Here is a 56556-nt window from a genome sequence, read left to right on the forward strand (position 1 = left end):
GTCGAACTCATCGGCGGCGTCCGCTTCCCCGCCATCGGCGAACTGCCCTACCTGCTCACCCTCGCCGGACACGGCTTCTACTGGTTCCGGCTGCGAGGCGGGGTCGCCCCCGTCGGCGCGAAGCGCTCGTGAAGCCGTGCAGCCCACAGCCCGCCCGCACCTGAAAGGACGTGTCGCCATGGCGAAGACCGCTCTGCACCGTCCGAGCGGCCTCGGTCCCGCTCCGCTGCTCACCTCGCTCGCCGAGATGCTGCGCGCCTGGCTGCCGCGGCAGCGTTGGTTCGCCGGCAAGGGCAGACCCGTCACGGACCTGACGCTGGTGTCGTCGACCGAGCTGTACCCGGGGTGCCTGCATCTGCTCGTCCGCACCGAACACCTGGGCTCGCCCGCGCACGGCGGCGCCGGCACTCCCCCGGTCGAGGACTGCTATCAACTGCTCCTCGGCGTACGGGAGGTGCTGCCCCCGCATCTCGCGCACGCCTTCATCGGGCGGGCGAGCAACGGGCCGCTGGCCGAACTGACCGTGTACGACGCCTTCCACGACCCCAAGGCCGCGGGGCTCCTGCTGGAGCGGCTGCGCGTCTCGGGCTCGGCGGGCCCCCTGTGCTTCGAACGTGATCCGCGTGTCACGGTACCGGGCGGACTCGCGCCGCGACTGCTCGACGCGGAGCAGTCCAACTCCTCACTGGTGTACGGGGACGCGTTCATACTGAAGGTCTTCCGGCGCGTCCAGCCCGGCATCAATCCGGACCTGGAGGTGCCGCGCGCGCTGGCCCGGCAGGGCTGCACCCGTGTCCCGGCACCGGCGGCCTGGTTCCGTACCTCGGAGCCGCAGGACGCCACCCTCGGTGTCCTCCAGCCGTATCTGCGCGACGCCGCCGACGGCTGGACGCTCGCCCTCGAATCGCTCACCTCGGAGAAGGACTTCACCGACGAGGCGTACGAACTGGGCCGGGCCACCGCGGAGGTGCACCTCGCGCTGGCCACGGCGTTCCCCCTCGACACACCGAGCCCGGGCGGCAACAAGCGGCTCGCGGAGGCGATGCACGAGCGGCTCGACGCGGCGGTCCGGTCCGTGTCCGAACTCCGGCCCCACGCCGCCGGGTTGCGATCCGCCTTCGACGCGCTCGCCGGTCTGGACTCCGCGGTCCGCCCCGCCCAGCGCATCCACGGCGACCTCCACCTCGGCCAGGTCCTGCGGGCCGGGCAGCGGTGGTCGGTGATCGACTTCGAGGGTGAACCCGCCCGCCCGATCAGCGAACGCCGGCGTGTCCAGTCCCCCGTGCGCGATGTGGCCGGCATGCTGCGCTCCTTCGACTACGCGGCCCGCTCCCGTCAGCCGTGGCGCCCCGCCTGGGCGGACCGCTGCCGGGATGCCTTCTGCGCGGGCTACGCCGCCGCCGCGGCCTGGGACCCGCGGGAGGAACCCGACCTGCTGCGCGCGTACGAGACGGACCGCGCCGTGTACGAGGTGCTCTACGAGGCCCGCCACCGTCCCGACTGGCTGCCCGTCCCGATGGCGGCGGTCGGACGACTCGCCGCCGCCCGCCCCTGACCCCCCTGTCCCCCGACCGACCCCGTCCGAGAACCGATCCCCAGCACCCCCCCACTCCGAGAGGCCCGAGCCGTGACAGTCCGCACCGCAACCCCCCGCGTACGGCGCGCCAAGCCCGCCGTCCCGTCGGCGCAGCACACCGCGCTGGACCCCACGGACCGAGGACGGCTGCTGTCCGGCTCCCATCACGATCCGCACGCGCTGCTCGGAGCCCATCGGGTGCCGGGCGGTGTGGTGTTCCGGGCGCTGCGGCCGTACGCCCAGGGTGTGTCGGTGGTCGTGGACGGGCGCCGCACCGCGCTCGACGACCTGGGCGACGGGCTGTTCGGGGCGACACTGGCGCTCGACGCGATTCCCGCGTACTCGCTCGTGGTGACGTACGAGGGCACCGAGTTCGAGACCGAGGACCCGTACCGTTTCCTGCCCGCGCTCGGTGAGATGGACCTGCACCTGATCGGTGAGGGCCGGCACGAGGAGCTGTGGAAGGCGCTCGGCGCGGAGCCGATGACCCACGAGGGAGTCGTCGGGACGCGGTTCACCGTGTGGGCGCCGAACGCGCAGGGGGTCCGGGTCTGCGGGGACTTCTGCCACTGGGACGGTGCCTCGGGATTCCCGATGCGCTCGCTCGGTTCGTCCGGTGTGTGGGAGGTGTTCCTCCCCGGGATCGGCGAGGGCGAGCTGTACAAGTACGACATCACGCGCCACGACGGTTCTCGCACTCTGCGGGCCGACCCGATGGCCCGGCGTACCGAGGTTCCGCCGGCGACCTCCTCGGTCGTGACCCGGTCGTCCCACTCGTGGCAGGACGCCGCGTGGATGGACGCGCGGGCGAAGCGCCGTCCGCTGCACGAGGTGCCGTTCTCGGTGTACGAGGTCCACCTGGCTTCCTGGCGACCCGGGTTGACGTATCGTCAGCTCGCCGAGCAGCTCCCCGCCTACGTGACGGATATGGGCTTCACGCACGTCGAGCTGATGCCGGTGGCCGAGCACCCCTTCGGCGGCTCCTGGGGCTACCAGATCACCGGCTTCTACGCCCCGACCGCGCGCCTGGGCACCCCGGACGATTTCAAGTACCTCGTCGACGCACTGCACCAGGCCGGTATCGGCGTCCTGATGGACTGGGTCCCGGCCCACTTCCCGCGCGACGACTGGGCCCTGGCCGCCTTCGACGGACGCCCGCTGTACGAGCACGCCGACCCGCGACGCGCCGACCACCCCGACTGGGGCACCCTCGAGTTCGACTACGGCCGCCGCGAGGTCCGCAACTTCCTCGTCGCCAACGCCACCTACTGGTGCGAGGAGTTCCACATCGACGGCCTGCGCGTCGACGCCGTGGCCTCCATGCTCTACCTCGACTACTCCCGCGAAGACGGCCAGTGGAGCCCCAACGAGTTCGGCGGCCGGGACAACCCCGACGCCGTGGCGTTCCTCCAGGAGATGAACGCCACCGTGTACCGCCGCAACCCCGGCGTCGTCACCATGGCGGAGGAGTCGACCGCGTGGGACGGCGTCACGCGCCCGACCTCCGAGGGCGGGCTCGGCTTCGGGCTGAAGTGGAACATGGGCTGGATGCACGACTCGCTCGAGTACATCCAGCACGAGCCGATCCACCGCAAGTACCACCACAACGAGATGACGTTCTCGATGGTGTACGCGTACAGCGAGAACTACGTGCTGCCGATCTCCCATGACGAGGTCGTGCACGGCAAGCAGTCACTCGTCTCCAAGATGCCCGGCGACTGGTGGCAGCAGCGCGCCAACCTGCGCGCCTACCTCGCCTTCATGTGGGCCCACCCCGGCAAGCAACTCCTCTACATGGGCCAGGAGTTCGCCCAGGGCGGCGAGTGGAAGGAGGCCGAAGGGCCCGACTGGTGGCTCCTCGACCCCGGCTACGGCGCCGAGGCCGACCACCGCGGCGTCCAGGATCTCGTCCGCGACCTCAACACGCTCTACCGCGCCGAACCGGCCCTGTGGGAACGCGACACCGATCCGTCCGGCTTCAGGTGGGTCATGGGCGACGCGGCCGACGACAACGTCTTCGCGTTCCTCCGCCACGCCGCCGACGGCACGCCCCTGCTCGCGGTGTCGCACTTCTCCCCCGCCGTGCGCCACGGCTACCGACTCGGTGTGCCCGAGGACGTCCACGCCTGGACCGAGGTCCTCAACACCGACGCCCTGCGCTACGGCGGCAGCGACGTCACCAACCCCGAGCCGGTGAAGGCCGAGGCGATCGGCATGCACGGCAGGCCGACCAGCATCGAGCTGACGCTGCCGCCGCTGGCGACGGTGTGGCTGCGGCCGGCCTGAGCCGACCGCAGCGACCGGGAGGGCCCGCCTCAGGGAGAGGCGGGCTTTCCCGCGGAGTAGAGCCAGGTGCGGAAGAGACCCGACAGGTCCTTGCCGGACTCCCGCTCGGACAGGCGGACGAACTGGGCCGTCGTACCGTGCCCGTCGCGGTGGCCGGCGGCCCAGCAGCGCAGGATACGGAAGAACGCGCGGTCGCCGACGGCGGTGCGCAGCTTGTGCAGGGCCATGGCGCCGCGTGCGTAGACGGGCGTCTCGAAGATGTGCTCACCGCTGCCGGGGTCGGCGGGCGGGAACGCCCACAGGTCCTTGCCCGCGGGGGTGGCGTACAGCGCGTCGAAGGTCTTCTGGGCGCTCTTGCCGCCGTGCTGCTCGGTGTAGAGCCACTCCGCGTACGTGGCGAAGCCCTCGTTGAGCCAGATGTCCTTCCACCTGGTCAGGCTGACGGAGTCGCCGAACCACTGGTGGGCGCTCTCGTGGACGAGGGTGCCGAGGTCGGGCGCGGAGTCGTAGACGGGCCGCGTCTGGGTCTCCAGGGCGTAGCCGACCTGCGGGGCACGGTCGACGATGGCACCGGCGGCCCGGAACGGGTAGGGGCCGAAGAGCTTGCTCTCCCAGGCGAGGACGGACGGCAGTTTCTTCAGGACCGGCGCCGCGTCGGCCGCCTCGCGGGGGTCGACCGCGTTGTAGACCTGGATGCCGTCGGGGGTGGTGTACCGCTCGACCTTGAACGTGCCGACGGTCGCCGTGGCGAGGTAGGCCGCCATCGGCTCGGACTGCCGCCAGCGGAAGGTGGTCCGTCCGTGGCTGGTCCGCTGCCCGAGCAGGACCCCGTTCGCGACGGCGGTCCGGCCCTGGGGAACCGTCAGGGTGAAGTCGTAGGACGCCTTGTCGGTGGGGTGGCTGTTCGCGGGGAACCACGTCATCGCGCCCTGCGGTTCGCCCGCCACGAAGGCACCGTCGTCCGTGGGGATCCAGCCGTCGGGCGAACCGTCCGGGTCCGTGACGGGCTTGGGCGTACCGGCGTAGGTCACGGTGACACGGAACTCCTGGCCCTGGCGGAGGGCCTTGCGCGGGGTGACGACGAGTTCCTGTCCGGTGCGCCGGAAGGACGCCCTCGCGTGGTCGACGGTGACACCGGTGACCTTCAGGCCGTTGAGGTCGAGGTCGAAGCGGGTCAGCCGCTGCGTGGCCCGGGCGGTGACGACCGCCGTGCCGTCGAGGTGCCGGGTCGCCGGGTCGTAGCCGAGGGTCAGGTCGTAGTGGCGGACGTCGTAGCCGCCGTTGCCCGAGAGCGGGAAGTACGGGTCACCCGCGCCCGCGGAGCCCGCGGACCCCGCCGCCGTGGCGGGTCCGGCGGCGGTGAGCAGCGCGGCGAGCGCGACGGGCACGGCCGCGACGACGGCTTCGCGGCGCAGGACGGTCGTACGTCGTGCGGGCTGCTGCGGGCGTGGTCTCACGTGCGCTCCTCCGGTTCGACGGTGATCATCGCGCACAGCCTATGAGGCTCACCGGCCGCTGCACCTTTCGATCGGGTCAAGTCCCGCCGAGCCGTCCCGGCGTCCCTCTGGCCGGACGGCGGGCCGGCGTGATGGAGTCTGACCACGCGTCCGAAGATCCGGTGCCCGGCCGCCGTCTCGGCCGGTGCCCGCTCCTGCGGCGCGCCGCGGGCCGACGGCACGTCAGGCCCCGACCACCGCAGAGGAGATGCTCGTGACCGGTACGTCGCCCACCTGGACCCAGGCCCCCGTGAGGGTGGGGCTCGTCGGCGCGGGGCCCTGGGCGCGGGCCGTGCACGCCCGGGTGCTCGCCGCCGGGCCGGAGACGCGGTTGACGTCGGTGTGGGCGCGCCGGCCGGAGGCCGCCCGGGAGACGGCGGAGCCGCACGGCGCCGCCGTGGCCGCGTCCTTCGAGGAACTGCTCGACACCTGTGAGGCGGTCGCCTTCTCGGTGCCGCCGGCCGTTCAGGCCGAGCTGGCCCTCCGGGCCGCCGAGGCGGGCAAGGCTCTGCTCCTGGAGAAGCCTCTCGCGCTCGATCTGCCGTCGGCGCGGCGGCTCGTGGACGCCATCGACGCGGCGGGCGTCGTCTCCCAGCTCGTCCTGACCAACCGCTACCACCCGGCCACCCGGCGGTTCCTCGACGCGGCGCGGGCCCTCGACGTCTCGGGGGCCCGGTCCTGCATGCTGGGCGGCGCCTTCCTGGGCGGGGACTTCGCGACGCCGTGGCGCCTGGAGCACGGGGCGCTGCTGGACATCGGGCCGCATCTGCTGGATCTGCTGGACGCGGCGCTCGGGCCGATCGTGCGGGTCCGCGGTGCCGGCGATCCGCGCCGCTGGGTCGAGCTGACCTGCGAGCACGAGGGCGGCGCGGTCAGCCAGGCCTCGCTGTCGGGGTCGGTGGACGTCGAGCGCGGCATCACCCGCATCGAACTGTTCGGCCGGCATCCGCAGGTGGTCTTCGACGGCGGCGCGCTCGACCACGAGGAGTCCTGGCCGGTGCTGCGCCGCGAGTTCGCCACGGCGGTGCGGTCGGGGCGGTCCGGCCCGCTGGACGCGCATCGGGGGCTGCGGCTCCAGACGCTGATCACTCAGGCGTTGGAGGGCTGAGGGTCCACGGCGGGGGTGCGGGGCCGTTCAGGGGAAAGGGGCGGCGGGCCGGCGTGTGCGGCCGGCGGTGTGTCGACACAACAGCTGTGAACCTGCCGCTGATCGCCCCCATGCTCGCGACACCCGGAACGCTGCCGGCCCCGGGTCAGGACATGCGCTGGGCCTACGAGACGAAGCACGACGGCCAGCGCGCCGTGGTCTATCTGCCCGGCGACGGCAGCGTGCGGCTGCGGGCGCGGTCGGGCGAGGACGTCACCGCGGCCTATCCGGAGCTGGGCGCCCTCGGCGGTGTCCTCGGCACGACGCCGGCGATCCTGGACGGTGAGGTGCTGGTCCTGGACGAACAGGGCCGCGGCGACTTCCAGTTGCTGCAGTCCCGGATGGGCCTCGCCGGGTCACCGGGCAAGGCGATCCGGCTCGCGGACCGAACGCCCGCCCATCTGGTCGTGTTCGACGTGCTCCGGCTCGGGGACGACCAGACCGGTCTGCGCTACGCGGTGCGGCGGCGGAAGCTGGAGGAACTCGCGCTGGAGGGGCCGTTCTGGTCGACACCGGCGGCGCTGGTGGGCCACGGCGAACTGGCGCTCCGGGCGACGCGGGAGAGCGGCCTGGAGGGGCTGGTCTGCAAACGGCTGGACTCGGTGTACGAGCCGGGCACGCGTTCACGGTCCTGGATCAAGATCCGCAACATGCGCACGGCGGACGTCGTCGTGGGCGGCTGGGTGCCCGGACGGGGACGACTGTCGGGCCTGCCCGGCGCGGTCCTCGTGGGGCAGCGCGCCGCCGGGAGGCTGCGTTACGTCGGGAGCGTGGGCACCGGCTGGAACGCGGCGGAGCGTACCGAACTGGCCCGGCTGCTGGGGGCCTCGGGAACGGACCGGTGCCCCTTCGACACGGTCCCGCGCGCGGCCGAGGCACGCTGGGTGCTGCCCCGGCTGGTGGGCGAGGTCCGCTACAGCACCCGCACCCGGGCGGGCCTGTTGCGCCAGCCCTCCTGGCTGCGGCTGCGGCCCGACCTCAGTCCCGAGGAGTCGGCGGCGGATCTCCCGTAGGCGCCAGGCCGGTCTCGCCGGTTCACGGCGCACGAAGGAGCCGGCCGCCCGCGGGCGGTCGGCTCCTCGGTGTCCCGGGTCAGGTTCTGCCGGGTCCGCCGCTGCCGAAGGATCCGCTGGATCCCGGTTGCCAGCGCTTGCGATGCTGGTCGTCGGCGTGCTTGGTGCTGGAGGAGTGCATGTTGTACGGCATCAGCCGTTCACTCTCGTTGGCGGCGTGCGGGACCTCGTCGGGTTCCCGCATCTCCCGCTCCTCGTGGACCGCTCCGCCCTCGGGCAGGTGCGGCTGCTCCTCGGCGGTCGGTGGGGCCGATTCCTGGCCCCGCACCCTGATGCCCATCCGGACCGCCCAGACGAGGGCGGCCACGATGACGAGGCCACCGACGAAGGCGGCGACCACATTGGTCGTCGAATTCGCCAGGATCACTTCTTGGCTCGCGATGTACATGATGGTCGCGTACCCCCAATACAAGGGGAGATCGGCGTACTAATCCGTCAGCGACGGCCATCTCATTATATTCCGGATGATTTCGGACGCCGCCACTCGTTCACGCCGGACGGTGCGCCACGGCCCCGAACATCGTCACGGACATGTGCAGGCCGCCCTGCCGGGCCGCTTCCGCGAGCTCCTCGTAGAGGCTGTCCCGCTGGGCCTCGCCGATGAGGCCGCGGCGCATCGCCGACTCGGCCATCATCCGGATCAGCGGCCAGGCGACGGAGGTGTGGTCCTGGAGCAGCGCCTGCGAGCCCCGGTCGTCGATCACCAGTCCGGCGGCCGTCAGCCGGCCCACCAGCCTGCGTCCCGAGTACGGGTCGGCCGCCGCGGACAGCGCTCCGGAGGTCAGCGCGGCGACCGTCTCGGGGTCGCCGGGGTGCAGGATCGTGGTGGCCCAGTCGGTGTCCAGCAGGGCGACCCGGCCTCCGGGGCGCAGCACGCGGGCGATCTCGACGACGGCCTTCTCCGGTTCGGCGAGGTGCTGGAGCACCCGTTCACACCACACGACGTCCACGGTGGAGTCGGGCAGCGGCAGGGCGAGGGCGTCCCCGTCGGCGAAGCGCGCGGAGCTGCCCGCCTCGGCCGCCCGCTGCTCGGCCACGGCCCGCAGGCCGGGGTTCGGTTCGAGGCCGAGCACCCTGCCCTGGGACCCGACGGCGGCGGCGAGGTTACGCGTCTGGGAGCCGGTCCCGGCGCCGATGTCGAGGGCCCGCTCCCCGGGGCGGACGGCCAGGGCCGAGTGGGCCCAGGAACGCAGCCGGTGCACGCCGTTGTTGACGTCCTGCGCGTCCAGGGCACCGACCAGACGGGCCGTACTGTCCACGCTCATGTTGGGCGCGTGGAATTCCGAAGTGGGTCGCGTGTCCCGCATGGCGGTCACTCTAGAACCACCTTGGTCATTTCCGTATTCAGATTGTGTAACGCCTCAGGGCCGGGGAGACGAAGGCCAGGACGAGCACCGCCACGACCACCAGGACGCCGCCTCCCGCGACCGCGGCCTGCGCGCCGACCAGTGATCCCGCCATGCCGTGCAGGACGTCGGCGACACGCGGGCCGCCCACCACGACGACGGTGAAGACACCCTGGAGCCGGCCGCGCATCTCGTCGGTGGCGGCGGACAGCAGGATCGCGCCACGGAAGACCATGGAGACCATGTCCGCCACACCGGCCACCGCGAGGAAGAACACCGCGATCCAGAGGCTGCCGCTGAGTCCGAACCCCGCGATGGCCACGCCCCAGGCGGCGACGGAGGCGATGACCATCAGACCGTGCCGCCGGGCGCGGGAGAAGGCGCCCGACAGCAGTCCGCCGAGGACCGCGCCGATGGGAACCGCCGCGAACAGCAGGCCGAGCGCCAGCCCCTCGCCGTAGGGGGCGTACGTCTCCGCGGCGAGCTGCGGGAACAGGGCGCGGGGCATGCCGAAGACCATGGCGATGATGTCGGCGAGGAAGGACAGCAGCAGCACCTTGTGCAGGGCGATGTAGCGGAATCCGGCGGCGACCTCGCGCCAGCCGGCCCGCCGGGAGCCGCCGCCGTCGAGCGGTGGCAGGGCCGGCAGCTTGACGACGGCCCACACGGTGACGCACAGGGCGAGGGCGTCGATCAGGTACAGCTCGGGCAGCCCGATGAGCGGGATGAGGGCGCCCGCCATCATCGGGCCGGCCACCGAGCCGGTCTGCATGACGGTCGATCCGAGCGCGTTGGCGGCCGGCAGTTCGTCCGCGGGCACGAGCCGGGCGATGGAGGCGCTGCGCGCCGGGGAGTTGAGACCGAAGAAGGCCTGCTGGAGGGCGAGCAGCACCATCAGGACGAGCACCGACTCCAGGCCGGTGACGGCCTGGACCCAGAAGAGCAGCGACGTGACGGCTATGCCGCAGTTGGTGATGAGCAGGAGCTTGCGCCGGTCCATGCTGTCGGCGATGGCACCGCCCCACAGGGCGAAGAACACCAGCGGGAGCAGTCCGGCGAGGCTCGCGTAGCCGACCCAGGCGGAGGAGCCGGTGATGTCGTAGATCTGCTTGGGCACGGCGACGGCGGTGAGCTGGCTGCCGACGGCGGTGACGGCGGTCGACGACCACAGCCGGCGGTAGGCGGGGCGGCGCAGCGGCCGGGTGTCCATGGCCCAGCGGCGCCACCCGTTCCGGCCCGGCCGCTCCGTGGCCTCCGCGCCCGCGTCCTGCGGCGCGGCGGCGCTGTCCGTGTTGCTCTTGCTCGTGTCCACGCTCGTCCTGGTTGCTTGGTACATCTTTCGATTCAGGGATCACTATGGCCGAGCGCGAGTGACGCGTGTCCCCCGGGGGAGCGGATTGGTGCACAGGGCCCCAAAGGTCCGGAATCGAACAGCGGCCGACAGGCCGGACGGCGAGCCGTCGGGCGGCGGCTCAGGCGCCGGCGATCAGCGCGGCGCCCATCGCGATCATCGTCACGGCGACCAGGGCGTCCAGCACGCGCCAGGCCGCCGGCCGGGCCAGCGGGCGGCTGAGCAGCCGGGCGCCGAACCCGAGGGCGGCGAACCAGCACAGGCTGGCGAACGCCGCGCCCAGACCGAACGTCCAGCGCAGCTGTCCTCGGTCGGCGGCCAGCGAGCCGAGTAGGAATACGGTGTCGAGGTACACGTGCGGGTTCAGCCAGGTGAGGGCGAGGCAGGTGAGGACCGCGCGGCGCCACGAGGCGACGGAGCCGGTCGCCGCGCGCAGCGCCGAGGGCCGCAGGACACGCCGGGCGGCGAGGACTCCGTAGACGACGAGGAAGCAGCCGCCCACCAGGCCGACCGCGGTGAGCGCGGCGGGCCAGGCCACCACCAGCGCGCCGACGCCGCCGACGCCGAGGGCGATGAGGGCCGCGTCGGACAGGGCGCAGATGCCCACCACGGCGAGGACCGCGTCACGGCGGACGCCCTGGCGCAGGACGAAGGCGTTCTGCGCGCCGATGGCGACGATGAGGGAGAGACCGGAGCCGAATCCGGCGACCGCTGCGGTGAGGGCGTCTGTCATGCCGTCGACGCTAGAAAGCCGATCGTCAGGAGTACAGCTAAAGATTCTTACGTATCATTAGTGATCGTGATGACGGAACTGCCGCTCGACCAGGTCCGCACCCTTCTCTCGGTGGTCGACGAGGGCACCTTCGACGCCGCGGCGGCAGCGCTCCATGTGACGCCCTCGGCGGTCAGCCAGCGCGTGAAGTCACTCGAACAGCGCACCGGCCGGGTCCTGCTCATGCGGACCAAGCCGGTGCGGCCCACCGAGTCCGGCGAGATCGTCGTCCGGTTCGCCCGTCAGCTGGCCCGGCTGGAGGGCGAGGCGCAGGCCGAGCTGGGCATGCCGGGCTCCGGGGAGCCCACCCGGCTGTCGATCGCGGTGAACGCCGACTCGCTGGCGACCTGGTTCCTGCCGGCGCTCACCCGCGTACCTCCTCGGCTGCGGCTCTGCTTCGAACTGCGCCGCGAGGACGAGGACCACACGGCCGCCCTGCTGCGCGAGGGAGCGGTGATGGCGGCGGTGACCTCGTCGCCGGACCCGGTGGCGGGCTGCTCGGTCCGTGCGCTCGGGCGGCTGCGGTATCTGCCGGTGGCGGCACCCTCGTACGCCGAGGAGTGGCTCGGCACCCGGGCCGGCACGGCGCTGCACGAGGTGATCGCGGCCGCGCCGGTGGTGGCCTTCGACCGGAACGACGACTTCCAGGACGACTTCGTCCGGGCCCTCACCGGCGGCGGCGCGGGCGCGCTGCGCCACTTCGTCCCCACCTCGGAGGGGTTCGTCGCGGCCGTCGCGGCCGGCATGGGGTGGGGCATGGTGCCGGAGGTCCAGGCCCGGCCCCTGCTGGACGGCGGGCGGCTGGTCCACCTGCTGCCGGGGCGGAGCGTGGACGTTCCGCTGTTCTGGCAGCAGTGGAAGCTCGACTTCCCCGCACTGGGCGCGATGGCCGAGGCCGTGGCGGCCGTCGCCGCCGAGACCCTGGACCAGGGCCCGGCCGTCTGAATCACTGCCTTCCGAACGGGTCCCGGACCGCGCACGACCCGGTATCTTCTCGCTGAGCACATCCGGGCACGACCGGAATGCGCGGGTCCGTCCCGGTGCCTCGGGCGGTGCCGAGGTGCGGTCAGGGACCTGGGAGGCGCATTCTTGCTGTGTTACCCACCTGGCGGCGGGCGGACGAGGGCAGATCGATGACAGGGAGCGCCGAACGCGAGGACCGGGATCCTGACGGCCTGGCCACCCTGCTCAGCGACGCGGTGACGGACGCGATCCGTGCGGCCCGCGGTTTCGCCGGCGGCGTCTACCTGCGGTCCGGAACACCGGGTCTGCTGCGTCTGGCGGTGCTCGCCGGACTGCCGGGACCGCTCTTCCGCCCCTGGTGGCGCATGCACGTGGAGCGGCCGTTCCCGGTCGCCGACGCCCACCGGCTCGGCGTCGAGGTCCTGCTCGCCGACCCGACGGAGACGATGCGCCGCTACCCGCAGCTCGCGGCGGGTCTGCCGTTCCAGTTCGGTTCGCTGTACGTCCCGGTGGTGGGCGGCACGACACCGTACGGCGTCCTCACCGTCCTGCGTCCCTCGGCCTCGGACGCCACCGAGGTCCTGCCGGACCGGGACCGGATGACGGCCGTCGCGGAGGAACTGGGCGCCGCGCTGGCCGCGCTGGCCAAGGACGGCTGCCCTGTCGAGTGGGACGCGGAGCCCCTGAGCGCGCGCCCGCCGGCCGAGGGCCCCTCCTCCCGGACCGTCGGCGGGTTCACCTGGGACCCGGCCACCGGCACGGTGATCGTGGACGACGCCCTGTGGGCACTGCTCGGAACCCGGCACGAAACGTTCCCCGGCACACCCGAGGCACTCGCGGACGCCGTGGCCCACGACCAGCCCCGGCTGCTGGCCGCCCTGCGCGAGACGGCCGCGGGCCGTCCGCCGCCCCACCCGCTGCCCGTGCACACCGGCAGCGGCGAGCTGCGGCTGCTCGACCTGTGGCCCTCCGGCGGGACGGACGGCGGGCCCTACCGCGTCAGCGGTGTGCTCGTCGACCCGGGGCCGGGACCCGCGGCGGGCGGGGCGGCCGACCAGCTCCCGGAGGGCGTCTTCGCCCTCGACCGGCTCGGACTGATCACCTACGCCAATCCCCGCGCGGCGGAACTGCTCGGCCGGCCGCGCGCCCGACTGCTCGGGCGCTCGCTGTGGGACGCGGTCCCGTGGATGGCCCGGCCCGCGTACGAGGACCATCTGCGGGGCGCGCTGCTCTCCACGGAGCCGGTGCACTTCCGGGCCCGCGGCCCGCTGACGAACGACGCCGGGACCCCGTCGGGAACCACGGACGAGGCCTGGCTGAGCCTGTCCGTCTACCCCGGCCCCGGTGGTGTGACCTGCAAGGTCGTGCCGCTGGGCCGTGCCGCGGAGACCACCGGCAACGCTCCGTTCGGAACCGGGCCCGCATCCGCGCCCCTTGACCCCGACGACAGCGAGTCCGGCACCGCGACCACGGCTCCGCTGTACCGGCCCATCGTCCTCGCCATCGCCCTGGCGGAGGCCGTGACCGCGCGGCAGGTGTCCGAGGTCGTGATGCGTGAACTGCTGCCCGCGTTCGGCAGCCGCCGTCTGGCGATCTACCTGCTCCAGGACCGCCGTCTGTACCTGGCCTGGGAGACCGGCTTCCCGCAGGGGTTCCTCGCCCCCTTCGACGGTGTCGGCCTCGACGCCCGGCTGCCCGGTGTCGAGACGCTCACCACGGGCCGTCCGCTCTTCTTCGAGTCGATGCAGGAGATGTCGGCCGCCTATCCGGGCATCGACCTCGACGCCAAGGTCGGCGCCCGGGCGTTCCTGCCGCTGATCGCCTCCGGTCGTCCGGTCGGTTCCTGCATCCTCGGCTTCGACCGGCCCCGCACCTTCAGCACCGAGGAGCGGACCGTGCTGACCGCGCTGGCCGGTCTGATCGCGCAGTCCCTGGAGCGGGCGCGGCGGTACGACAACGAGGCGGCGCTCGCCCGCGGGCTCCAGGAGGCCCTGCTGCCGCACCGGTTGTCGGCGCACCCGATGGTGCAGACCGCCGGCCGGTATCTGCCCGGCACGATCGGCATGGAGGTCGGCGGCGACTGGTACGACGTCGTGGAGGCCGGCGACGGTCTCGCGCTGGTCATCGGCGACGTACAGGGACACGGCGTGCAGGCCGCCGCCACCATGGGCCAACTCCGCAGCGCGGTAAGGGCGTTCGCCCTCGGCGACCACTCCCCGGACGAGGTGATGAGCGGCACCAACCGGCTGCTCATCGACCTCGACCCGGGGCAGTTCGCGAGTTGCTGCTACGTCCGGGTCGACCCGCTCACCGGCGTCGCCCGTGCGGCGCGGGCCGGGCATCCGCAGCCGCTGCTGCGCCATCCCGACGGCCGCACCGAGGTCCTCGACCTGCCGGGCGGAGTGGTCCTCGGTGTGGATCCGCGGGCCGTGTACCCAGTGACGGAACTGATGCTGGAACCCGAGGCCGTGCTGGCCCTGTACACGGACGGTCTGGTCGAGCAGCCGGGCACGGACATCGACGACGGTGTCGAGGCGCTGCGGGCGACGCTCGCCGGGGCGGGCTCGCCGCAGCGCTTCCGTCCGGGCGGCCACTCCCTGTCGCACGCCGCCGACCTCCTCACCGCGGAGGCCCGGCGGGCCCACGCCCGCCCCGACGACATCGCCCTGCTCCTCACCACCCGCCGCGCACCCCACGACGGCGACGGTCCGGGCTTCGTCTAGAGCCGCCCGGGAGGTGTGGCGACGCTCAGTGGGCCTCGTCCAGGCGGGCCCGCTGGTCAGAGGTCAGCTCCAGGTCCACCGCCGCCAGGTTCTCCTCCAGCTGGGCCACCGAGGAGGCACCGGCCAGCGGGATCACGGGCAGTTCGGCGCCGATCTGCCAGGCCAGCACCACCTGGTTGAGCGTCGCGTCGGCCTCCTTCGCCACCTCACGCAGCACCGCCAGCCGGGCGGCGGTGCCGGGGTGGTCGTAGTCGGAGGGCAGAGGCTTGTCGGGCCGGCCGTACCCTCCGCCCAGCAGCGGGGAGTAGGCGACCAGGGTCAGGCCGGGTTCGGCCCCGAGATAGCTGAGGAGTTCACCGGTCGCGGCCCCGAGGCCGCCCTCGGGGAAGAGTCCACTGGGCACATCGGCGCGGGGACGCAGCAGGCTGTGGTGGTACTGGAGGACCTCGTAGCCGGGCAGCCCGGCCGCCGCGGCGAGGGCACGGGCCCGTTCGACGCGCCAGACCGCGTGGTTGCTCACGCCGAGCAGCGCGACGCTTCCCTCGGCGACGAGCCCGGCGAAGGCCTCGACGGTCTCGCGCGGTTCGACCCCGCGGTCCTCTATGTGCGCGTACAGCAGGTCGATCCGCTCGACGCCGAGGCGTTCCCGGCTCCGCTCGGACGCCTCGCGGATCACCTGGGCGGAGAGGCCCTCGGGGTTGTCGGTGAAGCCGGTTCCGGGGGCCAGCGGGCGGGCGCCGAGCTTGGTGGCGATGACGATCTCGTCGCCGATGCCCCGGCTGCGCCGCCAGCGGCCGAGGAGCTCCTCGCTCTGGCCGCCCTGTCCGCCGTCGGTCCAGAAGGCGTAGTTGTCGGACGTGTCGATGAAGTTGCCGCCGGCCTCGACGTACCGGTCGAGTACGGCGAACGACGTCTTCTCGTCGGTCAGCGAGCCGAACAGCATCGCGCCGAGCGCGAGCACGCTCACCTCACGACGGGTCGCGGGGTCACTGCCGATGGTGCGGTACCGCATGGGTTCCCTCCCGTTCGGGCCCGAAGTCCTCGGGCCCGAACGGGAGTCTGGGGCTTGGAGTGCTCTTCAGGTCAAGCCTTCCTGAACGGCCCCTCCAGAGCGGCCCACTGCAACAGCATGATGGTCTTGGCGTCGGCGATCTCTCCGGTGCGGACCATGGACAGCGCCTCGTGGAAGGGCAGTTCGACCGTCTCGATGTCCTCGCCCTCCTCGTCGAGGCCCCCGCCCTCGTGGGTACGGGTGGACGGGCCGTAGGAGGCCGCGTAGAAGCTCACCCGTTCGGTGACCGAGCCGGGGCTCATATAGACGTCGAAGACGTGCTCGACCGCGCCGACGGTGTGCCCGGTCTCCTCGATGACCTCGCGGCGCACGGCCTGCTCGGGATGCTCGTCCGCCTCGTCGAGGAGGCCGCCGGGGGTCTCGATCAGCATGCCGTCCGGGTGGCCGTTGACATACACGGGGTAGCGGAACTGCCTGGTCAACAGCACGGTTTCCCGGTCGGCGTCGTAGAGCAGCAGGGTGGCGCCGTTGCCCCGGTCGTGGGTCTCGCGCTCCTGGGTGCTCCAGGTCCCGTCGGCGAGCTTGAGGTCGAAGGTGGTGCTGCGCTCCACGTACCAGTGGCACGACAGGAGGCGCACGTCGCGGATTCTGACCCGGGGGTTGCCGGTCAGGTCGCGGCCCACCTGGTCGAGCCCGGTGCGGCCCCTGCGGTCCGGAGTGTCGATGCCCGCGGTCATCGCGCGCCGGCCCGGTGGGAGCGGGAGATGTCGTTCATGAGCCTTGTCTACCATCCCGACACCAAGATCCCTGCCCGAGCCGGGTCTCGCCCGTTTAGGCTCACGGCATGGAACAGACGGAGATCATCCTGCGCGCCATCGGCGTGCTCACCGAGACCAACGCCATGGTGCGCAGGATCGCCCAGGACGAGGAGGCCGGCGTCGAGTCGGCGGAGAACAACCTGGGCGCGCTCGTCACGGAGGTGTTCCCCCGGGTCGAGGTGCCCGGCGACGCCGGCCCGGCGGAGGCCGGGCAGGCGGTCGCGGACGCGTATCTGCCCGCCGCCATCTCCCTGGTCGGCGCCTTCGCGTTCCTCTTCTCCGAACTCGCCGATCTCCACGACTCCGGCCGCACCGAGGTCAGCACGGCCGACCTCCTCCAGGATCTGGCGCTGCGGATGTCCCGGGCCGGGAACGCGTAACCGGCCCGCCCGGCCGCCGCGTCGTCTCACCGCAACCGATGTTCTGCACGTCGGTTCGGCGCGGAAGGCCGTCGACACGGCTTCCGGGTGCGGGAGTTGAACGCGGCCGGGCGCCGGGCCGGCCGCGTCCGACGGGCCGTCAGGAGTGCGGGACCACCGCCACCGGGCACGGAGCGTGGTGCATCACCGCGTGCGCCACGGAACCGATGCGCCCGCCCACGGCGGACCGCTCGACGCGGCGCCCGACGACCATCAGCTGGGCCCGGTCGGAAAGGGACAGCAGCACCTGTCCCGCGCTGCCCATCTCCACGTGCTCGGTCACGGCCACCTCGGGAAAGCGCTCCCGCCACGGCTGGAGCGCCTCGTCGAGGGCCTTCTTCTCGTACGGTTCCAGGCCGCCGGCCTCGTCGAGCAGCCGCAGGGAGGCGGGGCTGTAGGCGAAAACCGGAGGCAGACTCCAGGCCCGTACGGCCCGCACCGTCGCTCCCCGGGCCGCCGCGGTCTCGAACGCGAACCGGAGCCCCGGCGCGCTGTCGTCAGGGCCGCCCTGCTGCCCGACGACGATCTCCCGGCCCCCGGCCTCGCCCTCGGGGCGGTCCTCCGTGCGCACGAGGACCACCGGACCGGGTGTCCGGGAGATCACCTGCTGGCCGACGGAACCCAGCAGGAAGCCGACGAACGCTCCGTATCCGCGCGAGCCGAGGACCAGGACCCCCGCGGGGGTGGCGATACGCGACAACGCCTCCACCGCCTCGGCGTCGAGCACCTCGGCCGTCACGCGCAGACCCTCGTGCCGGTCGGTCACCGTACGGGCAGCGTCCTCGACCATGCCGCGCGCCCAGCGCTCCTGGTCCTCCCGGTCGCCACCGCCGACCATGTCGTGCGGCGGCCAGTGCCAGGCGTACACCACTCGCAGGGGCAGATCCCGGCGGACCGCCTCCCTGGCCGCCCAGCCGAGCGCCGCCCTGCTCTCGGGAGATCCGTCCACGCCCACGGTGATCGGGTCGGTCATGCGCCTGCCTTCCGTCGCCGGCCCACCCACCCGGCCGGTGGCTGTTCCGTCCTGACCGGTCCAGTGTCCGCCACACACCTCGGCGTACCCGGCAGAGCGGGGTGAACGGGCCCGCGTGGCACAGCGGTCCGGCGCCCCTGCCGGACGAGCCTCAGGCCGACGCCCGGACCACGATCTCCGGGTCGAAGATCAACGACGTGGGCTCGGTGCGTACACCCCGGATGTGCTCGTCGAGGAGCCGGGCCATGGCCGCGGCCATCTCCTCCACCGGCTGGCGCACGGTGGTCAGCGGCGGCCGGCAGGTCACCGCGACGCTGGAGTCGTCGAACCCGACGACCGCGACGTCGTCCGGCACCCGTCGGCCCTGTTCCCGCAGCACCTGGCACACACCCTGCGCCATCAGGTCGTTCGCGGCGAACACCCCGTCCACGTCGGGGTGTTCGGACAGCAGCCCGGACATGGCGGCCATCCCGCTGTCCAGCGTGAACCCGCCCTCGGCGACCGGGACGTACGGGTGCCCCCTGCGGGCCATCGTGTCGCGGAACCCGGCGAGCCGGTCCTGGCTCGCGGCCACTCCGAGGGGCCCGGTGACGGTGACGATCCGCCGGCAGCCCCGGTTGAGCAGGTGCTCGGCGGCGAGGCGCGCCCCGTCCCGGTGGGCGAGGTCGACATAGCTGAGCGCGACGGGCCGGGTGGGGCGGGCGAAGAGGACGGCGGGCAGTCCGGCGCCGGCGAGCAGCGCGGGCAGCGGGTCGTCGGCGTGCGTGGAGACGACGAGCGCGCCGTCGGCACTTCCCTGCCGCAGATCGGTCAGCACCTGGTTCCTGGTGTCCGCGGACTCGGCGAACATCAGCAGCGGGTGCATCGACCGCGGACGCAGGTATCCCACCACGCCGCTGACGACCCGTCCGAAGAAGGGGTCCGCGAACACCCGTGCCGCGAAGGCGTTCTGCTCCTCCCCCGGTGTGTCACCCGCGCCGGACACGATCAGGGCCACCGTCTGGCTGCGGCGGGTCACGAGCGATCTGGCGGCCCGGTTGGGCGCGTACCCGGTCCGCTCGATGGCCTCGCGCACCACTTCCTGAATTCCGGGGTCGACGTTGCGGACACCGTTGATGACCCGGGAAACGGTCGCGCGCGAGACTCCGGCCTCCCGCGCGACATCCTCCAGCGTGGGAGCCTGTCTGCTCATGGCGGCACCCTAACCGCCCGGCCCCGCCCCGGGATAGAGCGCTCTCCGCGACCGCCGGGGGCTCAGCCCGAGGCCCGGACCAGGGTGACGGCCGTCAGCGGGAGCGATCCGGCGGAGCGGCCCGCGAGCACCCGGTAGGGCCCCGGCCGTGTGCGCCACGCGTGACTCTCCTCCTCCCAGTGACGTAGCGCGCGGCCCGGTATCCGCACCACCGCCGTCGTCCGCTCGCCCGGTGCGGCGTGTACGGCCGTGTAGCCCGCGAGCCAGCGTTCCGGGCGTTCCAGGGGGCCGGGGGGTCCGGCGAGATAGACCTGGACGACCTCACGTCCGGGACGTCCGCCCGTGTTGCGCAGACCGATCCGCACGGTGAAGGACTCACCGGCCACCAGGTCGTCGGGGACGTCGAGCGCTTCGTACGCCCAGGTGGTGTAGCCGAGTCCGTGTCCGAACCAGTAGGCGGGCGTGCGGTGGTGGCGGGCCCAGGCGCGGTAGCCGATGTGCAGGCCCTCGTCGTAGCCGAGGCGGCCGTCGACAGGTCCGGTGCGGGTGACCGGGGCGTCGGCGAGCGTGGCCGCCCAGGTCGTGGGCAGCCGGCCGCCGGGTTCGGCGCGCCCGAACAGCACGTCGGCAAGGCCGGCGCCGCCTTCCTGCCCGGGGAACCAGGTCAGCAGGACGGCACCCGCCTGCGCGCGCCAGGGGAGTTCCACGGGTCCACCGCTGTTGACGACGACGACCGCGTTCGGATTGGCGGCGGTCACCGCCCTGACCAGGTCGTCCTGCCGGCCGCCGAGCCCGAGGTCCGTCCGGTCGTAGCCCTCGGACTCGCCGTGCTCGGTGGTGCCGACGACCACGATCGCGGCGTCCGCGTGCCGGGCGGCCACCGCGGCCTCGGCCAGGGCCGCCCGGTCGTCGGGACGTGGCGGAGCCGCGGTCACCACGGTGGCCCGGCCGGTGCCGGGGGCGAGTTCGCGACGCGCCGTCACCCGAACCGCGCGTCCGGCCGTGAGGGGGACGCGGACGCAGTGCACGGGCGGGTTCACGTGGACGACGGCCGGATCGTCCGTTTCCCGCGCGAACTCCCCTTCCAGGACGACGTGTTCGTCGACGGTCACACTCATCCGGCCGAATCCGCCGACGCCGATCGTCCACGGCCCCGACGTTCCCGGGAGCAGTAGCGCGGTGATCTCGACGGTGAGCGCGCCGGGGAGCTCAGGTGGTTCCAACTGGCGGCCGCTGAGCCGGTGTTCGGAGTACAGCTCGCTCCCCGAAGCGTCCAGCAGGCGCAGCCGGACTCCGGGGGTGTCCGTCGTGGGATCGGCGCACAGGTCCGGCGCCAGGGGCGGCGGGGGCGCGTCGGTCGAGGGGCCCGGTACGTGGACGACCCGGGTGCCGTCTCCCAGCGCGGCCCTGATCCCGTCGAGCGGGGTGACGACGTGCCGCGGGAAGACGCCGGCGCTGCCGCCGCCCTGTGTGCGGGGCAGGGCGGCGTGCGCCCCGATCACGGCGACCGTCCGCAGCCGGCCGGGGTCGAGCGGGAGGACGTAGCGGTTGTGCAGCAGGACGGCGCTCGCGGCGACGGCCTGGCGCAGCAGGGCCCGGGCGTTCCGGTCGTCGTCCCCGGCCCCGGCCCCGTCCTCCGCCTCCACCTCGGTACCGGCACCGCTTCCGGCAGCGGCGGCACGGCGGGCCGGGGTCGCGGCGTCCGCCGTTGCGTCGGCTTGGGTGTACGGAACGGGCCTTCCACGGAGGTGATCCGGGGCTGCGCCCCCGAGATCGGACACGGCGCCGACACGCGATCCGGCGCCGGGCGCGCCTCCGGGCTCGGCTGCGGGTGCGACTCCGGCTTCGACCTCGGCCTCGGCCTCGGGTACAACCGCGGGTTCGACCCCCGCTCCGGCTTTGGCTTCGGGTGAGACTTCGGCCTGCGCTTCGCCTTCGGACGCGACTCCGCCTTCGACCCCGGCCCCGGCCCCGGCCCCGGCCCCGGCGTCACCCTCGGGTACAACCCCGGCTTCCGCTTCGCCTTCGGATGCGACTCCGGCCTCGGCTCCGCCGTGCGCGCGGGAACCGTTCAGCGTACGAGCGTGGTCGAACGCTTCGGCCGCGCCCCGGGGCAGGCCGGCCGCTCCGGCTCCGACAGGCCCACGGCGGACGGCATCACCCGGAGCCTCCGCGTGAGCCCCTGTACCGGCCGCGTCGTCAGCACCGGAGCGGGCCGCCGCGTCGGCCGGCGGATCCCCGAGTGCCCCGCACGCCGCAGCCAGCGTGAGCAGTCGGCGGACCTTGTCGTCGACGGCCGCCGGCGGGACGCGTCCGTCCTCCACGGCCCGCACCAACGCGGCGCCCCAGGGGCTGTCGGGTCCCGGCATGGCGAGGTCGAGGCCGGCGCGGGCCGCCGGGTCGCCGTCGCGCAGCGCGCCCCAGTCCGAGACCACCAATCCGTCGAACCCCCATTCCCGCTTCAGGGGGTCGGTGAGCAGCGGACTGGCGTTCATCGTGCTGCCGTTGACGCCGTTGTACCCGGCCATGACGACCCGGACGCCGGCCTCGACGGCCGCCTCGAACGGCGCCAGGTAGACCTCACGCAGCACCCGCTCCGACACCCGGACGTCGACGGTCAGCCGGTCGGTCTCGGAGTCGTTGGCGACGTAGTGCTTGGCCGTGGCGGCCACGCCGTGCGCCTGGATGCCCCGGACGAGCGCGGCGCCGGTGCGGCCGGTGAGTTCGGGGTCCTCGGAGAAGCACTCGAAGTGCCGTCCGCCCAGCGGGGTGCGGTGCAGATTGAGGGTGGGCGCGAGGACGACGTCGACCTCCTTGCGGCGCGCCTCGGCGGCCAGCAGGCCGCCGAGGCGTTCCACGAGTCGTTCGTCCCAGAGTGCCCCGAGCGCCGATGCCGAGGGCAGCAGCAGGGAGGGGTCGCGCTCGTCCCAGGACTGCCCCCGCACCCCGGCGGGGCCGTCCGACAGGACCATCTCCCGTAGTCCCAGGGCCGGTTCGGCCCGGGTGCGCCAGGTGGTCGCGCCGGTCAGCAGCCGGACCTTCTCGCGGAGGGTCAGTTTGCCGAGGAGCCGTTCGCGTTCCGCCTCGTCGTCCGTCGTCTCCATGGGTACGGCCTCATTCCTGGGAGAGCGCTCTCCCGTCGGTGTCCGACTCAGTTGTAGACGCCGAACTCATACAGCGAATAGCCCCATCCGGTCCCTCGCGCGGTTCCGTTGACCCGGACGTAGCGTCCGGTTCCGGAGACGTCGAGGTCGTCGACGCCGCCGTTGCCGTCGGTGACACTGCGGACGGTCGTCCAGTTCTGTCCGTCGTCCGAGGTCTGCACGGTGTAGGCCTTGGCGTAGGAGGTCTCCCAGACCAGCTGTACATGCCGGAACGAGGTGCGGCTGCCGAGGTCGACACGGAGCCACTGGGGGTCGCTCCAGTCGCTGGCCCAGCGGGTGGAGAGGTTGCCGTCGACGGCGCCCGCGGCGGTACAGGGGCAGTCACCGCCGCCCGCCTGCGCCGAGGATGCCGTGGCCGGCTTGCCGCGGGCGATGTTCGTGCCGCTCGGGACGGGCGGCACGACGCGGAAGGAGCGGGTCTCGACGCCGACGTTGCCCTTGCCGTCCTTGGCCTTGACGTAGATCTTCCAGACGCCGGGCTTGTCCGGCGCGGTCACCCTGAGCCGGCCGCCACCGAGGTTGGTGGAGGGCAGCGTGACAAGCTGCTTGCTCTGGTCGATGTAGTTGCTGTTGTCCTGCACCTCGTACGTGATCGGGTCACCGTCGGGGTCGGTGGCCTTCACCGCGAGGGTGAGATCGCCCCCCGCGGGCACCTTGGCGGCGTCGCCCTCGACGGTCAGGTCGGAGATGACCGGCGGGGTGTTGTCGTGGGAGGTGTCCGCGCCGTACGCCTTCTTCACGGCGTAGTACGACAGCCGCTTCTCGCCCGCGGGCAGCAGGTTGAACCAGATGCCGCCGAAGTCGTACTCGGTGCCGTAGTGGAACATCGTGGCGCCGAGCGCGACGCCCTTGTGCCCGGTGACGCAGTTCCACGCGCGGGTGTATCCGTCGGCCTTGGCCCGGTCGGTGGGCTCGGCGGGGACGCCGTTCGCGTCGTCCGGGACCTCCCACTCGCCCGCGGGGCCGGTCTCGGTGACGATGTACGGCTTGGTGTAACCGCCCTGCTGCCAGGCCGCCTTGACGTCGCAGATCGCGTTGTAGGCGTTCACGGCGTAGAGGTCGAGGTCGGGGGCGTTCTTCTTGTAGTACGGCCAGGCACCCGTCCACGCGTCGGTCGAGGTGACGGGGTGGTTGGGGTCGACGGCGTGGATCTTCTTGGTGATGTCGTTGACGAGGGTGGTGTACGCGTCGCGCTGGCGCTCCAGTTCGTCACCGCTGTAGCAGTTCTGCAGGCCGAGCACGGACTCGTTGCCGACGTTCCACATGAGGACGCCGGGGTTGTCCTTGTAGGTGGCCGCCCACTGCGGGAACTCGGTGAGGACCTGGTTCTTGTAGGCGGTGTCCGTCAGGTAGTTGACGCATCCGCCGCTGCCGGGGCCGCCGCCGGGCTGCAGCCAGAACCCGGCGATCACCTTGATGCCCTGGGCGGCCGCCGCGTCGAAGAGCGGCTTGCTGGAGGCGTCGGTGCCCCAGGTGCGGACGGTGTTGACGCCCATGGACTTCAGGTCGGGCATGTAACGCGGGGCGTCGCTGACGGACGGCCCCCAGGTGAGGCCCTTGATCTGGTACGGGCTGCCGTCGACGGTCAGTTGCCAGTTGCCCTGCGAGCCGGTGACCTTGACGACGCTGCCGGCGGCGTGCGCGGGCTGGGAGGGCAGCGCGACGAGAGCTCCAGCGGCGAGCAGGCCCGCGGTGAGGGGCGCCGCGACGCGGCGCCGGGTGGTACGGGATGCGGTCATGAGTGTCCGTCCGGTGTGCGGGTGAGGGGGGAAGAACGAGGGGTCGGGCTGTGGGGGTCCCGCCGGCCGGGGCCATGTACCGGCCGGCGGGAGCGCCGGCGTCAGGGAAGCCGGTAGTTCGCGTCGAGCGCCGCGCCCGCCTCGGGGTGCGTCTGGTCGTAGCCGCGGGCGTCGCACTGCAGGCCGCCGACGACACAGTGGTCGACGAGCGCCTTGAGTGTCTGCGCGTCCCACGCGTTGAAGAAGTCGTAGTGGAAGGAGTAGCCGGCACCGCTCGCCAGCTTCACCTGGGACATGTCGCCGTTGACCGGGAAGGCCATCTTGAACTCGATCATCGGCAGGGCGACGGGGTGGTCCTCCGGGCAGATGTTGTTGTTCGTGCCGGGGTTGACCACCGGATACGCCATGTGGCTCTGGTGGTTGGGGGTGTCCAGGTACTTGCCGTCCCAGCAACTGGGAGCCTGGAAACGGATGTTGAGCTGGACGTCGGCCCTGTTCGGGCACTGCTGCGGGAAGTCGACGTTGAAGAAGCTGTCGCCGCACTCCCAGCCCTCGACGAAACCGCGGTGGTTGCGGAAGTCGGCCGCCGACTGCATGGGGCTGCCGACGACGAAGCGCAGCCCCTTCGGGAAGGGCCGCACGCTGGTGTAGTCGGTGACCCCGGCCTTGTAGTAGATGACCTGGGGGCCCACCGGAAGCACGGGTGTGCCGCCGTTGAGCAGGGTCGGCATCCAGTAGGCCGACTTGTCGCCGGGGGCCTTGCAGGTGGTCCCGCCGGAGTCGAGCGAGGCGGTGGTGCTGGCCGCGTTCGTGGTGGTGTTGCCCATGAAGGTGTGGTCGTGCGACTTGCCCGGCTGGCCGGGGTAGACGATCGGGTCGTCCGGCCGGGTGTGGGACACCGAACAGTTCGCCTGGAACTCGTGGAAGTACCGGTGCGTCGGCTCCGCCTTGGAGGGGACGACCCCGGTCACCGGTGGGTTCGCCGGGATGTATCCGTCGCCGTCCGGGTCCTCGGGCGAGGCGAGCGTCGAGACGGGCATCGCGTGCCCGGTGTGGACGGTGGCCGACCCGGCCACCGAGGCTGCCGCGCCGGGCGCCGGGTCGGCGCTCATCGCCACGCCGGCCAGGCCGAGCGTGGTGAGAACCAGTGCGCTGGACATCAGGATTCCTGAGACGATCTTCGATCTCCGTGCCATGGAGACCTCCTGCCACGTCGATGGGGACGGTGGGGGCCGGGCGACCCGAGGACGGAATGCTGTCCGGGGCCGCCCGCGTGACGGTCCATCACATGTGCCGAGGAACTGGGAGAGCGCTCTCCCGTCGAGGAGTGTTGTGGCGGTTGCGCAAGGGTGTCAAGGGAGCTGACGGAGAATCACTGCGTGCGATGCGCGCACCTCTTGAACACACGAGAAGGCCGGGGAACCCCACCCAACTGCCGCCATACGGCTATCAAGTACACCAAAACCAGGCTGAGTTGATGGTTCACTCGGCAACAACATGCGGGACTCCGGTCACAACTCTTGACGCGTCGTTCACCTGGATGAAGCATGCATCGGCAAGAGAGCGCTCCCCCAACCTCCCACCGTTCACTTCCTGAACCAGGAGAGTCGCCCCCCATGTCTCACACCCCCACGGACACCCCGGATTCCGGCCGCTCCCCCGTCGCGCGCCGCACCGTTCTCGGAGCGATGGCCGCCGCCGCGGCGGCGCCAGGACTCCTCGCTCTGTCCTCCCCCGCGTCCGCCGCGCCGGCCCCGCAGCCGGCCGCCCTTCCCGGCGGCGGCGACCTGGGCCCCAACGTCATCGTCTTCGACCCGTCGACGGCGGGCATCCAGGCCAAGCTCGACCAGATCTTCAAGCAGCAGGAGACCGCCCAGTTCGGCACGGGCCGGTACGCGCTCCTGTTCAAGCCGGGTACGTACAACGGGCTCAACGCCCAGCTCGGCTTCTACACCTCGATCGCGGGCCTCGGCCTGTCCCCGGACGACACGTCGATCAACGGTGACGTGACCGTCGACGCGGGCTGGTTCAACGGCAACGCCACCCAGAACTTCTGGCGTTCGGCGGAGAACCTCGCGCTCACCCCGGTCAACGGCACCAACCGCTGGGCGGTCGCGCAGGCGGCGCCGTTCCGCCGGATGCACGTGAGGGGCGGCCTCAACCTCGCCCCGAACGGCTACGGATGGGCCAGCGGCGGCTACATCGCCGACAGCCGGATCGACGGTTCGGTGGGCCCGTACTCGCAGCAGCAGTGGTACACCCGCGACAGTTCGGTGGGCGGCTGGTCCAACGCCGTCTGGAACATGGTGTTCTCGGGTGTCCAGGGCGCACCCGCGCAGTCCTTCCCGAACCCGCCCTACACCACGCTCGACACCACCCCGGTCTCCCGGGAGAAGCCGTTCCTGTACCTCAACGGCAGCGAGTACCGGGTGTTCCTGCCGGAGAAGCGCACCAACGCGCGCGGCGTCACCTGGGGCAACGGCACTCCGCGCGGCTCGTCGCTGCCGCTCAGCCAGTTCTACGTGGCCAAGCCCGGTGTCACCGCCGCCACCCTGAACGCGGCGCTCACCCAGGGGCTTCACCTGCTCCTGACGCCGGGCATCTACCACCTGGACCAGCCGATCCAGGTCAACCGCGCGGGCACCGTGGTCCTCGGTCTCGGCTACGCCACGCTGATCCCGGACAACGGCGTCACCGCGCTGCGGACGGCCGACGTCGACGGGGTCCGGCTCGCCGGTTTCCTGATCGACGCCGGGCCCGTCAACTCCAACACACTCCTGGAGGTCGGTCCGACGGGCGCCTCGGCGGACCACTCGGCCAACCCGACCACCGTGCAGGACGTGTTCGTGCGCATCGGCGGGGCCGGCGCGGGCAAGGCGACGACCAGCATGGTCATCAACAGCCGTCACACGATCATCGACCACACCTGGGTGTGGCGGGCCGACCACGGCACGGGCGTCGGCTGGGACACCAACCGGGCCGACTACGGCATCCGCGTCAACGGCGCCGACGTCCTCGCCACCGGGCTGTTCGTCGAACACTTCAACAAGTACGACGTGCAGTGGTACGGCGAGCGCGGCCGCACCATCTTCTTCCAGAACGAGAAGGCCTACGACGCGCCGAACCAGGCCGCGATCCAGAACGGCAGCATCAAGGGATACGCGGCCTACAAGGTCGCCGACTCCGTGACCACGCACGAGGGCTGGGGCCTGGGCAGCTACTGCTACTACAACGTCGACCAGACGATCGTGCAGCACCACGGCTTCGCGGCACCGAACAAGCCCGGCGTGAAGTTCCACGACCTGCTGGTCGTCTCGCTGGGCGGAGCCGGACAGTACGAGCGGGTCATCAACGACACGGGGGCGCCCACGTCGGGCACCTCCACCGTGCCGTCCACGGTGGTCTCGTACCCCTGACGGATCCTGCCCGCGGCACACGGCCGGGACCCGACCTCGTCAGGAGGCCGGGTCCCGTCGGTGTGCGGGCGGCCGTCACCCGGCCGTGGCCGGTCAGTAGCGCTGGGCCTTGGCCAGCACAGGGGTGAGCTGGGGCTCAGCGGGCTGCCTGCTGACCACGACCGGCTGCGCGCGCTTGCCCGGTTCGAGGTTCTCCTTGCCGACGTAGCGGGTCTCCACGACCTTCCCGTCGGGGTTCTTGAAGTCGACCTGCACGGCGTACGACGCCTTCTGGCCGGTCTTGTTGGTGATGGTGACGACCACGGCGCGCAGGCCGCCGGTCTCCCCTGTGGGCAGGCCGGTCATGCTGACGTCGGAGGTCGCGTTGCCGGCGCCCTTGACGTCCTTCAGCTGCTTCTGGGCGGTGGTGGCGGCGCGCTCGGTGTCGGCGTCGACCGATGCCGCGAACTCCGAGGCCCGCGCCGACACGGAGGCGGCCGCCGACGAGGCCCGGCCGCTCGCGGACTCGATGATCGAGGAGGCGGCCGAGGCGATCGAGGACGGCGGTGTCCCCGTGAAGTCGGAGGCGTTCGGCGGGGTGGGCGTGGCGGACGCCGCGCCGCTGTCGCTGTCACTGTCCGAACTGCAGGAGACCAGGAGGGACCCGCACGCGATCGCGGCCAGCAGGGCAGCGATACGCCGTGATCCGCTTCGGCCGGGGGTTGCGCGTCTGCTCATGGGGGCTCGCCTCTTCCTGCCGTACGGGGCACGGGGGCTCGTCGGCTCGTCCACTTCCGTTCGTACGGCCTCCCTCATGCTCCGTGCCGTGCGCGGCGACGGCGAACCGCAGGGGCCCATTGGGGTGGCGCGCGGATCTCAGCCGCTCCGTCCCGTGCGGTCGAGCCACGCCCGCGACACCGCCAGGGCCGCCGCCATGATGCTCAGCTGCGGGTTGACCTCCGGGCAGCCCGGCAGCAGCGAGCCGTCCGCGACGAGCACACCGTGGACACCGCGCAGCCTCCCCTCGGGGTCGGCGGGCGCGCGGCCGGGATCGGCGCCCGCGGCGACGGTACCCGTGGGGTGGAACGCCGACAGGTGCAGGTCACGGGGCCCCACGCCCGCGAGGAGGTCGTCGAGCGCGTCGAGGGAGCGGGCCCGGGGCGCGCTGGCGACACCCGTGAGGACCTCCTCGGCACCGGCGGCGAACAGCAGGCGGCCCATGGCGCGTACGGCTGTCATCAGGCGGTCGCCGTCGCGCCGGTCGAGGGCGTAGCCGACGAGGGCGCGGTCACGGCCCACGACCCGGCCGGAGGGGCGGTCGGCGATCATGGCGCCGAGGGTGGCCAGGTGGTCGGCGTCCTCCAGCTCGCGCCGCAGTTCACGGCCGAGGCCGGGCAGGACGAAGCTGCTCATGCCCGGTGGGCTCGCGGTCGCCTCGACGAGGACGCCGCGCTCGTGGAGTTCCTCGACCCCGACGCTCTGGAGCACACCCCGCGAGGCCGTGACGGGTTCGGCGAAGCGTCCGGCGACGCTGGTGGCCGGGTGCACGCTGAGGTTGCGGCCGAGGCGAGGATGCCCGCCGAGACCGGAGCGGCGCAGCAGCGGCGGCGTGTGGAGTGTCCCGGCCGCGACCACGACGAGGGGCGCGAGGATCTCCAGTTCGCCGCCGTCGGCCCGGCGGGCCAGCACGCCTGCCGCGCGGGGCGCGCCCGGCACGTCCCGGTCCAGCAGGACGCGGTGGACGCGTGCTCCGGTGACGATCCGGGCGCCCGCCGCGCAGGCGTCGGGCAGCACGGAGAGCTGGACGCTCTGCTTCGCGCCGGTCGGGCAGCCCACCACGCACTGGCAGGAGCCTTTGCAGCCGGGTGCGTTGCGGCGCAGGGGGGCGGCCCGCCAGCCGAGCCGTTCGGCGCCCGCGAGGGCGAGCAGGCCGTTGTTGCCGAGGACGTCGAGGGGTTGCGGCCCCACGCGGAGGGTGCGCTCCACCTCGTCGAGGAGGGGTCCGAACCCGTCGGCGAGCGCGAAGCCGAAGCTGCCGCTCCAGCGGGCCAGGACGTGGTCCGGAGTCCGGTAGCAGGTACCGGAGTTGACGACGGTGGTGCCGCCGACCGCGCGGCCGACCGGCAGGAGCAGCGGCGGGTTGCCGAGGGCCACGGTGGCGCCGCCGTCCCGGTACAGCTCGGCGAACCGGTCGAGGGGTGCCCGCCTCCCGAAGGAGGCGGTGGAGTGGTGATCGCCCTCCTCCAGGACCACCACGCCGAGTCCGGCGCGCGCGAAGGTCCGCGCCGCCATGGCGCCGCCGGCGCCGGAGCCGACGACGATCACGTCGGCGGTGCTCCGGGCGGGCCAGTCGGCGGCGGGGGTGCAGTCGAGCGGCGGATCCGGCGGCGCTGCCACGGCGGCGGTCGCGGGCCCGGCCGCCATCCGTTCGGTACCGGCGGCGAGCAGTACGGGGATCTTGAGGACGTCGAGGAGCGGGGCGAGCCGGGGCCGCGCGGCCAGGGAGCCGAGGACGTCCTCGCGTTCGCCGGGCGCGAGGGCCGTCAGGCGTCTGCCGGTGCGCAGGAAGGTGTACGTCTCCAGGGCGGCGACGGCGGTACGGACCCCGGCGCGGGCGGGTCCTGGCAGGGCGGTGAGGACGGCGTCGAGACGGTGCGGCACGCGGGCGGGCCAGTCGGCGTCGCCCGTGTCGGCGAGGAGTGCGGCGACGAGTCCCTCGGCGGTCATCGGTCGCCCGCCTCGGCGTGCGCGGTGCCGTCGAGTTCCCAGGTCGCCTCCGGCCGCCAGCGGCCCCACCAGCGTTCCAGCACGATGCGGGCGTCGGCCGACTCGCTGTTGCGGCACACGGCGGAGGCTCCGTCCGGGTCGCGGTAGGTGAGGGTGAGGGTCCGCTCGGGGGGCTGTCTCACCTGGACGCGGACGCGGCGCAGTGCCGTTCGGCCGGTGACCGTCCATTCGGGCAGGCCGAACGCGGCGCGGAACCGTCCGAGGCCGAGCCAGCCGACGGCGGAGCGTTCGGGTCGCCGGGGCCAGGTCCGGCCGTGGCGGCGCAGTCGCAGGAAGACGAGCGGGGGCAGTCGGCGCAGGGCGGGCCGGGTGGAGACGGCCGCGACGATCTCCAGGACGTCGCCGTCGCCGAGTTCGGCGTGCAGCCAGGTCCAGCGGTGGGCGTTGCCGTGCCCGTAGATCCGGGCGGAGGCTCCGGGTGCGCCGCTCAGGGTGAGGGTCGTGCCGCCGTACGTGAACGTGCCGTCGTAGGTGGCGCGGGCGGCCGGGAGCATCTGGGCCGCGGGGAGCAGAGGGCGGTTCCAGGACCAGCGGGGGAAGGTGAACAGCGGTTCCGCCCGCGGTCGTTCGTCGAGCTTCCAGTGGAAGTCGCCCGCGGTGCCGCTCAGTCGTCCCGCCGTGCTGCTCACGCCGTCGGCGGCGAATCCGTCCGTCGGCCGGGTCCAGGGAACGGGCCCGAAGCGGGCGTGCGTCACCTCGCCGTCGCGGGGGAAGGCCGCGACCCAGCCGTGCGCGACGGGGGCGGATCCGTCCGTGGGCGCGGTGAGTTCGTGGTGCACCCACACTCCGGTGCCGGTCACGGGGTCGCTGATGGTGGTGTACCAGACCTCGGTCCGGCCGGGGGCGCCGTTCCAGCGGGGGGCCGTGTGCCGCTCGGGGTTCTCGCGGCGAGGGAAGCGGAAACTGAGCAGGAAGGGGGCGAGTCCGGTGGCGGCGGGGAAGCGCAGGACTCCTTCGCCGACCCGCTTCCCGGCGTCGTACAGCGTGAAGGGCAGCACGGTCATCGAGGTGAACGGGCGGCGCGGGGTCACGGACTTCCAGCCGTCCAGGGTGAGGCGGCGTCCGTCGGCGGTGAAGGCGAGTCGGTAGCGGATGCGGCGGCGGGCGATCGGTGAGATCTCCAACTCGCCGGTCGCGCCCGGGTCGTCGGTGTGGCCGGCGATCCGGACCCGGCCGGTGAGGCGGGCGTTCGTCGTCCGGTGCGGGAGGAGAACCCGGTCGGCGTCGGCGCGCAGGTCGAGGCGGACGCGCCGCTCGCCGGGTTCGCCGTCGAGGCGGACCGTACCGAGCATGGTCTCGGTGAACACCGTGCCCCTCACGCGAGGCCGTCCAGCATGATGCGCTCGGTCTCCCGCAGATAGGCGCCGGCCGCCGCGTGGGCCCGCGAGGCGTCCCCGCCGCTCACCGCGTCGACCACCGGCACCAGGCGTTCGTACGCCTCCCGCGGATCGGTGAACGGGCCTTTCAGCAGGGAGCGGACGGGCAGGTAGGCGTTGAAGAGGGTGTTGGTCAGCAGGACGTAGACGCGATTACCGGTGGCCCGGGCCAGCGCACGGTGCACCTCGATGTCGGCGAGCTGCACGGCGTCGGCGCCGTCGGCCTCCCGGACGGCGTCGAGCAGCGCGGCCAGTTCGGCGCGCTGGGCGCGGGTTCCCCGGACGGCGGCCCGCTCGGCTATCAACGCGCCGATGCCGCGCCGGACCTCGAAGACCTCACGCACCCATCCGGCGTCGTGCCGGACCAGCATCGGCAGCAGATCCGCCCCACCGAGCCGGGCGTAGTCCCGCACCCGGGTCCCGACCCCGTGCCGGGTCTCCAGCAGTCCCGCCTGCACGAGCCGCCCGAAGGCGTGCTTGAGCGTGGTGCGGGTGACGCCGTACCCGTCGGCGAGCCGTCGCTCCGGGGGCAGGTAACTCCCCGCCGGGTGCCGTCCGTCGAGGATGTCCGTGCGCAGTCGGTCCTCCAGGACGTCGACGATCGTCTCGCGGGGCAGAGCCTCCACGATTCCCCCTTCGGGCAGTGGCTGAGTGGATGAGCCACTGAACCAGTGGACCCCGCTCAAGGTCAACCCCGCTCGACCACCTGGCCATTGTCGGGTCATGGCGTGAACTCGCCCTCCAGAGCCACAGGTTGGACCGGACCAACTTTGTGTGAATCGTTGACATGTACGCCGCCCGGCGCAATTCTGAGAGCGCTCTCAAAAGGAAACGGACGAGCCGCGTCCGCGGAAATCCACCTCGCTGAACCCCCACATCAAGGAGGCAGAGAGTGCGCGCGACATCCAGATGGACGACCTGGGCCCTGGCCGCTGCCACGCTCACGACGGCCCTGCTCACCTTCGGCACGCCCTCCCGCGCCGAGGCCGCGGTCCCCGCGACCATTCCCCTCACGTTCACGAACAACTCGGGCCGCAGCGAACCGGTCTACATCTACGACCTCGGCACCCAGCTCTCGACGGGACAGCAGGGCTGGGCCGACGCCGGCGGGGCGTTCCACGCCTGGCCGGCGGGCGGCAACCCGCCGACCCCCGCGCCCGACGCGTCGATCGCGGGCCCGGCCAACGGCCAGACGAAGACGATCCAGTTGCCCAAGTTCTCCGGGCGGCTCTACTTCTCGTTCGGGCAGAAGCTCGACTTCCGCGTGACGACGGGCGGGCTCGTGCAGCCGGCCGTGCAGAATCCGAGCGACCCGAACCACAACATCCTCTTCAACTGGTCCGAGTACACGCTCAACGACTCCGGCCTGTGGATCAACAGCACCCAGGTCGACATGTTCTCCGCTCCGTACGCCGTCGGCGTCAAGGCGCCCGACGGGAGCACGAAGAGCACCGGTCACCTCAGGCCGGGCGGATACACCGGCTTCTTCAACGCGCTGCGGAACCAGCCGGGCGGCTGGGCCAACCTGATCCAGACCCGGTCCGACGGCACCGTGCTGCGGGCGCTCGCACCGGGGCACGGCATCGAGGGGGGTGCCCTTCCGGCCACCGTGATGGACGACTACGTCAACCGCGTCTGGCAGAAGTACAGTTCCTCGACGCTGACGGTGACCCCGTTCGGCGACCAGCCGAACACGAAGTACTTCGGCCGGGTCTCCGGCAACGTCATGAACTTCACGAACAGCTCCGGCGCCGTCGTCACCAGCTTCCAGAAGCCCGACTCGGACAGCATCTTCGGCTGCTACAAGAAGCTCGACGCACCCAACGACCTGGTGAGGGGCCCGATTTCCCGCACACTGTGCGCGGGCTTCAACCGCTCGACACTGCTGACCAACCCCAACCAGCCCGACACCAGCTCCGCGAACTTCTACGCGGACTCGGTGACCAACCAGTACGCCCGCAAGATCCACGCGCAGATGGCCGACGGCAATGCCTACGCGTTCGCCTTCGACGACGTCGGGAACCACGAGTCCCTCGTCCACGACGGCAACCCGCAGCAGGCCTACGTGACGCTGGACCCCTTCAGCTGACCGACGCCACGGGGCGGAGTCGGGGCGGATGTCAGGACACGGCATCCGCCCCGCTTCCGTGTGCCGCCCCTACTCGCCTCCGGACCGAGCGGAGCGCGGGGCGAGGCTGCGGTCCACCAGATCGCGCCAGCCGGTCTCCAGGCGCTCCAGGGGCATCCCCCGCTGCTGGGTCAGGTGACTGACGAGCACCGGGTCCAGGTACCCCATCAGGGTCTGGGCGACCAGTTCGACGTCCGCGCCCGAGCCGGCCTGGCGCAGCAGCATGCACACGTGCATCAGCCGCACCCGGTACGGCGCGGAGGTGAAGCGGCGGCTCGCGTCGGGCTCGGCGGCGAGGTACAGGTCGAGCTGCTCGGAGGTCTGGCGCAGGACGCGGCAGCCGAAGGCGCGCAGCCGCTCCGCCGGGGAGGCGCCGGGCCCCAGGGGTGCCGGACCGGTCATGAAGGCGGCCTGGAAACGCTGCTCGGTGTGGTCGAGCAGGGCCATCAGCAGGCCGGTGCGGTCGCCGAAGCGCCGGAACACGGTGCCCTTGCCCACCGCCGCGGCGGTGGCGACGGCCTCCATCGTGAGCCGGTCCACCCCCTCCTCCTCGACCAGGCGGGCGGCGGCCTCCAGCAGTCGCGCGCGATTGCGCGCGGCGTCGGCGCGCAGCGGGGCGCCGCCGGGGGCGGTCAGCTCCATCAGGACGGGCTCGTCGGAGAGGTCCTGTCGCTCGGGGAACGGCGGGAGTGGCGTGGACATGAACCCAGCGTAACGGCAATCGGGGACAACTGGACTGCGGTCCGCTTCGGTGATAGACCTGTAAGCGGACCTCGGTCCGGTTTGTTGCGGCAATGTTTCAGCGTTTCCATTACCGGGAGATATTCATGTCCGTTCGCATCCTCGCGCTCGTCGGCAGCCTGCGCGCCGGTTCCCACAACCGTCAGCTCGCCGAGGCGGCCGTGAAGCTCGCCCCGGAGGGTGCCGAGGTCGACCTCTTCGAGGGCCTCGCCGAGATCCCCTTCTACAACGAGGACATCGACGTCGAGGGCGACGTTCCCGCCGCCGCCGCCCGGCTGCGCGAGGCGGCCGGCTCCGCCGACGCCTTCATCCTCTTCTCCCCCGAGTACAACGGCACCATCCCGGCCGTCCTGAAGAACGCCATCGACTGGCTGTCCCGTCCGTACGGCGCCGGCGCCTTCACCGGCAAGCCGGCCGTCGTGGTCGGCACCGCGTACGGCCAGTTCGGCGGCGTGTGGGCGCAGGACGAGGCGCGCAAGGCCGTGGGCATCGCCGGTGGCACCGTGCTGGAGGACGTCAAGCTCTCCGTCCCCGGCTCCGTGGTCCGCTTCGCGGAGACGCACCCGGTCGACGACGCCGAGGTCGCCGCCCAGATCGCCGAGGTCGTGAACCGGCTGCACAGCCACGTCGGCACGGTCGAGGCCGCCTGACAACTCACCTGCGGGCCGGTCCGGTTGACCCGGGCCGGCCTTCGGCGTGTCGCAGCTCGGTCACCGGGCGTCCCAAGATCGCCACGACTCTGGCGGACCCGCGGCCTCCGCGACAGGATGCCCGCATGAAGAGTGATCTCTTTTCCAGTGACCACATGGTGCAGCCCGCCGTCACGCCGGGCATGACACTGCAGAACGCCAAATCGATCAAGTACGCCGTCCAGGGGGAGATGTTCGCGCGGCAGGGCGCGATGGTCGCCTACCGGGGCAGCCTCCAGTTCGAGCGCAAGGGCCAGGGCGTGGGCGGCATGCTCAAGCGAGCCGTCACCGGTGAGGGACTTCCGCTGATGGCCGTCCGCGGGCAGGGCGAGGCCTGGTTCGCGCACGAGGCGCAGAACTGTTTCATCGTGGGCATCGAGCCCGGCGACGTCTTCACGGTCAACGGCCGCAACGTCCTGTGTTTCGACGCCACGTTGTCGTACGACATCAAGACCGTGAAGGGCGCGGGCATCACGGGCGGCGGCCTGTTCAACAGTGTCTTCACCGGCCATGGTGACCTGGGCCTGATATGCGAGGGCAACCCGCTGGTCATCCCCGTCACGCAGCAGCAGCCGGTGTTCGTCGACACGGACGCCGTCGTCGGCTGGACCGCGCATCTGAAGACCTCCCTGCACCGGTCGCAGTCCATCGGCTCGATGATCCGCGGGGGATCCGGCGAGGCGGTGCAGCTGAAGCTGGAGGGCGAGGGATACGTCGTCGTCCGGCCCAGTGAGGTGACCCCGCAGAAGCAGCAGCAACACTGATCGACACCACGCCGGGAGGCGGAGGCAGGGGGGTGTCACGCCGCGCCGGCGTGACACCCCCCTACCCGTCCGTCAGTGCTTCCTGGCAGGGGTGTTGGCGGCGGTGACGTTCACCGCCGCCCAGGCCTTGCCCACCGCCTTGTACTCGGTGCCGGTCGAGCCGTACAGGTCGGCGGCGGCCTTGAGGGTGGCCTTGCGCGCGTCATGGAAGTCGGTCGTCGAGACCATGTAGCGGGTCAGCGCCCGGTAGAACACGGCGGTCGCCTTGGTCCGGCCGATGCCGGTCACACGGGAACCGTCGAACGTCGGCGAGTCGTACGTCACACCGCCGATCGTCTTGCGTCCGCTGCCCTCGGCGAGCAGGTAGTACGCGTGCGAGGAGACGCCGGAACCGGCGTGCACCTCGGTGTCGTAGGAGGCGGGCGACCAGTAGTCGACGGCCTCCTCCAGCAGGTCGAGGGAGGGGTGGTCCAGGCGGCGCAGGAACTTCTGGGCGAGGCCCAGCTTCTCGCCCACGAGGTAGTTCGGCGGGTTCTTCGGGTTCTTCGCCGCGAACTCGACGTTCGAGCCGAAGATGTCGGCGAGCGACTCGTTGAGGGAACCCGGTTCGCCGTACTGGTTGCCCTCGTCGTCCACGCGGGTGGGTTCGAGCGCGGCGGTCGCGTCGACGACTCCGTGGGTCAGCTCGTGTCCGGTGACGTCGAGGACGACGAGCGGCTTCTTGAAGTACTGGCCGTCACCGTCGCCGTAGAGCATGCAGCCGCACGTCGAGTCCCAGAACGCGTTGCCGACCTTGTTGCCGAAGTGGACCATGCCGCGGGCGCCGGCGCTGTTGTTCTTGATGCCCTTGCGGCCGAAGGTCTTCTTGTAGAAGTCCAGGGTCTTGGAGATGCCGTACTGCGCGTCCACCGCGGCGCTGGACCTGGACGCCGTGGTGCCGGTGCCCCATTTGTTGTCCCCGTCGGTGAACTTCTTGCCCCGCGCGAAGGACTCCAGCTCCTGCCCCTTGGCGTCCCGTGTCTCGGTGTTCCACCGGGTCGGGTCCTTGAGCAGATAGCTGGTCCGCGCGGTCCGGGTGGTGGTCAGCGCCACCTTGCCGGCGAAGAGCGAGGCACCGCTCCCGGTCGCCGTCGCCGGGTAGTGCCCCGCTCGCGCGGCGCTCGTCGGACCCGGGAGTCCGGCGGCGAGACCGGTCTGCGGGGTGGCGCTGCCGCCGCGCTCGCGCAGGGTGTCCGCCAGGGACGGCGAGATGAACTCGTCGTTGTCCGGGATACTGCTGCGGATCCGGCCGCTGTGCGCGTCCACCACGACCGTACGGGAGCCGCCGGCCTCCGTGGTGCCGCTGTCCGTCACGGTCACCTGATACGCGAGGGCGGCGCCGCCCTCGCGGGCGTCCACGACGAGTCGGGCGTCGCCCGCGTCGCCCCGGGCCGCGTCGGCAGCCTTCCGCTCCGCCTGCCGGGGCGTCAGCTTCGCCTCTACGGTGGCGGGCTCGACCGGGTGGCCGGCGGCCCGGGTCACGCCCAGGTACCGCGACCGCGCGTCGAGGTGCACGACCAGGTCGCCGCCGAGAACCGGTAGGCCCTGGTGGGCACGGACGAAGCGCACGTGCTGTTTGCCGTCGGGGTCCGTCATCACGTCCTTGGCCCGCAGGGTGTCGCCCTGGGCCACCCCGGTGTCCTCGGCGTGGGCCAGGGCAGCCGCCCTGGCCGATGCCACCGGCGAGGAGGACGCGGCGGCCTCGCGGGCGGGAGCGTCGGGCACGGCCGCGAGGGCGGGGCCCGGAAGCGTGGCGGCCGTCGTCACGGCGACGGCTATCGCCACGCGGCGTATGTGGGGTCTACGCACTGAGTTCCTTCGGTACGGGGCGGCCGGCAACGCCAACCGCCCTGCGGCACGGCGCTGTTCGGCGCCGCGGGGGCTGGTCGGGCCCCGGGTCACCACCGGCCGACCTGACCGGCGGTGCGTCGACCGGACAGATGTGAGCGGCCCGGAGCCGGTTGCCTGCCAGGACCGGCGGGGAGGCGGATGTGACTCATGTCGCACGGGGCGCGACAGGAGGTCGGGCCGGGCGGAGGGGAGCGGAGGAGAATCGGGCGAACCTCCACGTGCTCAACCGCCGTGCCACCGGCCCCTGTCGGCTCGCACGGTTCCGGGGAGGAGGAGGGGACTGCCGACGCATCGCGGGTACGGGGTACGGGAGTGTCGGCGTACGAGGCGAGCCGTCGCCGTGCTCCCAGGTCGGCAAGGCGCTGAGGTCGGCAAGGCGCCGAGGAGCGGCCCCGCCCACCCCCTGGCCCCGTGTCGTTCGGGAGGCGCCGGTGCCGGGCCCCGCCGTCGAGGTGTTCGCCCCGCTGCGCCGGACCGGCGGGCCGGGCTCGTCACGTCCATTGGCAGCCCGTTGCGGTCGGCTCGTTCCGGGCGCCGAAGGGTCCGGAACGAGGCAAGCGAAGCGGCCCGCGGGCCCCCGGTGATCCGACCGCGGGGCCGATGTGGCCCGGCCGCCGGTCGGCGGCACGGTTCGGCCCGGATCCCGGGGGCCGGAATCGTCAGACCGTCCTGTCGGCCAACGCCGTCAGGAGCGTGCGCAGTTCGCCGGCCGGTCCGGGGGCGAGACGCAGGGACGTCAGTCGTGCCCGCGCTTCGGCGAGGTGGCGCTGGGCCTCGTGTTCGGCCCGGGCCCGTCCGCCCGCCCGCTCGACGAGGGTCGCCGCGCGACGGACCCCGTCACCGTCGAGGGCGCCAGGAGCGGTGAGGAGCTCGGCCAGTTCGCCGCCTCCGGGCGTCGCGTCGAGGGCGGCCAGAACCGGCAGGGTCTTCTTGCCCTGGCGCAGATCGCCGTGGACCGGCTTGCCGGTGCGTTCCGGGTCGCCCCAGACACCCAGCACGTCATCGGCGATCTGGAACGCGACCCCCAAGTCGCGTCCGGCCCGGTCGAGTTCGGCCACGGTGCCGTCCGGAGCGCCCGCCAGCCGCGCACCGAGTGCGAGCGCGCAGCCGAGCAGCGCGCCCGTCTTGCGCTCGGCCATCGTCAGGTACTCCCCCGCGCCGACCGCCTCCGCGCCGGTCCAGGGGCGCTCCGCGAACAGCAGGTCGTCGGCCTGGCCGCCGACCAGGTCGCCGAGGGCGGTGGTCAACTGCCTGACGGCTGGGCCCGCGTGGGGTGTGTCGGCCAGGGTCTCCACACCCAGCGCGAACAGCGCGTCGCCCGCGAGCACGGCGGGCCCGGTGCCGTAAGCCTTCCACAGCGCGGGGCGCCCACGGCGCAGCGCGTCGCCGTCCATGATGTCGTCGTGGAGCAGCGAGAACGTGTGGACGAGCTCCACCGCCACGGCTCCCGGAACGCCCGCGCGGCCGGGCCCCGAAACCGATTCCGCGCCGAGCACCGCCAGCGCCTGCCGGACCCCCTTGCCGCGGCTGGGACCGGCGCCGACGCCGCCGGCCTCGCGGAGGCCCATCGCGTAGCGGGCCATCTCCGCGACCCAGGGATGCAGCCGGTCGACCGCTTCCGTCAGGGCGGGGGCGGTGAGGTCGCGGCAGCGACGCAGGATGGGCGCGGCGTCAGGGCGCGCCGTACCGGTACGGTTCGCCGTCGCGGCCGGTCCCACGGTCGCCGTCGTCGACCGACGCAGGGCGGTCGGGGTCATCGTGCGGCCTCCGCTCCGACGCGTGCCGGTGTCAACCCGAGTTCTGTGCGGGCCCGTTCGACCATCTGCCGGGCATGCCGCAGACCGATGCCGTCCAGGAGGTCGGCCAACTCGTCCAGTTCGGCGGCGGTTTCGTCGGGGTCCCGCCCCAGACGCGCCAGCGACTTGGCCAGGCCGAGCCGGGACAGCGCACGTCCGCGTGGCTCACTCATCTCCTCGAACTCGGCGAGCGCCCGCGTGTAGACGTCGCGGGCCTCGGCATAACGCCCCGCCCGGTAGAGGACGTTGCCGCGCATCTTGTGGTTGTAGGCGAGCGCGCCGGAGAGCTTCATGGCACGGCAGGACGCCTCCGCCTCGGTCAGCAGCTCCAGGGCGCGCTCCGAGTCGCCGTCGCGCACGGAGACGATGTCCGCGAGGCCGCGCAGCGCCCAGGCGTGCCCGCGCCGGTCCTCGGCGCCGGCGGCTATCCCGGCCGCCTCCTCGAAGAGGGCGTACGCGGTGTCGTACGCGCCGGTGTTGCGGTGGATCTGGGCGATGCCCTCCAGGGCCCACACGGTGTGGCGGGCCTCGCCGCGCTTGCGGGCCTCGGCCAGGAGCTGCTCGTGCAGGGTGGTCACCGCCTCGTAGTCGCCCTGGATGCGGCCGGTCTCGGCCATGCCGGCCAGTGAGTAGCCGCGCACCACGATGTCGCCGGACTCGCCGCCCAGTTCGGCGGCGAGCCGCAGCAGCCGCCATGCCAGCGGGAACGCGCCGCGCTGCCGGGCCAGCGTTCCGCCGCTCCACAGCGCCCAAGCCATGGCGGCACCGTCACCCGCCTCGCGCGCCGTGCGGTAACTCGCCTTCCACGCACGGTCCGCGTCCGCCACCTGCCCGAGCCTGCGGTGCGCCTCGGCGACCGCGAGCCCCGACCGGGCGGCCTCGGTCCGTTCCCCCGCCCGCTCGGCGGCGCGCAGTTGCTCGGTCCCCGCCGCGAGGACGTCGGTCGGCGAGGAGTTCACGGACAGGGTGGTCAGAGCGCCCTGGTACTCCGGGGCGAAGGCCTTGCCGTACATGAATGCCTTTCCGTCTGCCACCGTCCGGCCGCGGGCGGTGCGGTCCGGTGGTGGTGCTGTAGCTGGCTGTTGTGATGCGCTGACAGCGGAGGACGGTGATCCACTCGACGTATACACGGCATGTATACGTAAGGTGTATAGTTCGCCCGATTTCCGCGCGTGAATTCCCGCTCGATGGTGGTCGCGGTGTCAGCCGCCCGTTGCCGATCAAGACGGCGAACGGGTTCACGGGGTTGCCTCGCGACCCGAAACACGTTGCGAGGGAGCCCGAACGGGCCGCAGGATGACGGCGGTTCACCTCCCCGCGACGGAAAGCAGGCACGGATGTCCGCAGGCCCGATGCACGCCGACGAAGCGCGGATCGACGGTCCGCTCGTACGGCGGCTGCTGGCCGGGCAGTTCCCCCGGTGGGCCCGACTGCCGCTCCGACGCGTCGAGTCGGCCGGCACCGTCAACGCCCTCTACCGGCTCGGCGACGAGCTGGCCGTACGGCTTCCCCGCGTGCCGGGCGGTGCCGAGGACGTGGCCAAGGAGGCCACCTGGCTGCCGCGCCTCGCTCCGCTCCTCCCGGTCCCCGTACCGGAGATCCTCGGGCTCGGTGCTCCCGCCGACGGATACCCCTGGCGGTGGACCGTGCTGCGCTGGATCGACGGCGAACCGCCCGTTCCCGACGCTCTGTCCGATCCGGAGGGCCTGGCGGGCGATCTCGGCGCGTTCGTCGCCACGCTGCGCCGGGCCGGACTTCCGGACGGTCCTCCCGCCTACCGCGGCGGCCCCCTGAAGGGCGTCGACGCCGAGACGCGCTCGGCGATCGAGAAGTTGCGGGGCGCGATCGACACCAGGGAGGCGACGGCGGCCTGGGAGGACGCGCTCGCGGCACCGGCGTGGACGGGGCCGCCCGTCTGGCTCCACTCGGACCTGATGCCGATGAACGTCCTGACCCGGGCGGGCCGGCTCGCCGCCGTCATCGACTTCGGCACGCTCGGCACCGGCGATCCCGCCTGCGACCTCGTCCCGGCCTGGAACCTGCTGCCCGCGGGAGCACGGACCGTATTCCGGGACGCGGCCGGCGCCGACGACGCCATGTGGGCGCGGGGCCGCGGCTGGGCGCTGTCCATGGCCCTGATCCAACTGCCGTACTACCGCACGACGAACCCGGTGATGGCGGACAACGCCGCGTTCGTGATCCGCGCGGTGCTGGCGGAGCGCCGGGCCGGCTAGCGGGTGCCGTCCGGCCTGCGCCTCAGTCCACCAGCGCCTGCGTTCCGAGCACGCCGAGGAGGGCGACGCGTTCGGCGTCCTCCGTACCGGGCTCCGCCGTGTAGAGCATGATCCGCAGGTCGGTGCCCGCGACGCCGAGCACGTCGCAGTCCAGCGTCACCGCCCCCACCCGCGGATGGTCGACGGTCTTGCGCGCGGCCTCGTGGTGGGCGACGGCTCCCGAGTCCCACAGTTGCGCGAACCGGTCGCTGGCCGCCCGCAGATCGGCGATCAGCCGGCGCAGGCGCTGGTCGGCCGGATAACGGCTCGCCGTCACGCGCAGGTCGGCCGCGAGCGTCGCCTCGAAGGTCCGTCGCTCCTCCGGCGTGTGGCGTACGCGGCTGCCGGGGCCGGCGAAGTTGCGCCAGACGCCGTTGCGTTCGTTCCCGCGCCACCCCGAGGGGTCGCCCAGCAGGGCGGCGTAGAGCGGGTTGGCCAGCAGCAGGTTCCACGCCGCGTCGTACACCGCGACGGGCGTCCCCGTCAGCCGGTCCAGCAGCCGGTGGACGCCCGGTGTGATGTGCGTGGGCACCATGCCCCGGCCCGGCGGCACGAGCCCCGCCACCTGGAAGAGGTGCTCGCGTTCCGCCGCGGACACCCGCAGCGCCCGCCCGAGGGCTTCGACGACCTGCTCCGAGGGGTTGGCGGCCCGGCCCTGTTCCAGCCGGGTGATGTAGTCGACCGAGATCCCCGCGAGCAGGGCCAGTTCCTCGCGGCGCAGGCCCGCCGCGCGCCGGTGGCCGCCGCCCGGCAGCCCCGCCGCCTCCGGGGAGACCCGGTCGCGCCAGAGCCGTACCGTCCGCCCGAACTCCGTGCTCGCCATGCCCTCAACTGTGCACCCCGGCGTGTGGTGGTGCCTGGTACTGACAGTCCCAGGAAGACGGGACGCCTGGCTGTCCGCACCGCGCCGACCGATGGTGGACCCATGACCACCACACTGATCACCGGAGCGAACAAGGGTCTCGGCTTCGAGACCGCCCGTCGGCTCGTCGCGGCGGGCCACACCGTCTACCTCGGCAGCCGCGACCCCGAGCGGGGGCGCCGTGCCGCCGAGGAACTGGGGGCGCGCCCCCTCGTCATCGACATCACCGACGACGCGTCCGTCGCGGCCGCGGCGAGGACCGTCGAGGCCGGGGGCGGCCTGGACGTCCTGGTCAACAACGCCGGTATCGAGGGCCGCGGCGCGGGCAACAGTGTGACCGGGGCCGCCGACACGACGGCGGACACGATGCGCGGGCTGTTCGAGACGAACGTCTTCGGGCTCGTCCGCACCACCCACGCCTTCCTCCCGCTCCTCCGGCGGTCCGCCGCCCCGGTCGTGGTGAACGTCAGCAGCGGCCTGGCCTCACTGACCGCGATGAGCGATGCCGGATCGCCGGGCCACTTCTACCCGGGCATCGCGTACCCGGCGTCCAAGACGGCCGTCAACATGATCACCGTCCAGTACGCGAAGGCGTTCCCGGACATCCGGATCAACGCGGTGGAGCCCGGTTTCACCGCCACCGACCTGAACGGCAACACCGGGGTCCAGACCGTGGAGCAGGGCGCAGAGATCATCGTCCGCATGGCGCGCGTCGGCCGGGACGGGCCGACCGGCGGCTACTTCGACGCGCAGGGCCCGATCCCCTGGTGACCCCGTACGTCCGGCGGACCGGCGCGGAGACCCGGAGGACACCGCGATCCGTGGCGGCGGCCGTGGATCGCGCGTGATCCACGCGCCGCCGCAGCCGGCAGCGGGGGCGACACGCCTACCAATGGAACACATATTCGATTACGGGGGTACGCTGGCCTCATGGCCACGCATCTCCAGGGCTCGCTCTTCGACCAGACGGACGAGCTCCACCTGGGTCCGCTGAACGGGACGCGCCGCACCGCGCTGGGTGCCGGCGCCTGGATCGACCTGCTGCCCGGCTGGCTCGGCGGCGCGGACGAACTGTTCGCCCGGCTCAGCGCCGAGGTGCCGTGGCGGGCCGAACGCCGCCAGATGTACGAGCAGGTGGTCGACGTACCCCGGCTGCTCTCGTACTACGGCGCGGGCGACACCCTGCCGCACCCGGTCCTCGACAAGGCACGGGACGCGCTGTCGGCCCACTACGCCGGGGAACTCGGCGAGTCCTTCACCACGGCCGGGCTCTGCTACTACCGGGACGGCCGCGACAGTGTGGCCTGGCACGGGGACCGGATCGGCCGGGGCGCCCGCGAGGACACGATGGTCGCCATCCTCTCCGTGGGCGCGCCCCGGGACCTGCTGCTGCGCCCCCGGGGCGGCGGCGAGACCGTGCGGCGGCCCCTCGGCCACGGCGACCTCATCGTGATGGGCGGTTCCTGCCAGCGCACCTGGGAGCACGCGATCCCCAAGTCGGCGCGCGCGTCGGGCCCACGGATCAGCATCCAGTTCCGGCCCACCGGCGTGAACTGACCGGCGCCGACCCGCACGGGCCGCCCGGCTCAGGGAGCGAGCTGGGCCTGCACCGCGGGCGCGTACCGGTCGACGATGTCGTCGACGGCGGTGGCGCGCAGATGGGTGCCGCGCGCGATGCCGTACATCACGCCGAGGCCGAGCAGGGTGCCCACGGCGAGTTCGGCGCGCAGGCCCGCGCCCGGTCCGCTCAGCCGTTCGGCGAGACGCTCGCTGACCTGGGTACGGAAGTTGGCGCGCAATATGTCCCCCTGCTCGCCCTGGAGCGGCGCGAAGACGATCCGCAGGACGGGGTCGGCGCCCCGCTGCGTCTGGCCTTCGAGGAGATGCCGGACCATGTGCCGGCCCAGTTCCTCCAGCGGGGCGTCGAGCAGGGCGTCGGCGTCGGACTCGAAGGACATGACGCGGGCGAACAGCGCGTCCTTGTTGCCGAAGTACTTCAGGACCAGGGGCGCGCTCACCCCGGCCCGGTCGGCGACCGCCTTGAGGGTGATGTCCGCGTGGGCGTGCCGGGCGAGGAGATAGCGGGCCGCCCGCAGGATGGCCGCCCTGCTGGCCTCGGCGTCGCGGCGGGGCGCGGCGGGGGCGGTGTCCGCGTCCCCGGCCGATGCCGCGGCGGGCCGGCCGCCGGGCCCCGGGGCGGTCGGGGGTGCGGTCAGACCGGTGGGGGGCGTGGTCACGGTGCTCAGGCTCCTTCGAGGGCCTCGTCGCGGGACGCGCCGGTACGGCTGCCGGTGCTCGGGGTCACGCGCGAGGTGGGGTCGCCGGGTATGGACAGGGCTGCCGCGCAGGCCACCAGGGCGACCGTACCCGCCATGACGAAGGCGAGCAGATAGCCGTGCAGCGTCGGTATCGGGGCGCCGGCGACGAGGCTCGTGTGGTGGACGAGTACGGCGGCCACCGCGGCACTGCACACCGCCTGCCCGATCGTGCGCATCAGGACGTTGACGCCGTTGGCCGACGCGGTCTGGCCCGCGGGAACCGCCCGCAGGATGAGGGTCGGCAGAGCGGAGTACGCGAACGTGGTGCCGATGGCGCAGACCGTGGCACCGATGATGATCATCCACAGGTCGCGGCTGTCCAGGATCCGTATCGCGTAGCCGGAGGCGATGATCGCGGTGCCGAGGGCCAGCGTGACGCGCGGGCCGCGGGCCGCCGAGATGCGTGCCGAGACGGGCGAGAGGAAGAGCATGGTCACTCCGCCGGGCAGCAGGCACAGGCCGGTCGCCACGATGGAGAGCCCGAGTCCGTAGCCGGTGGCCTCGGGCGCCTGCACGAGCTGGGCCGTGACCAGCGAGTTGCCGTAGAAGGCGAAGCCGGTCAGCAGGGCGGCGATGTGCGGCAGGGCGACACGCGGACGGGCGGCCAGCCTCAGGTCGACGAGGGGGCTGACGGCGCGCAGCTGTTGCCGCACCCACACGGTCAGGATCACGGCGCAGGCGGCGAACAGACCGAGGACGCTCGCACTGGTCCAGCCCCAGGTGCCGCCCTGCGACACGGCGAGGAGCAGGCACACAAGACCGGCGGCCAGACCCAGCGCGCCCGGCGTGTCGAAACGCCCGGGCTCGCGCACCGGCGACTCGCGCACCGCCCACCAGGCGAGGGTGAGCCCGACGAGACCGAGGGCGGTCGTGGCCCAGAACATCACGTGCCAGTTCGCGTACTGGACGAGCAGGGCGGCGAGCGGGAGACCGAGTGCCGCCCCGATGCCGACCGTGGAGCTCATCAGGGCGACGGCGGAGCCCGTGCGCTCGGGCGGCAGTTCGTCCCGCAGGATGCTGATCGACAGCGGCACCACGGCAGCCGCGGCGCCCTGCAGCGCCCGCGCCACGATGAGGATGCCGATGTCCGAGGTGAGCGCGCACATCAGCGAGCCGACCGTCATCAGCCCGAGGGCCATCAGCAGCACGCGCCGCTTTCCGTACATGTCGCCGGCGCGACCGAGGACGGGGGTCAGTACCGCTCCGGAGAGAAGGGTCGCGGTGACCATCCAGGAGACCGCGCCCGCCGATGCGCCGGTGAGCCGGGGAAGGTCGGGCAGCAACGGGACGACCACCGTCTGCATGACGGCCATGAGGATCCCGCCGAACGCGAGGACGGGAATCGCGAGCCGCTCACGCAGGGCCGCCATGAACACTCCAGGAGTAGGCACGAAAAAACGGTGAATGGCCATTCACCTTACCGGTGAATGGCCATTCACCACAGTCGCGCCTTTCTCCGCCGCAGCGTCAGGAGGACCTTTCCCCACGTCTGTGGCCCTGCCCCCGTCCGCCGCTATCGGTGCGAGCGGGCCTGCACGCTCCTGGCCACCTTGGGTCCGAGCCAGCGCTTGAAGCGGCGCAGCGCCTCCAGCCGGCCGGCCGCGCGGTCGATCCGGTAGTACAGCTGCGGCGGGACGTAGGGCAGCAGCGGTGAGTGCCGCTGGCCGAGCAGCGCGAACATCTGGGCCGGTGGCAGCCGGATGTAGCGCGGCAGGTTCTCGTACCACTGGGCGCTGTGCCGCGCGGCGCTCTGCACCGGCAGCAGTTCGGCCCGGCGCTCGCACCCGTACGCGTCGAGGGCGGTCTCCAGATCCGCGTGCTCCCCCAGCGCCCGGGCCAGCGAGATGGCGTCCTCCAGGGCGAGGGTGGTGCCCGCGCCGATGGAGTAGTGGGTGGTGTGGGCGGCGTCGCCGAGCAGGACGAGGTTGCCGCGGTGCCAGGTGCGGTTCGTCAGGGTCCGGAAGGTGAGCCACTGGGCGGCGCCGTCCGGCTGCGCCCGGCCGATCAGCCCGTGCCCGTCGAGGAGGTCGGCGAAGAGCTTCTCCAGCAGGGCGAGGCTGTCGGCCTCGCTCGCCGCGTCGAGCCCGAGGCCGGTCCAGGTCTCCGGGGAGCATTCGACGACGAGCGTGCTCCGGTCGTCGCCGAATCGGTAGGCGTAGCACCACACCCAGCCGTGGTCCGTCTCCACGAAGGAGAAGGTGAAGGACTCGAAGACCCGGGTGGTGCCGAGCCAGACGTAGTAGTTGCGCCCGACGGCGGTCTCCGTGCCGAAGTGGCCGGCATGGCGCTCACGCAGGGCGCTGTTGACGCCGTCCCCGGCGACGACGAGGTCGGCGTCGGGCAGCTCGTCGGGCGTGATCTCCCGTTCGTACTCGACGCGCACGCCGAGCGACCGGGCCCGCTCGGCGAGCAGGTCGAGCATCCGGCGGCGGCCGATGCCGAATCCCTCGTCCCCGGGGTGCACGGTCGTACGGTCGCCGACGTGGGCGACTCCGTCGTTCCAGCACACCGAGTTCTCACGGACGGCGAGGGCGGACACGGGGTCGCCCTCGCGCAGCTTGTCGAGCAGGCCCGTCCAGTAGGTCACGCCCCAGCCGTACGTGGATCCGGCCGGGTTCCGCTCATGGACGGTGATGTCATGGGACGGATCCTGGAGCTTCATCAGGATCGAGAAGTACAGACTTGCGGGTCCGCCACCGACGCACGCGATCTTCACGCGCACTCCCCTATGTTGCACAAAGCGGTCAATTGATCACGAAGAGTAGCAGGGCCCGGCACCCCGGGAGTTCGCGCCAGTTCACCGGCGTGATCGCCGCCACTCGACGCGGACCGCCACAGCAAGATCACCGACAACGGGCGCCCCCGCCGCAGGATTTGCTCCGGCGGCACCCCTCGGACGCCCCGGACAGCAAGATCATCTTCGTTCAATCTTGCACGACATGTGCATGAATGTCCGGATCGCAGCCAACCGACATTCGGCGATTTCTCCCGCTGTTTGCTGATCCGATAGGCATACCGGGTCAGCAACTCAGCCGATTCCAGGAGGAGTCCGCATGCCGGAACTCACCCGCCGCCGCGTTCTCGGGGCAGCCGCCGTACTCGCCACGGCCGCCGGCGCCCAGGCCCTCACCGCCCCGTCGGCCTCCGCGTCGCCCGCGGGGCCCACAGCCGACGAGCACCACCACGGCGGCCCGGAGGCCTTCGACGAGGTCTTCCGGGGACGCCGGATAGAAGGCCGTGCGGTCACCGGGGGCGGCCATCACCACGGCGGCGCGTACGCCGTCTTCATCGACGGCGTGGAACTGCACGTGATGAGCAACGCCGACGGCAGCTGGATCAGCGTCGTCAGTCACTACGACCCCGTGCCCACCCCGCGTGCCGCCGCCCGCGCCGCCGTCGTCGAGCTGCAGGGGGCACCGCTCGTGCCCTTCGCCGCCAACTGAACCACCCAGCAAGCAGATCGTGGAGTTCCGCACATGACCGTACGCAAGAACCAGGCGAGCCTGACCACGGACGAGAAGCGACGCTTCGTCGACGCCGTGGTCCAGCTCAAGCGCAGTGGCAGGTACGACGCCTTCGTCACGACCCACAACGCCTTCATCCTCGGCGACACCGACAACGGCGAGCGCACGGGCCACCGTTCACCGTCGTTCCTGCCCTGGCACCGCAGATTCCTGCTGGAGTTCGAGCGGGCCCTGCAGGCCGTGGACGCCTCGGTGACGCTGCCCTACTGGGACTGGACCGCCGACCGCACCACGCGCTCCTCGCTGTGGGCGCCCGACTTCCTCGGCGGCACCGGGCGCAGCCTCGACGGCCGGGTGATGGACGGCCCGTTCGCCGCCGCGGCGGGCAACTGGCCGGTCAGCGTGCGCGTGGACACCCGGACCTATCTGCGCAGGTCCCTGGGTGCCGGAGTGCGTGAACTGCCCACCCACGCCGAGGTCGAGTCCGTGCTGTCGATGGCGACGTACGACATGGCGCCCTGGAACAGCGCCTCGGACGGCTTCCGCAATCACCTGGAGGGCTGGCGGGGCGTCAATCTGCACAACCGGGTGCACGTCTGGGTGGGCGGCCAGATGGGCACCGGAGTCTCCCCGAACGACCCGGTGTTCTGGCTCCACCACGCCTACATAGACAAGCTGTGGGCCCAGTGGCAGCGCCGGCACCCGGGCTCCGGCTATCTGCCGGTCGCGGGCACGCCGAACGTCGTCGACCTGGACGAGACGATGAAGCCGTGGAACGACGTGCGGCCCTCGGACCTGCTGGACCACACGGCCTTCTACACGTTCGACACGGACTGACCCCGGGCCGTCAGGCGTTGCCGGCCGCCTCGGCGCGGCACTCGGGGTGACCCCAGCCCTGGCCGTTCTTCGCGATGGTCTCGCCCGCCGCGTACGACCGCCCGCAGACGCAGCGGCCGGGGAACTTCGCCTTGAGGGTGCGGGCCGGCGCGCCCTGCCTGGGCGTCTTGGCGGCGGGGCGGCGGCGGGCCGGCGCCGAGGAGGCAGAAGTGTCGGGCGACGCCGGCGGCTGCGGGGACCCGAGACCGCTTCCCGCGGGCTGCTGCACGACGGCGGCCTGGCTGGCGGCACGGTCGGCGAAGTCGTTCAGCCGGTCGCCGTCGACCTGGTGGGCCGGTACGTAGCGGAACTCGACGTTGCGGCCGGTGAGGAGTTCGTCGATGCGGGCGACGAGTTCCTGGTTGGCGACGGGCTTGCCCGCGGCCGTCTTCCAGCCCTTGCGCTTCCACCCGGGCAGCCAGGTCGTGACGGCCTTCATCGCGTACTGGGAGTCCATCCGGATCTCCAGCGGGACATCGGGCGCGACCGCCGTCAACAGGCGTTCCAGCGCCGTCAGTTCGGCGACGTTGTTGGTGGCCGTGCCGAGGGGCCCCGCCTCCCAGCGGGTCGGGGTCTCGTCCACGTCGGCGACGACCCAGGCCCATGCGGCAGGTCCCGGGTTTCCCTTCGAGGCCCCGTCACAGGCGGCCACAACACGTTCAGGCATGGCCCCGATCATGCCACGCCCCGACGGCGCTCCCGCCCACGGGGAGCGGGCTCACGGCAGCGCGGGGTGGCCCGCTCCGGACAGCAGCCGCAGGCCCAGCGGGGTGGCCGCGTGCAGCACGTACTTCCCGTCGCGGTGGCTGGCCACGAGGCCCCCGTCGCGCAGGACACCGATCTGGTAGCTGACGCTGGGCATCGCGATCCCCACGGCCTGGGCCACGTCGGAGGTGGTGCGGGAGCCGCCGAAGGCGACCTCCGACAGGACAGCGGTGCGCGTGCGGCCCAGCAGACGTTCGACGCCGCCCTCCGCGTTCCGCGCGACGGTCAGCGGGACCTTCTCCACCGGGTAGACCAGCACGGGATCGAGGCCGGGGTCGGCCAGCGCGGTCGGGCGGCGCCAGCAGAAGAACGAGGGGACGAGAAGCAGTCCGCGCCCCTCCAGGTACAGATCGCGTTCGGTGGGATAGTCCACTTCGAGGACCGGGGCCCGCCAGCGGGCCATCGGACGCAGCCCATCCAGCAGCGCCTGTGTGCCGCCGTCCAGGACGCTCCGGGAACGCAGGTCGACATCGTTGCCGACCGCTGTGCGGATGTGCGGCCAGTAGGGCTCGACGAGGGTCCGGAAGTAGGCGGAGAGCGCCGCGGTGAGGGACGTGAGCGTGTCACCGCCGGGGCGGCCGAGCGAGGTCGTCCAGGACGGCAGCGGACGGGAGTCGGCCAGCCGCGTCAGGTCCCGGGTCAGCCGGTGGCGCGGGGTGCCGCGCAAGGCGTCGAGACCGGCCGGCAGTCCCCCGCCGGTGACCGGCGGGGTCAGGAAGTCCGGGATGTATCCGGCCGCCGGGATCAGGGTCCGTAAGGGGCGCAGCGCGCGGCCCGCGAGCGCGTCCGTGGCGAGGCGGTCGCGGGCCGCGCGCCGCCAGTGCCCGAAGTCCAGCGGTCCCTGTCCGGTCTCCAGCCGGCAGACGCTGCAGACCAGTTCCCACAGGGGATCCGGCTGCCGGGCGACGCGCACGTTCTGCAGGTCCTGCGAGGTGAAGTGGATGCGCAGCATGCGGTCTCTTTCGCTCGCCGTCCTGGTGGGGGCCCGTGCCACCCGGGGGCGGCACGGTCACAAGGAGGGACGATTACCGCATGCGTGTGGTTGCCCACGCGCGTCAAGGCGTCAGGACACGTCCGTCATCCCGGGCATCTCACCCTGGGTCGTGGACATGTCGATCACGGAGAACGACGCGCCCTGCGGGTCGCTGATCGCCGCGAACCGGCCGTACGGGCTGTCCATCGGACCGAACCGCAGGACACCGCCCCGCGCGGTCGCCCGGGCCACCGCCTCGTCGCAGTTGTCGACGCCGAAGTACACGTTGACGTACGGCGGTACCTCGGGCGGGAAGTCGTCCGTCATCGTCATCCGGCCGAGGACGGGGTTCCCGTCGAGGCTGAAGACACGGAAGTCGACGTTGTCGTCCTCGACCTGCTGGGCGGCGAAGGGGAAGACCGCGGGGAAGAACGGGTCGGACTTGCCGGGGTCGCGGGTGAAGACCTCGGCCCAGGCGTACCCGCCGGGCTCCCCGATCTTCTCGAAGCCCTCGTGCACGCCCGCCTGCCAGACACCGAAGACGGCACCGCTCGGGTCACGGGCCAGCGTCATGGTGCCGAAGTCACCGACCTGCATCGGCTCCATGAGCACCTCGCCGCCGTTGGCCTTGATCTTCTCGGCGGTCGCTGCCGCGTCCGGGGAGGCGAAGTACAGGCACCAGGCGGACTGGCCCTCCTGCCCGGGCATCGGCGGCACGACGGCGGCCACCGCCTTGCCGTCGGAGAAGGCCTGCGTGTAGTTGCCGTACTCCGAGGACGCCTCGCCGAACGTCCAGCCGAGCACGTCACCGTAGAAACTCTTGGCCCCCTCGACATCGCTGAACATCGCGTCCGCCCAGCAGGGCGTTCCTTCAGGCTGTACGGCCATGACCAGTACCTTCTCCGGTTCGGTGAACGGTTCCGTTGCTCACGCTAGCCAGGCTTCGCCCGGGTCGCGCGCCGAGCGGACGGCGCTGCACGAGACTTGGACGAGGGCGGTGCAGGTCGTCGACGGGACGGGGTGCGCGATGAGGGCGTGGGAAGTGGCCCGGCCGGGGCCGGTCGAGGGCGAGCCGCTGCGGCTGGTGGAGAAGCCGGTACCGGTGCCGGGGCCGGGCGAACTCCTGGTGCGGGTGAGTGCGTGGGGGGTGTGCCGCACCGATCTGCACGTCACCGAGGGCGACCTGCCCGTGCACCGGCCCGGCGTGACACCGGGCCACGAGGTCGTCGGCGTGGTGGCGGGATCGGGCCCCGGGGCCCGCGGCTTCGCGCCCGGCGACCGGCTGGGCGTCGCCTGGCTGCGGCGCACCGACGGCACCTGCGCGTACTGCGTCCGCGGTGCCGAGAACCTCTGCCCGGCGTCCGAGTACACCGGCTGGGACGCCGACGGCGGCTACGCGGAGTACACGACGGTGCCTGCCGACTTCGCCCACCGGCTGCCCGAGGGCGTCGACAGCGTGGCGCTGGCTCCGCTGCTGTGCGCCGGCATCATCGGGTACCGGGCGCTGCGCAGGGCCGCGCTGCCGCCGGGTGGCCGGCTCGGGCTGTACGGCTTCGGCGGCAGCGCCCACCTCTGCGCGCAGCTCGCCCTGGCCGAGGGCGCCACGGTGCACGTCCTGACGCGGGATCCCGCGGCGCGACGGCTGGCGCTCGCGCTGGGCGCGGCGTCGGCGGGCGGCGCGTACGACGAGCCGCCCGAGCGCCTCGACAGCGCGATCCTGTTCGCACCGGTCGGTGACCTGGTGCCGGTCGCCCTGCGGGCGCTGGACCGGGGCGGTGTCCTGTCGGTGGCGGGCATCCACCTGAGCGATGTGCCGCCGCTGCGCTACGAGAGCGATCTCTTCTACGAGAAGGAGCTGCGCAGCGTCACCTCCAACACGCGCGAGGACGCTCGCGCGTTCCTGTCGCTCGCCGCGCGGCACGGTGTGCGGGCGACGACGCACGTCTATCCGCTGTCGCGTGCCCCGGAGGCGCTGCGGGACCTGAAGGCGGGCCGCTTCGACGGCGCGGCGGTGCTGGTGAACGAGTCGGCGCCGCCCGCCTGAGCGTGCGGGCGGGCCGCCGCCGTGCGTGGATGGAGCCGGATGTGCGCTGCGGTGGAGGTGGGATGGCGGGCCTTGGCGGTGAGGACACGACGCGGGCCGCGGTGCCGTCCGACGCCGTGGACGACGCCATCGACTCGGTCGGCACCACCCTCGACGAGCGCACGACCTGCGAGGAGCTCGCCGCGTACGCCCGCCGGCACTTCTGCGAGGCCGCCGCGGTGGACCTGCTCCTCCCGGAGGTGCCCGCCGACGCCCCCTGCCGGGATCCCGAGCTGTCCCGGGTCGCCACGGCCGGACGCACGGAGCTGCTCACTCCGTCGGCGGGCCCGCGTCCGCTGTCCGTCCGGGCACTGGACGAGGGGCACGCGATCACCGCGTCGATCGACCTGTCCGGCCGGACACCGCGTCAGGTGATGACGGTGCCGCTGCTCGCCCACGGACTGCTGTACGGGGTACTGGTCGCCGTCAGGAGAGGGGCGGCGTTCACTGACGCGGACACCTCGGGCACGCACTACGCGGCTCGGCTCGCGGCCGTGCACCTCGGCCACTCGCGCCGCCACGACGCCCTGCGCGGCACGGTCCTGGATCTCCAGCGCGCACTGCTCGCCGAGCCGGGCCGGCCCCACCCGAACCTCGGCCTCGCCACCCGCTATCTGCCCGCCGGCGGCGGAACCCTGGTGGGCGGCGACTGGTTCGAGACCGTGCGGCTGCACTTCGGGCGCACCCTGCTGGTGGTGGGCGACGTGATGGGTCACGGGCTGGACGCCGCGGTGGACATGAACGCCTACCGGTCGATGCTCCGCTACGTCGCCTCGACGGATCTGCCGCCTCACCGGGTGCTGCGCCGGCTGGACGCGGCGGTCTCCGAGGACGGCACCCGGCGTCCCGCGACCTGTCTGCTCGTACGGGTCGATCCGGCCCGCGGCACCGCGGCGATCGCCAGCGCCGGGCACCTGCCTCCCGTGGTGTTCGCCGGGGACGGCTCGGGCGAGCTGCTGTCCCTGCCAGTGGGGCCGCCACTGGGCACCGGAGTGGGCGGCTACGAGCAGGCGACGCGCGCGCTCGCCCCGGACGACACGCTGGTGATGTTCACCGACGGGCTGGTGGAGCGCCGCGACGAGGACATCGACACGTCGCTGGCCAGGCTGGCGGCCCTGCGTCCGCCGCCGGACGCGGAGGTCGGCGAACTGCTCGACGAGGTGCTCAGGAGGCTCGACGCCCGGCACGCGGAGGACGATGTGGCCGTCCTCGCGGCGCGCATCCGCCCCCGCCGGCCACCGTCCTGAGCCCTGCCCCCGGCCCCTTCCGCACGGACGGCGCCGGTGCGCGCCGACAGCAACCGGACGGCGGCGGTACGGGGTCCGGGCGCGGAACCCCGTCGCGGGTGTACCGGACGGCAGGTCCGGGGAGAGTGCGCTTGCTCCTTGACCGCCCACTGGAGGGGAACCACCGCCGATGGCGTCGTCCGAGAAACCGCTCGACCACCGCTACCGGGACGAGCACCCGGTCCGCACCCTCGCCTATCTGTTCCGCGCCGACCGCGCCCGGCTCGCGGCGGCGTTCCTCGTCTTCACCGTCAAGCACAGCCCGCTGTGGCTGCTGCCGCTGATCACCGCGACCATCATCGACACCGTCGTCCGGCACGGGCCGGTGGCACGGATCTGGGCGAGCGCCGGGGGCATCCTGTTCATCCTGCTGGTCAACATCCCCATGCACCTGCTGTACGTGCGACTGCTCCACGGCAGCGTGCGCCGCATGGGCACGGACCTGCGCTCGGCACTGTGCACCCGGATGCAACAGCTGTCGATCGGCTACCACTCGCGGGTCAGCGCGGGCGTCCTCCAGGCCAAGGTGATCCGCGATGTGGAGACGGTGGAGCAGATGGTGCAGCAGACCGCCGAGACCGGGCTCGGCGCGCTCACCGTGCTCACGGGCGGTCTCGTCGTCATCGCCGTGCGCACCCCCGAGTTCGTGCCTGTCTTCCTGTGCGTGGTGCCGGTCGCCGCCCTGCTGGTCGCCCGGCTGCGGACGCGACTGCGCGCCCAGAACGAGCACTTCCGGCACGAGGTCGAGCATCTGTCCTCGCGGGTGACGGAGATGACCCGGCTGATACCCGTCACCCGGGCGCACGGTCTGGAGGGGAAGGCGCTGCGCCGCGTGGACGGCACCCTGCGCCAGGTGCTCAGTTCCGGGTTGCGCCTGGACCTGCTCAACGGCCGGTTCGCGTCGCTGGCCTGGGTGTTCCTGAACGCCGTCGGCGTCCTGTTCCTGACGGGCGCGGCGCTGGTGTCGTACTACGGCTACTGGAGTGTCTCGCCCGGCGACGTGGTGATGCTCAGTGCCTTCCTGACCACGCTCACCACGTCCACGACGACCCTCGCGGGGCTGGCCCCGGTCATCACCAAGGGCCTGGAGTCGGTGCGTTCGGTCGGCGAGGTGCTCCAGGCTCCCGAACTGGAGGACAACGAGGGCAAGTCGGAGGTCGTCACGGTACGCGGCGCGGTGGCATTCGAGGGGGTGGGCCACACCTATGGGGAGGGTCCGGGCCGCGGTCACGAGGAAGGGCGGCCCGCCGTACGGGACTTCACCCTCACGGTCGCTCCCGGGGAGACCGTCGCGCTGGTGGGCGCCTCGGGCGCGGGCAAGTCCACGGTGCTCAACCTGGTCATCGGGTTCATCCGCCCCACCTCGGGCCGGCTGCTGCTCGACGGCACCGACATGGCCGGCCTAGATCTGCGGACCTACCGTCGGTTCGTGTCGGTCGTACCGCAGGAGTCGATCCTCTTCGACGGCACGGTCCGCGAGAACGTCGCCTACGGCATGGACGACGCCGGCGACGACGCGGTGCGCGCGGCTCTGCGGGACGCCAACGCGCTGGAGTTCACGGACCGGCTGCCGCAGGGCCTCGACACCCTGGTGGGTGAGCACGGGGCGCGGCTGTCCGGAGGCCAGCGGCAGCGGCTGGCCATCGCGCGGGCACTGATCCGCGATCCCCGGGTCCTCATCCTCGACGAGGCGACCTCCGCCCTCGACACCCGCTCCGAGGCGCTCGTCCAGCAGGCGCTGACACGGCTGCTGCGGGGACGCACCACGTTCGTCGTGGCGCACCGGCTGTCCACCGTCCAGGGCGCCGACCGCATCGTGGTGATGGACGACGGGGCGATCCGTGAGGTCGGCTCCCACGAGGAACTGATCCGGCGGGGCGGCGCGTACACGGCGTTGCACTCGGGACAGCTCGCATGACCCGCGCGGGGGGCGCCGTCCACCGGCGCCCCCCGGGTCAGGGCCGCCGCGCCGGCCGCTCGGCCGCGGTCACTCCCCCGCGTACGCCTTCTCCAGGGCCGCCATGTCCAGTTTCGACATCT

The 56556-nt window shown here is 72.6% G+C and carries 48 protein-coding genes (1 of these 48 only partly in view); 20 read left to right on the forward strand and 28 right to left on the reverse strand.

From position 1 onward, the window contains the following. The 3 genes from ABZT74_RS21210 to glgB all read left to right on the forward strand — a co-directional run. A partial coding sequence (locus ABZT74_RS21210; protein ID WP_356437395.1) for an alpha-glucosidase C-terminal domain-containing protein occupies positions 1 to 132 on the forward strand: 132 nt, incomplete at its 5' end. A 46-nt stretch (positions 133 to 178) separates the two neighbouring features. Next, on the forward strand, positions 179 to 1555 hold the full coding sequence (locus tag ABZT74_RS21215; RefSeq protein WP_356437109.1) for a maltokinase: 1377 nt from the start codon (positions 179 to 181) through the stop codon (positions 1553 to 1555). A gap of 144 nt (positions 1556 to 1699) precedes the next feature. After that, positions 1700 to 3862, forward strand: a complete 2163-nt coding sequence (gene glgB / locus ABZT74_RS21220) for a 1,4-alpha-glucan branching enzyme (RefSeq protein WP_356437398.1) — start codon at positions 1700 to 1702, stop codon at positions 3860 to 3862. A 29-nt stretch (positions 3863 to 3891) separates the two neighbouring features. Here glgB and ABZT74_RS21225 read toward each other — a convergent pair whose 3' ends face one another. After that, complete coding sequence (locus ABZT74_RS21225) at positions 3892 to 5319, reverse strand: M1 family metallopeptidase (RefSeq protein ID WP_356437112.1); 1428 nt, start codon at positions 5317 to 5319, stop codon at positions 3892 to 3894. A 253-nt stretch (positions 5320 to 5572) separates the two neighbouring features. Here ABZT74_RS21225 and ABZT74_RS21230 point away from each other — a divergent pair, with 253 nt between their 5' ends. After that, complete coding sequence (locus ABZT74_RS21230; RefSeq protein ID WP_356437115.1) at positions 5573 to 6466, forward strand: Gfo/Idh/MocA family oxidoreductase; 894 nt, start codon at positions 5573 to 5575, stop codon at positions 6464 to 6466. Positions 6467 to 6552: 86 nt separating this feature from the next. Next, positions 6553 to 7518, forward strand: coding sequence for an ATP-dependent DNA ligase (locus tag ABZT74_RS21235; RefSeq protein ID WP_356437118.1), 966 nt, complete (start codon positions 6553 to 6555; stop codon positions 7516 to 7518). Between the two features lie 79 nt (positions 7519 to 7597). Here ABZT74_RS21235 and ABZT74_RS21240 read toward each other — a convergent pair whose 3' ends face one another. From ABZT74_RS21240 to ABZT74_RS21255, 4 genes are all read right to left on the reverse strand, one after another. After that, on the reverse strand, positions 7598 to 7966 hold the full coding sequence (locus tag ABZT74_RS21240; RefSeq protein WP_081222690.1) for a DUF6479 family protein: 369 nt from the start codon (positions 7964 to 7966) through the stop codon (positions 7598 to 7600). 100 nt (positions 7967 to 8066) lie between these two features. Further along, entirely contained in the window at positions 8067 to 8885 is an 819-nt protein-coding gene (locus ABZT74_RS21245; protein ID WP_355877692.1) for a methyltransferase domain-containing protein, read from the reverse strand. Positions 8886 to 8922: 37 nt separating this feature from the next. Then, positions 8923 to 10236, reverse strand: a complete 1314-nt coding sequence (locus tag ABZT74_RS21250) for an MFS transporter (protein ID WP_356437121.1) — start codon at positions 10234 to 10236, stop codon at positions 8923 to 8925. Positions 10237 to 10396: 160 nt separating this feature from the next. Beyond that, positions 10397 to 11008, reverse strand: a complete 612-nt coding sequence (locus ABZT74_RS21255) for a LysE family transporter (protein ID WP_356437124.1) — start codon at positions 11006 to 11008, stop codon at positions 10397 to 10399. A gap of 66 nt (positions 11009 to 11074) precedes the next feature. On the opposite strand from ABZT74_RS21255, the gene ABZT74_RS21260 reads away from it, so the two are divergent. Together ABZT74_RS21260 and ABZT74_RS21265 are read left to right on the forward strand one after the other, a co-directional pair. Next, the gene (locus tag ABZT74_RS21260; RefSeq protein WP_356437127.1) at positions 11075 to 11992 is read left to right on the forward strand and encodes a LysR family transcriptional regulator ArgP; all 918 of its coding nucleotides are present in this window, start codon (positions 11075 to 11077) and stop codon (positions 11990 to 11992) included. 188 nt (positions 11993 to 12180) lie between these two features. Next, complete coding sequence (locus ABZT74_RS21265) at positions 12181 to 14733, forward strand: SpoIIE family protein phosphatase (RefSeq protein ID WP_356437130.1); 2553 nt, start codon at positions 12181 to 12183, stop codon at positions 14731 to 14733. Between the two features lie 25 nt (positions 14734 to 14758). On the opposite strand, the gene ABZT74_RS21270 is transcribed toward ABZT74_RS21265, so the two are convergent. Both ABZT74_RS21270 and ABZT74_RS21275 read right to left on the reverse strand, forming a co-directional pair. Continuing rightward, positions 14759 to 15745: an aldo/keto reductase gene (locus ABZT74_RS21270; RefSeq protein WP_356437133.1), complete on the reverse strand. Its 987-nt coding sequence runs from the start codon at positions 15743 to 15745 to the stop codon at positions 14759 to 14761. 71 nt (positions 15746 to 15816) lie between these two features. Beyond that, positions 15817 to 16482, reverse strand: a complete 666-nt coding sequence (locus ABZT74_RS21275; RefSeq protein ID WP_355877677.1) for an NUDIX domain-containing protein — start codon at positions 16480 to 16482, stop codon at positions 15817 to 15819. Between the two features lie 107 nt (positions 16483 to 16589). On the opposite strand from ABZT74_RS21275, the gene ABZT74_RS21280 reads away from it, so the two are divergent. Further along, positions 16590 to 16943 (forward strand): hypothetical protein, encoded by a 354-nt coding sequence (locus ABZT74_RS21280; RefSeq protein WP_355877674.1) that lies wholly within the window; start codon positions 16590 to 16592, stop codon positions 16941 to 16943. 139 nt (positions 16944 to 17082) lie between these two features. Here the strand turns inward: ABZT74_RS21280 and ABZT74_RS21285 are convergent, their stop codons facing one another. The 5 genes from ABZT74_RS21285 to ABZT74_RS21305 form a co-directional block, all read right to left on the reverse strand. Further along, positions 17083 to 17955 carry a universal stress protein gene (locus tag ABZT74_RS21285; protein WP_356177329.1) on the reverse strand — a complete coding sequence of 291 codons (873 nt, stop codon included), beginning with the start codon at positions 17953 to 17955 and terminating at the stop codon, positions 17083 to 17085. Between the two features lie 151 nt (positions 17956 to 18106). Next, positions 18107 to 19147 carry a LacI family DNA-binding transcriptional regulator gene (locus tag ABZT74_RS21290; protein WP_355877668.1) on the reverse strand — a complete coding sequence of 347 codons (1041 nt, stop codon included), beginning with the start codon at positions 19145 to 19147 and terminating at the stop codon, positions 18107 to 18109. Between the two features lie 62 nt (positions 19148 to 19209). After that, positions 19210 to 22251, reverse strand: a complete 3042-nt coding sequence (locus ABZT74_RS21295) for a glycoside hydrolase family 3 C-terminal domain-containing protein (protein WP_356437136.1) — start codon at positions 22249 to 22251, stop codon at positions 19210 to 19212. 47 nt (positions 22252 to 22298) lie between these two features. Continuing rightward, complete coding sequence (locus ABZT74_RS21300) at positions 22299 to 24050, reverse strand: discoidin domain-containing protein (RefSeq protein ID WP_356437139.1); 1752 nt, start codon at positions 24048 to 24050, stop codon at positions 22299 to 22301. Between the two features lie 101 nt (positions 24051 to 24151). Continuing rightward, entirely contained in the window at positions 24152 to 25246 is a 1095-nt protein-coding gene (locus ABZT74_RS21305) for a DUF1996 domain-containing protein (protein WP_356437142.1), read from the reverse strand. A gap of 420 nt (positions 25247 to 25666) precedes the next feature. Here ABZT74_RS21305 and ABZT74_RS21310 point away from each other — a divergent pair, with 420 nt between their 5' ends. Continuing rightward, complete coding sequence (locus ABZT74_RS21310) at positions 25667 to 27466, forward strand: coagulation factor 5/8 type domain-containing protein (RefSeq protein WP_356177332.1); 1800 nt, start codon at positions 25667 to 25669, stop codon at positions 27464 to 27466. Positions 27467 to 27559: 93 nt separating this feature from the next. Here ABZT74_RS21310 and ABZT74_RS21315 read toward each other — a convergent pair whose 3' ends face one another. From ABZT74_RS21315 to ABZT74_RS21330, 4 genes are all read right to left on the reverse strand, one after another. Then, positions 27560 to 28183 (reverse strand): hypothetical protein, encoded by a 624-nt coding sequence (locus ABZT74_RS21315; protein ID WP_355877656.1) that lies wholly within the window; start codon positions 28181 to 28183, stop codon positions 27560 to 27562. Between the two features lie 138 nt (positions 28184 to 28321). Then, complete coding sequence (locus ABZT74_RS21320; protein WP_356437146.1) at positions 28322 to 30172, reverse strand: GMC family oxidoreductase; 1851 nt, start codon at positions 30170 to 30172, stop codon at positions 28322 to 28324. After that, positions 30169 to 31551, reverse strand: coding sequence for a hypothetical protein (locus ABZT74_RS21325; RefSeq protein WP_356437150.1), 1383 nt, complete (start codon positions 31549 to 31551; stop codon positions 30169 to 30171). The genes ABZT74_RS21320 and ABZT74_RS21325 overlap by 4 nt, the downstream gene beginning before the upstream one ends. Beyond that, complete coding sequence (locus tag ABZT74_RS21330; protein WP_356437152.1) at positions 31548 to 32234, reverse strand: FCD domain-containing protein; 687 nt, start codon at positions 32232 to 32234, stop codon at positions 31548 to 31550. Before ABZT74_RS21330 ends, ABZT74_RS21325 begins: the two co-directional genes overlap by 4 nt. A 299-nt stretch (positions 32235 to 32533) precedes the next feature. Between ABZT74_RS21330 and ABZT74_RS21335 the strand changes: the two genes are divergently transcribed. Next, positions 32534 to 33697: a glycoside hydrolase family 64 protein gene (locus ABZT74_RS21335; protein ID WP_356437401.1), complete on the forward strand. Its 1164-nt coding sequence runs from the start codon at positions 32534 to 32536 to the stop codon at positions 33695 to 33697. A gap of 69 nt (positions 33698 to 33766) precedes the next feature. Here the strand turns inward: ABZT74_RS21335 and ABZT74_RS21340 are convergent, their stop codons facing one another. Continuing rightward, positions 33767 to 34438 carry a helix-turn-helix domain-containing protein gene (locus ABZT74_RS21340; protein ID WP_355877644.1) on the reverse strand — a complete coding sequence of 224 codons (672 nt, stop codon included), beginning with the start codon at positions 34436 to 34438 and terminating at the stop codon, positions 33767 to 33769. A 125-nt stretch (positions 34439 to 34563) separates the two neighbouring features. Between ABZT74_RS21340 and ABZT74_RS21345 the strand changes: the two genes are divergently transcribed. Beyond that, complete coding sequence (locus ABZT74_RS21345; RefSeq protein ID WP_355877640.1) at positions 34564 to 35127, forward strand: NAD(P)H-dependent oxidoreductase; 564 nt, start codon at positions 34564 to 34566, stop codon at positions 35125 to 35127. 125 nt (positions 35128 to 35252) lie between these two features. Continuing rightward, a complete protein-coding gene (locus ABZT74_RS21350) occupies positions 35253 to 35930 on the forward strand; it encodes an AIM24 family protein (RefSeq protein ID WP_356437156.1) in 678 nt (225 codons plus the stop codon). 72 nt (positions 35931 to 36002) lie between these two features. Here ABZT74_RS21350 and ABZT74_RS21355 read toward each other — a convergent pair whose 3' ends face one another. From ABZT74_RS21355 to ABZT74_RS21365, 3 genes are all read right to left on the reverse strand, one after another. Then, positions 36003 to 37778 carry a M4 family metallopeptidase gene (locus tag ABZT74_RS21355; RefSeq protein WP_356437158.1) on the reverse strand — a complete coding sequence of 592 codons (1776 nt, stop codon included), beginning with the start codon at positions 37776 to 37778 and terminating at the stop codon, positions 36003 to 36005. 701 nt (positions 37779 to 38479) lie between these two features. Further along, positions 38480 to 39577, reverse strand: a complete 1098-nt coding sequence (locus ABZT74_RS21360) for a polyprenyl synthetase family protein (protein ID WP_356437160.1) — start codon at positions 39575 to 39577, stop codon at positions 38480 to 38482. Next, on the reverse strand, positions 39574 to 40629 hold the full coding sequence (locus ABZT74_RS21365; protein ID WP_356437163.1) for a tetratricopeptide repeat protein: 1056 nt from the start codon (positions 40627 to 40629) through the stop codon (positions 39574 to 39576). Before ABZT74_RS21365 ends, ABZT74_RS21360 begins: the two co-directional genes overlap by 4 nt. A 324-nt stretch (positions 40630 to 40953) precedes the next feature. Here ABZT74_RS21365 and ABZT74_RS21370 point away from each other — a divergent pair, with 324 nt between their 5' ends. Beyond that, complete coding sequence (locus tag ABZT74_RS21370) at positions 40954 to 41850, forward strand: aminoglycoside phosphotransferase family protein (RefSeq protein WP_356437166.1); 897 nt, start codon at positions 40954 to 40956, stop codon at positions 41848 to 41850. A gap of 22 nt (positions 41851 to 41872) precedes the next feature. Here the strand turns inward: ABZT74_RS21370 and ABZT74_RS21375 are convergent, their stop codons facing one another. Further along, the gene (locus ABZT74_RS21375) at positions 41873 to 42712 is read right to left on the reverse strand and encodes a helix-turn-helix transcriptional regulator (RefSeq protein WP_356437169.1); all 840 of its coding nucleotides are present in this window, start codon (positions 42710 to 42712) and stop codon (positions 41873 to 41875) included. 102 nt (positions 42713 to 42814) lie between these two features. On the opposite strand from ABZT74_RS21375, the gene ABZT74_RS21380 reads away from it, so the two are divergent. Both ABZT74_RS21380 and ABZT74_RS21385 read left to right on the forward strand, forming a co-directional pair. Next, a complete protein-coding gene (locus ABZT74_RS21380) occupies positions 42815 to 43522 on the forward strand; it encodes an SDR family oxidoreductase (RefSeq protein WP_356437172.1) in 708 nt (235 codons plus the stop codon). A gap of 159 nt (positions 43523 to 43681) precedes the next feature. Further along, the gene (locus ABZT74_RS21385) at positions 43682 to 44308 is read left to right on the forward strand and encodes an alpha-ketoglutarate-dependent dioxygenase AlkB (RefSeq protein WP_356177344.1); all 627 of its coding nucleotides are present in this window, start codon (positions 43682 to 43684) and stop codon (positions 44306 to 44308) included. A 29-nt stretch (positions 44309 to 44337) separates the two neighbouring features. Here the strand turns inward: ABZT74_RS21385 and ABZT74_RS21390 are convergent, their stop codons facing one another. The 3 genes from ABZT74_RS21390 to ABZT74_RS21400 form a co-directional block, all read right to left on the reverse strand. Then, positions 44338 to 44988, reverse strand: a complete 651-nt coding sequence (locus tag ABZT74_RS21390; protein WP_356177345.1) for a TetR family transcriptional regulator — start codon at positions 44986 to 44988, stop codon at positions 44338 to 44340. 5 nt (positions 44989 to 44993) lie between these two features. Further along, entirely contained in the window at positions 44994 to 46481 is a 1488-nt protein-coding gene (locus tag ABZT74_RS21395) for an MFS transporter (protein ID WP_356437175.1), read from the reverse strand. Positions 46482 to 46582: 101 nt separating this feature from the next. Continuing rightward, a complete protein-coding gene (locus ABZT74_RS21400) occupies positions 46583 to 47785 on the reverse strand; it encodes an FAD-dependent monooxygenase (RefSeq protein WP_356437178.1) in 1203 nt (400 codons plus the stop codon). A gap of 337 nt (positions 47786 to 48122) precedes the next feature. Between ABZT74_RS21400 and ABZT74_RS21405 the strand changes: the two genes are divergently transcribed. Further along, entirely contained in the window at positions 48123 to 48512 is a 390-nt protein-coding gene (locus tag ABZT74_RS21405) for a tyrosinase cofactor (protein WP_356437181.1), read from the forward strand. Between the two features lie 33 nt (positions 48513 to 48545). Next, the gene (locus ABZT74_RS21410; protein ID WP_356437184.1) at positions 48546 to 49370 is read left to right on the forward strand and encodes a tyrosinase family protein; all 825 of its coding nucleotides are present in this window, start codon (positions 48546 to 48548) and stop codon (positions 49368 to 49370) included. Between the two features lie 10 nt (positions 49371 to 49380). Here ABZT74_RS21410 and ABZT74_RS21415 read toward each other — a convergent pair whose 3' ends face one another. From ABZT74_RS21415 to ABZT74_RS21425, 3 genes are all read right to left on the reverse strand, one after another. Next, complete coding sequence (locus ABZT74_RS21415) at positions 49381 to 50088, reverse strand: ribonuclease H (protein ID WP_356437187.1); 708 nt, start codon at positions 50086 to 50088, stop codon at positions 49381 to 49383. Positions 50089 to 50127: 39 nt separating this feature from the next. Beyond that, complete coding sequence (locus ABZT74_RS21420; RefSeq protein ID WP_356437190.1) at positions 50128 to 51126, reverse strand: helix-turn-helix domain-containing protein; 999 nt, start codon at positions 51124 to 51126, stop codon at positions 50128 to 50130. 111 nt (positions 51127 to 51237) lie between these two features. After that, a complete protein-coding gene (locus ABZT74_RS21425; protein ID WP_356177352.1) occupies positions 51238 to 52035 on the reverse strand; it encodes a VOC family protein in 798 nt (265 codons plus the stop codon). A gap of 139 nt (positions 52036 to 52174) precedes the next feature. Here ABZT74_RS21425 and ABZT74_RS21430 point away from each other — a divergent pair, with 139 nt between their 5' ends. The 3 genes from ABZT74_RS21430 (at position 52175) to ABZT74_RS21440 (ending at position 56434) form a co-directional block, all read left to right on the forward strand. Further along, the gene (locus ABZT74_RS21430) at positions 52175 to 53191 is read left to right on the forward strand and encodes a zinc-binding alcohol dehydrogenase family protein (protein WP_356437193.1); all 1017 of its coding nucleotides are present in this window, start codon (positions 52175 to 52177) and stop codon (positions 53189 to 53191) included. 62 nt (positions 53192 to 53253) lie between these two features. Next, positions 53254 to 54477 (forward strand): GAF domain-containing SpoIIE family protein phosphatase, encoded by a 1224-nt coding sequence (locus ABZT74_RS21435; protein WP_356177354.1) that lies wholly within the window; start codon positions 53254 to 53256, stop codon positions 54475 to 54477. A 169-nt stretch (positions 54478 to 54646) separates the two neighbouring features. Beyond that, positions 54647 to 56434 carry an ABC transporter ATP-binding protein gene (locus ABZT74_RS21440; protein ID WP_356437196.1) on the forward strand — a complete coding sequence of 596 codons (1788 nt, stop codon included), beginning with the start codon at positions 54647 to 54649 and terminating at the stop codon, positions 56432 to 56434. A 69-nt stretch (positions 56435 to 56503) separates the two neighbouring features. On the opposite strand, the gene ABZT74_RS21445 is transcribed toward ABZT74_RS21440, so the two are convergent. Beyond that, on the reverse strand, positions 56504 to 56556 hold the final stretch of the coding sequence (locus ABZT74_RS21445; RefSeq protein ID WP_355877585.1) for a VOC family protein. It continues 430 nt past the right edge of the window; 53 of the gene's 483 nt are visible here — the last part of the coding sequence; its start codon lies beyond the right edge, outside the window; the stop codon is at positions 56504 to 56506.

Source organism: Streptomyces sp. NPDC005302 (genome assembly GCF_040607345.1).
In the GTDB taxonomy this organism is placed as follows: domain Bacteria; phylum Actinomycetota; class Actinomycetes; order Streptomycetales; family Streptomycetaceae; genus Streptomyces.

Excerpts from the sequence above, each read along its gene's own strand:
- ABZT74_RS21215 (WP_356437109.1), top strand. The coding sequence starts at position 179 with ATGGCGAAGACCGCTCTGCACCGTCCGAGCGGCCTCGGTCCCGCTCCG.
- ABZT74_RS21240 (WP_081222690.1), bottom strand. The coding sequence starts at position 7,966 with ATGTACATCGCGAGCCAAGAAGTGATCCTGGCGAATTCGACGACCAAT.
- ABZT74_RS21245 (WP_355877692.1), bottom strand. The coding sequence starts at position 8,885 with ATGCGGGACACGCGACCCACTTCGGAATTCCACGCGCCCAACATGAGC.
- ABZT74_RS21255 (WP_356437124.1), bottom strand. The coding sequence starts at position 11,008 with ATGACAGACGCCCTCACCGCAGCGGTCGCCGGATTCGGCTCCGGTCTC.
- ABZT74_RS21265 (WP_356437130.1), top strand. The coding sequence starts at position 12,181 with ATGACAGGGAGCGCCGAACGCGAGGACCGGGATCCTGACGGCCTGGCC.
- ABZT74_RS21270 (WP_356437133.1), bottom strand. The coding sequence starts at position 15,745 with ATGCGGTACCGCACCATCGGCAGTGACCCCGCGACCCGTCGTGAGGTG.
- ABZT74_RS21275 (WP_355877677.1), bottom strand. The coding sequence starts at position 16,482 with ATGACCGCGGGCATCGACACTCCGGACCGCAGGGGCCGCACCGGGCTC.
- ABZT74_RS21280 (WP_355877674.1), top strand. The coding sequence starts at position 16,590 with ATGGAACAGACGGAGATCATCCTGCGCGCCATCGGCGTGCTCACCGAG.
- ABZT74_RS21285 (WP_356177329.1), bottom strand. The coding sequence starts at position 17,955 with ATGACCGACCCGATCACCGTGGGCGTGGACGGATCTCCCGAGAGCAGG.
- ABZT74_RS21290 (WP_355877668.1), bottom strand. The coding sequence starts at position 19,147 with ATGAGCAGACAGGCTCCCACGCTGGAGGATGTCGCGCGGGAGGCCGGA.
- ABZT74_RS21295 (WP_356437136.1), bottom strand. The coding sequence starts at position 22,251 with ATGGAGACGACGGACGACGAGGCGGAACGCGAACGGCTCCTCGGCAAA.
- ABZT74_RS21300 (WP_356437139.1), bottom strand. The coding sequence starts at position 24,050 with ATGACCGCATCCCGTACCACCCGGCGCCGCGTCGCGGCGCCCCTCACC.
- ABZT74_RS21305 (WP_356437142.1), bottom strand. The coding sequence starts at position 25,246 with ATGGCACGGAGATCGAAGATCGTCTCAGGAATCCTGATGTCCAGCGCA.
- ABZT74_RS21310 (WP_356177332.1), top strand. The coding sequence starts at position 25,667 with ATGTCTCACACCCCCACGGACACCCCGGATTCCGGCCGCTCCCCCGTC.
- ABZT74_RS21315 (WP_355877656.1), bottom strand. The coding sequence starts at position 28,183 with ATGAGCAGACGCGCAACCCCCGGCCGAAGCGGATCACGGCGTATCGCT.
- ABZT74_RS21320 (WP_356437146.1), bottom strand. The coding sequence starts at position 30,172 with ATGACCGCCGAGGGACTCGTCGCCGCACTCCTCGCCGACACGGGCGAC.
- ABZT74_RS21340 (WP_355877644.1), bottom strand. The coding sequence starts at position 34,438 with ATGTCCACGCCACTCCCGCCGTTCCCCGAGCGACAGGACCTCTCCGAC.
- ABZT74_RS21345 (WP_355877640.1), top strand. The coding sequence starts at position 34,564 with ATGTCCGTTCGCATCCTCGCGCTCGTCGGCAGCCTGCGCGCCGGTTCC.
- ABZT74_RS21350 (WP_356437156.1), top strand. The coding sequence starts at position 35,253 with ATGAAGAGTGATCTCTTTTCCAGTGACCACATGGTGCAGCCCGCCGTC.
- ABZT74_RS21360 (WP_356437160.1), bottom strand. The coding sequence starts at position 39,577 with ATGACCCCGACCGCCCTGCGTCGGTCGACGACGGCGACCGTGGGACCG.
- ABZT74_RS21365 (WP_356437163.1), bottom strand. The coding sequence starts at position 40,629 with ATGTACGGCAAGGCCTTCGCCCCGGAGTACCAGGGCGCTCTGACCACC.
- ABZT74_RS21370 (WP_356437166.1), top strand. The coding sequence starts at position 40,954 with ATGTCCGCAGGCCCGATGCACGCCGACGAAGCGCGGATCGACGGTCCG.
- ABZT74_RS21375 (WP_356437169.1), bottom strand. The coding sequence starts at position 42,712 with ATGGCGAGCACGGAGTTCGGGCGGACGGTACGGCTCTGGCGCGACCGG.
- ABZT74_RS21380 (WP_356437172.1), top strand. The coding sequence starts at position 42,815 with ATGACCACCACACTGATCACCGGAGCGAACAAGGGTCTCGGCTTCGAG.
- ABZT74_RS21385 (WP_356177344.1), top strand. The coding sequence starts at position 43,682 with ATGGCCACGCATCTCCAGGGCTCGCTCTTCGACCAGACGGACGAGCTC.
- ABZT74_RS21395 (WP_356437175.1), bottom strand. The coding sequence starts at position 46,481 with ATGGCCATTCACCGTTTTTTCGTGCCTACTCCTGGAGTGTTCATGGCG.
- ABZT74_RS21405 (WP_356437181.1), top strand. The coding sequence starts at position 48,123 with ATGCCGGAACTCACCCGCCGCCGCGTTCTCGGGGCAGCCGCCGTACTC.
- ABZT74_RS21410 (WP_356437184.1), top strand. The coding sequence starts at position 48,546 with ATGACCGTACGCAAGAACCAGGCGAGCCTGACCACGGACGAGAAGCGA.
- ABZT74_RS21415 (WP_356437187.1), bottom strand. The coding sequence starts at position 50,088 with ATGATCGGGGCCATGCCTGAACGTGTTGTGGCCGCCTGTGACGGGGCC.
- ABZT74_RS21420 (WP_356437190.1), bottom strand. The coding sequence starts at position 51,126 with ATGCTGCGCATCCACTTCACCTCGCAGGACCTGCAGAACGTGCGCGTC.
- ABZT74_RS21425 (WP_356177352.1), bottom strand. The coding sequence starts at position 52,035 with ATGGCCGTACAGCCTGAAGGAACGCCCTGCTGGGCGGACGCGATGTTC.
- ABZT74_RS21430 (WP_356437193.1), top strand. The coding sequence starts at position 52,175 with ATGAGGGCGTGGGAAGTGGCCCGGCCGGGGCCGGTCGAGGGCGAGCCG.
- ABZT74_RS21435 (WP_356177354.1), top strand. The coding sequence starts at position 53,254 with ATGGCGGGCCTTGGCGGTGAGGACACGACGCGGGCCGCGGTGCCGTCC.
- ABZT74_RS21440 (WP_356437196.1), top strand. The coding sequence starts at position 54,647 with ATGGCGTCGTCCGAGAAACCGCTCGACCACCGCTACCGGGACGAGCAC.